Origin of the sequence: Oceanobacillus timonensis, from assembly GCF_900166635.1 — a bacterium.
GTDB classification, from domain to species: Bacteria; Bacillota; Bacilli; order Bacillales; family Amphibacillaceae; genus Oceanobacillus; species Oceanobacillus timonensis.
On sequence record NZ_LT800496.1, the window covers coordinates 1 to 54,160 of the forward strand.

Sequence of the window (54,160 nt, forward strand, 5' to 3'; positions counted from 1 at the left end):
AGAGTACCAGTGGCGTTGCAGGTATGGCAGGTCTGGTAAGTGGATTTAAGAATGGTAAACAACAAAACTCTTCCAATGGTGAACAGACGAAAAATGAATCTGGAAATAACACTGAAGCAACTACAGGTCAAACGGATGGTACAGAATCTGAATCTACAGAACAAAGTGACAATACTAATCCATCCTCTGGACACACCGACCAACCTAGTGGATTGCATCAAGAAATGGCTCAAAAGAATAAAAATAGCGATGGGGAAAATGGAAAACCTAAACCTTTACGTCAAAGAATGGCTGATAAATTTAAAGGCAAGGGTAAAGGTAAGGGAAATAATGTATCGAAAACAGGAAACCCAACTACAAGTAATCCAAACAGTCAGCAGACACAATCTGTAGATGGTGAAAATAATAGTCCAGAAACTACTACGGTTGCAAATCAGCAATCGAAGCAAAATAATCCTACGCCTTCAGGAAAAGGTACACAAAATAATCCTACACCATCTGCAAATGAAGGAAATCAAACAACAAATCCAACACCGTCAACTGGTGCAGGAAATGGAAAACAACAAACGACAACTTATGAAAATCAGCAATCCAAACAGAATACGCCTAAAACATCTACTGGAAAAACGAACGGACAAACGACAAAAACATCCACTGGTAGAAATAATGGCGGAAACCCTAGTGGAAATCAGCAAACAAGCACACAACAAACGCAAAAATCAGGAAATGGTTCTCCATCTGTTAGCACAAGTAGTGGAGGAAATAATCCTACGCCTACTCCAACACCAACAACTGGCGGTGGAAATACTAGTGGGTCAGAAAAAGTAAATACAGTAGATAATACAACGGTTGTATCTAATGACAATACTTCAACGCAAAAAGAAGTGACGAAAGAAAACAATCATGTTATTGAAGAAAACAGAACAGCCGGACAAGTAATTAAAGAAAGAGTATCGAAAACAATTCATTCTAATAGAACAATCAATAATGCTAAACGTAATTATCAAATCGGTAGCAATACTGGTAAATCTATTAGAAGAAATTTCAAAAGAAGAAAATAAAAGAGGTGATCTGGTTTGGCTAATTACCGAATACCAAAAAATGTATCGAGTGAATTAAAACTAAATAAAGCCTTATATCTAACAGATTTAGGTGTATTAATCACTGTATTAGTTTTAACCATTATACTCAATAACGTTGTACATGAAAGCTATACATGGTTTTTCTATGGCTTTATGGTTTGTGTGGCAGGGGCTCTTATTATAAGACCTGCCTCCAACCCTAAAAAACGAATGTATGTAGCTATTTATTTGTCTTTACGAAAGAGAAAAGACACGTATTGTGCAATTGATTATGAAATAGATGAAAGCGAGGAATTAAACGATGGCAATATTTGAAGAAAAATCCAAAAAAAACGGTTCTTTTATTCCCGAAAAGCAAACCCCCATCTTCGATGAAAAAAGCATGCATAAAGAAAAAGTTAAAAAAGAGAAAAAGGTGCGAGTGAAGCCAAGTTTTGCCGACATGTCTCCTTATGTTGATATAACTGCCAACGGCTATATTGAATTAAGAGATGAAGATGGATATTTTGAAATTGTTCAATTAACATCCAAAGATATCTATTCCCAAAACAGCGATGACAGAGAAAAAGATATCTTCCTTCTTGCTTATTTTTTTCAGTGGTATTTATACGATATTAAAATTATTCCTTTAAATTTTCCGGTAGATACCAGTTCTCAACAAAGGCATCTCTTAAAAAAATTAAAAAAGGAAACGAGAGAAGCCTATCGTTACTTCTTGCAACAAAAATTAGATGAATTAATTTTTATTGAGACAGAGCGTACCAATAGGGAATATTACATGTTGGTTTATGCAGATGATGAATTCACCTTACAGACACGTTTAAACCACGTATACCGGTTACTACAACCTGTGCTTCCAGTGGTTCACTTGAATGACCAGAAGAAAATAAATATTGTTTATAAAATCAATAACTTAAACTCTAAAAATAAATCAGCTAAGGGGGCGAATTAATATGTCTGTTGTAAAAAACATTTTATCTAAAGTGCAAAGGAAAACAGATATTGAAAATGAGAGCGAAAAAGAAAGTCTGGGATATAACCCCTACTTACTATCTGAAGTACAGCCACAAGGTGGTATACGCTTTGATGAAGCGTATACCAGAAAAGGGGATGGTTATGAAACCTGCATTCATGTTTATGATTATCAAACGATTGTTAATGAATTTTGGTTAGAGCAGATTATGAACATGCCAAATGTAGTGGCAACTTTAGATGTTTCTACACCAAACCGGAAAGAAATTGCAGATAAGTTAAACAAGTCTATGGCTGAACAAAAAAATAGGGGAGAAACAGCTAAAGATACTTCTGATCTAATAGAAGCATCAGAAAGCTACGAAGAATTACAAGAAGTCTATAACTCTATTCGCCAAGGCGAGGTTATGAAACGTATTATTATTCGTCTTTTTGTCAGTGCAAAGACAATTGATGAATTGGAATTATCCGTTAAGGAAGTTATTGATAATCTGGAATCATTGAATTTTAGAGGTTCTGTATTTCTGAATGAACAAGAATATGAATGGCAGAGCATGTTTACGAATTATAATGTCCAACAAAAATATGCCAATAAAAGAAAGGGCATAGAGATTCCTTCCCTATCCTTAGCGGCAGGATTCCCATTTCATTTTACGTCATTAAATGACCCTTATGGAACGCATTTAGGTACAACAGAAACGAACGGAAATGTAATCTTTGACCTTTTTCATCAGGACAGAATCCGTAAATTTTACAATGCTTTAATGATTGGAAAGATGCGTTCCGGTAAATCAACTACACTTAAAAAAATTGCTTTGGATAGTGCGGTAAAAGGTCATAAAGTTAGAGTTTTAGATATAACAGGAGAGTTTGAAGACCTCACTCTAGCAAACGATGGGAAGGTAATTGCATTAGATGGCTCTAATGGATTAATTAATCCGTTACAAGTTTATAAGACCGTTACACTTGACGATGGCTCGACAGACGAAAAAGGGTCATTTACACAACATTTAAGTAAAATGAGTGTATTCTATCGATTTTTAAGACCTGATGTTGGGAATCAAGAAATTCTCTTATTTGAAAATATATTGAGAGATTTATACGTCAAAAAAGGATTGTGGAATGATGATTACGTTCAAAATATAACAGAGCAACCAAACGAAAACTACCCTACCATGAGCGAATTACTGAATTTGGTGAGAGTAGAACTTTATGAAGACTTCGAGATTAAAAAGATACATGAAAACTTAACGGAGAATCGAAGTAAATTACTAGAAAATATTGAATTAATTCTAGAAAACCTTGTTAAAAACTATGGTCATTTATTCGATGGACAATCTAGTTTAGAACATTTTGATGAAATCGATTTTGTATCATTCCCTTTAAGAAATCTTGCAGAATTGAAGCCAGAAGTGTTTCAGGCTCAACTATTTAATGTAATGAATATGCTTTGGCAAGGAATGCTTGTAAATGGACAGCCCCAATATAAAGCATTTAATAAGCACTTATTAGATTTTGAAGATGCAGTCAGATATTTAATAATAATTGATGAAGCACACCACATTATTAATACAGAAAAAGGCGCTGAATCACGTTTGAAATATATCAAAAATTTTATGAGAGAAGCCAGAAAATATTTTGGTGCGATATTCTTTGCAAGTCATTTAATAACAGACTTTGTACCAGAAAATGCAGACCAAGCAAGTGCAGAAGAAATCAAAAAAATATTCAATTTAACGCAATATAAATTTATTTCACAACAAGATAGTGAATCTCTAAAAAAATTAAAAGAAGTATTTGCAGGACAGCTAAATGAATCAGAATTAGCACAAATACCATTTTTACAAACAGGAGAAGCCATTTTATCTATTTCAGGACTAAAGAACTTAAAAATGACAGTTGATGTTTCGCAGGCAGAATTAGACTTATTTGGTGGTGGTGCTTAATGAAAAAACTTGCGAAGGGTCTTATCTTTGGAGCTACATTAAAATGGAAACTAATAATTGGTGGTTCGCTCGCATTGATAGCTCTTTTAGTTATTCTTGCCATCGGAATCTTCCAATCTATTATTGGAGGTTCTGGTGATGATTCATCGCAAGACGGAGAATTTGTTGATATAGAATCCGGATCGCAACAAATAAGTGAAACCGTTGAACAGTATAGAGATGACGTAGAATATTATGCTAAAGAATATGAAGTAGAAGAATATGTTGATGTTTTATTAGCAATGATGGAACAAGAATCTAGTGGAAAGGGCAGTGACCCTTTCCAAGCTAGTGAAAGTAAATGTGGTTATATTGGATGCATTACTGACCCAAAAGAATCAATCGAACAAGGAGTAAAATATTTCTCTGAAGTATTAGAACAAGCCGAAGGAGATGTGGAATTAACGTTACAATCATATAACTTTGGTGGAGGTTTTATTGATTTTGTTCTGGATAAAGGAGAATCATATTCTAAAGAGTTAGCGATTGAATTTTCATCAATGAAATACGCTGAATTGAGACATACTGGTATTTATTCATGTATACATCCAGAGTATTCAGATGTAGGAGCATGTTACGGAGATGTAGAATATGTAGATAATGTTTTAAGATATTATCAGCCTGTTTCATCTGACCAATTAGAAGGAGTAGAAACAGCAAATGCAAGTGCAGAAGATGGAGATTTTGCAAGTCCGGTAGAAACGCCACTAGTTACATCTGAATTTGGTAATCGAACACATCCGGTTACAGGTGAGGTTGGAAAATTTCATAGCGGAATTGATTTTGGATGCAACAATGGTGTCACGAATATTTTGTCATCAGCTAACGGAGAGGTTGTTTTTTCTGATTGGTCTACTGGATATGGTAATACAGTGATTGTTCAACATGATGATAATTTATATACGCATTATGCACATATGAGTTCAAACAGTGTAAGTGTAGGAGATAGTGTTTCCCAAGGTGAAGAAGTAGGAGTATGCGGAAGCACAGGTCAATCAACAGGACCACATCTGCATTTTGAAGTTAAAGAAGAAGCATGGGGCGGACACAATAATCCTAGAGATTATATAGATGTACCGGAAATACAAAGTTAAAGAAAACGATCTAATTATAAATTAGTTTCTTAAAAGGAGTGATTCAATGGATGTTATAAAATTGTTCCGAAACATTGTTATTATTTTATTAATTCTTGCTGTGATAGTAAACATATATTTATTTATATCAAACAAGAATAGCAATGAAGAAATCGAAGCAATAAATGAAGAAAATACCGAATTAAGAAGTGAGAACGAATCACTTCAATATGAGGTAGATAATTACTCAAATACGGAAAGAGAAGAATATTATAATACGTTAGTAGAACAAGCAGACAAGTTTATAAACCTTGCTTATACTGTAAAACAAGAAGGATATGAACAACGAAAAAGTGAAAGTGAAAAGATTATGAATGATGATTTGATACAAACATTTTATCCTTCTGATACTTTGTATCAAGAAGATATTATAACAGAAATTGATAACCCAAAAATCTATATTGAAAAGCTAGAAAAAGGACAAAATAGAGTGAACGCTTTGGTAGAAATGGAGCATAAAACAGATTATTTGAACAATGGTAAAAGCTATGTATCTAACTTAATTGTTCGAATTACATTTGAAAATATAGAAGGAGAATGGATTGCAGTTGAGCATCATGCTATAACTGAAGATGGAGAACTTAGTGATTTAAACAGTGAGGAAGGTGAATAAAAATGTTATCAAAAGATAGAGTTTCTTTAAAGAGAAATTCCAGTAAAGTTTATATTTCTATCGTTATTGTAATGGTATTAGGTTTTGGTTTTTTTATTACTTCTGGATTTATTTTTGAAGAAAAAATTCCTGTAATGGCATCTCCAATTAATGAAGAAATTGAAATATCAACTAGCCAAAACTTAAAAATATATGAATGGATATATGATAAAGATAAGAATGAAATGCAAATAATTTTAGAAACAAATAATTTCAAACGAGATTACGACAGTATAAATTTTGAAGCATTTCAGCGCAGTGATGGTGAACAAGTATCAATCGAAAATATATATACGATGGATGATGTTCATGTTTTAAAAGTAACAGATTTTGACCCTGAATATATTCAAATTGCTATTGATGTCATTGGTGAAAATCAAACAAATGATGTAGAAGAAAGTGGAGATGTTGATAATCAATATGAAGAAATAGAATCTCAAAATGATGAAAATCAGCCGGATGTAGAAATAGTTGATACAATATTTACAGATTATCGAGAAGTAAATAATGATGAAATTATTCTGGAAAAGGATACAGATTATACAAACTATATATCTGAAATTATAATCGCAGATACTGAACAAGAAATTGAAAAAACCAATACTTTAATTGAAGCAAAGAATCAAGAAATAGAAGATAATAAATCAAGAATACAAGAATTAACTGACGAAAAAGTTTATCAAACACAAGACGAAAAAGTAACAACAGATTCTAATATAAATGGATTGGAAACTGAAAACCAAACAATCGAAGATGAAATCGGAACATTAGAATTTAGCATTACAGAATTAGAAGATAAAATTCAAAAAACCAAACAAAAACAAAGAGAAGAATTATTGAATTAACATCAAAATATAAGAAGGGTATCAGCTAAAAATGATGCCCTTTTTTATTTTTATACTATGCACAAACTATGCACGAAGGCTTTTATGGTATGCACGAATCATGCACAAAATATAAAAAATATGCACAAACTATGCACAAAAACCAATATTAGCGATAGCGTGAAAAAACTTGGCTCTGCCAAGGATAACACCTCCGGTGATATCATTTTTCCCTTATGCTCTTTCTATCATGGGTGGACTCTCTAATCATTTGATGGTAAAATATTAAAAAAGAGGTGATAATCGTGGATTTAGTTATTAGAAATATAAACCCAACTATCTTAGGAGAGTACAGTGAAAAAGCAAAAAAAGTAGGTAAATCACGACAAGAATATTTAAAAGATATGATTGAAAGCTACAGCATTTTAAATAATATAAACGACAGAGAAAGAGAATATAAAAATCAGTTAGAATTAAATTCACAGTTAATGATGGAGTTAAAAAAATCATTAGATCGGAATAATAGCTTATTGGAATTATTAATGGAAGATGATTAATAATGATAAATACAGATAAGAAAGCATCCGTAATTATAAAATCAAAATTTATTGTTAGTAATAATTCAGATAAAAAAAGTTTCAATGAATATATTAATTATATAGATAGGGAAGAAGCAAAAAATAAAATCGAATTTGCAGACTATAATAATTATATGGATGATGAAATGAAAACAAGTTCTTTATTTACAGAAGATGATGATAGCGTTTCTGAACAAAAGAAAGAAGAAATAAAAAAAGCATTTAAAAAAGCGCAAGATAAAGGAAGTGTTTTATGGCAGGATGTTGTTTCTTTTGATAATGATTGGTTAGAAGAAAACGGTGTTTATAATAAAAAGACAAAATATGTTGATGATAAAAAGCTGAAAGATATTACTAGGAAATCTATGAAAGAAATGCTTGATAAAAATCATATTGATAATAATGCTATTTGGTCAGGGGCGATTCATCACAACACAGACAATATTCATATTCATATTGCTACCGTTGAACTGTCCCCGAACAATTACAGAGGGAAAAGAAAATTAAAATCATTAGAAAAAGTAAAATCAAATTTTATTAATAAAATTATGGATAGGTCAAAAGAACATGAGAATATAAATAGCATTATAAGAAAGGATATTGTTCATAGTAAAAAAGAAAATCAAACCTTTAATATGTTCAATCGTACTTTCAAAAAAGATTTCTTATCAATTTATAAAGCACTCCCTGAAAATAAAAGATATTGGAATTATGGATATAATAATATAAATCATGTCAAACCTAAAATTAATGAACTTACAAAAAAATATATCGATAAGTATCATAAAGATGATTTTGAAAAGTTAGATAAACTTTTAGATAAAGAAGTAGATAATTTAAAAAAAGTTTATGGTAAAGGTAATAATAAACGTTACGATGATTACAAAAAAAATAAAATGGATGATTTATATAAAAGAATGGGTAATGCCTTCTTGCAAGAAATGAAAGAGTACGATAAAAAAATAAACAAAATTGAAGAAAAAGATATTCCAAAACCTATGAAGAACGCAAAAAAAAATGTAGCTTTCAAGCAAGTAAGATATGGTTTAGATCGTTTTATATATAGCGATATAAAATCAATGAAAAACCAACGAGCATTTGAAGAATTGCAAAGAAAAACAGAACAGGAAGGGAGATATCAATGAGTGAATATTATGCTAAAAGGTTACGAATATCAAAAGAATCATATGATTACATGATGAAGTATGCTGAAGAAAATAATATCACCAGAGACAATCGAGTTATTAACCATATTATACAAGACCATAAAGAAATGAATAATATTGATTCCCAAAAAGGTGATTTAATTTCTTCTATTAGTGAAGGTATTTCAAAGGAAATTAATAAGGAAATAAGAAGAATCAGATTAGGTACAAATAATACTGATAGAAACACACAAGTTATTATTGAGTTGTTGAATGGATTGTTCCTTAACGATGATGTGAATGATATTATCACAACAGATCAGATGGAAACACAAGCACTAACAACAGCAAGAGATACTGTTCAAAAAAGAATCGAACATCTGCAACAAAAAAGAGCAGATTACTATTCAAAAGGAGAGTGATTTTACTATGAATAATAATTTATTGAAGTATGAATTTGGTGTAATTAAAGAGTACGGAGAAAATGAAGCAATCGTTGATGTTTATGGAAAGGAATATCATATATTGCTTTCCGATGAAGAAGATAAAATACTTCAAAGCATGCTTTTAAATGAGAATATTTCTTATGTCGGATTTGATACAGAAAATGAAAAAATTGTATTTGATGATGTATTTAATATGAAGGAATTAGAGAATGAAGTTGTTTCAGATATTGATTATGGTGTATCAGATGATGGTAAAGCAGAATAAATATTGGAGGTAATAAAATGGCAAGAAAAAAATATAAAACTCCTGAACAAAGAAAAAAAGAAGTGAATGAATTAGCCACTATGAATAATGAGAAAGTAAATAATTATTTTGATTCACCTGAAAATCTTAAAGAATACTTTGACTTTATGGCAAACATGAACTTTTATGATTATTCTACTCGAAATTCGATACTCATTCAGAATCAATTCATCGGTGCAAAAGCTGTAGGTAGTTTTAAATTTTGGAAAGATAAAGGTTTCCCTGTAGAAAAAGGTGAAAAAGGAATCAAAATATTAGCACCGTATATTTATAAAACTTTTGATAGGGAAAAAAACGGTAATAAAGTTACTACGCCAGTAAAATATGCAACTTCAGATGAAAAAGAAAAAATCAATCGTGGAGATATCGCTGTTAAAGAAAATCTTTCATATACAGTAGGTCATGTTTTTGACATATCTCAAACAAAAGCAACACAAAAAGATTTACCACAAATTTTCCCTAACAAGTGGTTAGATGGTTCAGTTGAAAATTACGAAGCTATGAGACAATCGCTTGAAAATCTATCTAAAGATATGGGAGTAGAAATTTTAGATAAACCTTTAAGAGAAGAATTGGGTGCATCTAAAGGAGCTTATGTTGAATATTCACAAGTTAATGCGAATGGAGAAATGGAAAAAAAGAAAGGCATAGAGTTAAATCCTAGAAATGGAGAATTACAAAATGTAAAAACTCTTGTACATGAATTAGCTCATGCTAAACTGCATAATTCGGAAACTGAAAACAGCAAGAAATTAAATCATTCAGAGATGGAATTTCAAGCAGAAATGACAGCGTATACGGTTTGTTCATACTTTAATATTGATACCAGTGATTATAGTTTACGGTATCTTGACCAATACACGAATAATCACGAAGATATCAATGACCGGATAGCTTTGTTAGATGAAGTCAAGCAAACATCCTATGAATTCACTTCTCATATTGAAAAGGATTTATTACTAGAAAAATCTTTTGATTATTCAGTTGAAAATAGTATGGAAAATGAATTGTCCGATCTAAAAGATAAATATAATGATGTTCAAATTATAGTGGATGATAAAATAACAAGTATTAGCTCCTTATCTGAAGAACAATTTGACCATTACTTTTCAGACGAACATGGACGTAACATTTTAGAACAGTATGAAGGCATGGAGAAAGATGAAGTCATTAAAAACTTTAATAACTTAGGTCTGGAAAAAGGCGTAGATACAAACGTGAAAATGGTTGATGGACACTTAAAAGAACCTCATGCTTTTGTTGTTTGGAGCGAAGCAAAAACAGATAATCGATTAATGCCAGTTCAAGAAATGGATAAAATGTTAGCAAAAGAAAATCTATCTAGTTTTGTACATTCTAATTATGATAAAACAAGAGTAAATTTAGTCGTTCCTAATGATGGAAAGGTATCAGTGCATCAATTGGACAGAATTGATTTAGGGGATGGACACCATACCAGTTTATCTAATCATCTGAAAGAAACGAATCCCAATTTATTAAAACATTTACCCAAAGACAACAATCATCTGAATGAAGTTTATAATGAGAATACTATTTCTGAAACGATTAAAGGTATATATAACAAAAACCTTCAACTAGAAAACAGTCCGAATACAGATGAATTAGAAATGGAAGTAGCAAAAGGAAAGCTGACACAATTGGAATCTTTTGCTAAAGAAAATATAGGAATGAATCAGTCTAAAATCGATGAATTAAAAGGTCAAGTTTACACTGATTTCACCTATCGAAATGATTATAAAAACACTTTCAATGAAATGGTTAACCTTCAAGGTTCTTACAAAAAATATCAGGAATACCTCAAAGAAGAAAATAAAGGCTCATTATCAGAAGAAAAGATTGTCAATCGGATGAAGGCAGAGAACTCGTATTTAAAACAGAGGGAAGATGCAATTGAATCCGGAAATATAGATGAAGGTACGATTGAGAAGATGGAAAAGTTTGTGACGAAAGATTCCAAAACTATTACTGATGAAAAAAAGAAGGAAAAGGTTCTTCCCTTTCAAAAAAAGGGGATTAAAAGCAATGAATATGGATTGAACATGTAATACTTCAATACTTGTTAGGGGTGAACTGAAATGAGGGTATCGTCAGAGGAAATCGAACAAGCTAAAGAAGTACCACTAATAGATTTTATTGAAGCTAACGGTATAGATGTAGAAAAAGAAGGGAAAAACTACCGATTAGTTGAACATGACAGCTTAGTAATCACCGGAAATAAATTCTATTGGAATAGTCGTTCTGAAGGCGGATACGGATCGATAAGTTTTGCTATGACATATTATGACTTAAAGTTTCCTGAAGCCGTAAAACGTGTGAATGACCATGAATACAAGGAATTTACAAATGTGGCTGAAGAAGAGAAACAGCCGTTTTTCTATCCAGAACAATATGAAGTAAGTGATACTTCTGCAATTAAAAATTATCTTTGCAACGAAAGAAAGATTGATGAAAGAGTAGTTGATTGGTGTATCCGAAAAGACTTATTAGTTCAGGATAGGTTAAACAATGCTGTTTTTAAGTGGAAAGATAAAGAAGGAAACGTTGTCGGCGGAGATAGACAAGGAACAGAGAAAGTAGACAATAAAAGGGGTACAATGAAAAAAATGATTCCATCGTCATCAGAAGAACATGGTTTTAACATTAAAATTGGAAATCCTGATAAAATTGCCTATTTTGAATCACCAATTGATATGTTATCTTACTGGTCAATAAAGAAGGAAAAATTACAAGACGTACAATTAGTTAGTATGGGAGGGTTGAAACAAAAGCCAGTTACAAAGACTTTTGTTGATTTGAAGAACGATGGGCATGAAATTAAAAAGTTTGTATCTTGCGTTGACAATGACGAAGCCGGAGATGAATTTGAACAAAAAATGCAAAAAACGATTGGAATATTAAAAGGTGTGAGCCTAGAAGAAGATAGACCGATTGAAGAAAAAGATTGGAATGATACATTGAAAAAAGTCCACTCCCAGAAAAAGACAAACCATATAGCGCAAGCACAAATTCATGAGATGTAACTACGATTCATAGCAACCTTTTCTAATAACCAAAAGAGAAGGTTGCTATTTTATTATTCCTTCTATTGTAGTATTGTAGTATTGTGTTACGTATGATATAATAGGTGTATAAATAAAAGAAAGGCGTGATAACGTGTTATTTCTTAATAAAAACGATTTAGACTTGTTGCTTATAGGTGAATCTAATTGGGATTACTTCAAGGACAAAAACTATGATTCTGTCTATGCAATAGCAAAGAAAGGGACTGGCAGTAAAGATTGTATCTTTGGCGATACGAAACACTTTAGAAACTGGCTCTTAAAGGAGTTATCAATAAATGATAAGCTAGAAGCAAAGCTAACCTCCAAAGGCTTCTCACTTATTCCTGAATACGAAATTAAATAAAATCGCATGATGTTATTCTATAAGTCGAGAAGGGGAAACCCTTCTTCCTTATCATGTGTTATTGTGGTATTCCGGTATTTTTGGTTATGCTATAATGTTAAGTGAATAAGTAAATATACTGTAAATAGAGTGTGGGAGGGTTAATATATGAGTACAGGAAGTATTATTAATGCGTCATTAACTATTTCAATGGCAGTCATTATTCCTATAGTAATTTATTTAATTTTAATAAATGTTATTAAAGTAAAAAGTAAATTCAATTCGATTATTTGTTTTCTCTTAATTATCTTTTTAATTTGGGATTTTTCTGCATATTTTACAATAGGTTTCCAAGGAATTTTCACAACAACAGTTAAAACTATTGCAAATATGTTTTTAAAACTATTGCAAACATGATTAGTGGAGTGTGAAACATCAATATGGATTTATTGTAACGATCAGTAATAGCCAGAAAATGAAAGGCTCTTGATTTGGTTGGAGAAAAGCTAAGAAAGGAACGATTGAAATGAATAGCATTGTTATAGTGTTGTTTCTATTTTTCATGATTTATCAACTTTATAACTTATATGTAAATAAAGAGAAAAAAATCGTAAGAGATATTGTTTCCTACTATGAAAATATGGGATGGGATAACCAAGCGATAGATTATTTGAAAATTGATTTAAGCGAGATAACTAAACCTGAAGAAATGTCTAATCTGGCATATTTTGCTGAACAGTTTCCTCCATCTGAACATGAAAATTTAGTGATTTTGAGTGAGGTTCAACGCCATATATTAAATAATAAAGACAACAGAAACTATGCTTGGTATCATCCAGTCTCAATCTATTTAAACGATGATTCATTCCTAGAAGCAAATATGGAAGCGCAGGAAAGGCATGAGAAAAATAGATATTGGGAAGACTATTATAGTAATGCAAAATGAGAGCAAGTGTTTATTTAGGAACAAAACTACTTCTTAAACAGAATCAGTTTTGTTCTTTTTATGTATTATTGTGGTATTGTGTTAATTATTTAACTGTGCTATAATGTTAAGTAAATAAGAATTAAGGAGGTTCGTATGAGTAATATAGATTTACTAATGAAAGTAATCGAATATTTTATGCTTTATTCTTATAGAATAGCAGGACTCTTTATAATCTTACTCTTAATAACTATAATTTCAGTTCAAGCAATCAAAATTATACACTTATTATTAATTAAATCAAAAGAAAAATGGTACGGAAATTTAAGCACAATAGAAAACCTTCAGTTGAAAAGAAAACAGATATTTGCAACAGAATGTCTTCTGACATCCTATTGCATTGCTTCTATAATTCTAATGAATATTGATACAATATGGATAACTGAAAATTTATGGATTATTGAAGATTATATTAATTCTTCTCTTTTATTGTATATTGGTTTATTATTATTAATAAATATCCAACTTTCATTCAAGAATAATAAGATACGTCAATTAATAGAAAGAAAAAGTTCTAAATTAATCCCAAACGGCTAAAAAATTGCAAAAAGTGGTTTGTTACACATTAAATATTCTATAAATTATAAGAGGAGTGAAGTAATGAAAAATGTCTTTGAAGTCAAGGCTGATTTGCAGAGTTTACGTTATCATTTAGGGAAATTAGATGATTTAGATCATAATTTTAAATACAATTATGATGACCCTGACGAAAAATTTCTTGCGAGGAAAGTGAATCGTTGCCTAGCAATGGCAATGGAGCTAGAAGGAGAAATCACATCACTAACCAGAGGAATTCTGACGTCTGGAAATTTAGTCAGAAATATGAGTGGACGCTATGAAGTTGACGGAATTGAATTAACATCCGGTAGAGTAATTGAATATTGGGATAGAAAATATAATGAATGGTTAGAAGACAGAATAGAACATTTTAACAATGATTATGGGTTAATTTATAAAAAAACTAATGATATTGATGGTTTGCGTGTAAGGATTAGAAATTAGTAAAAACAAAAGCTGTCTGCCTATATATGGGTAGATGGCTTTTGTTTTTACTAAACATAATGTAGTATTGTGTCATTGTGTTATATGTGCATTTGTGTTATTGTATAAAAAAGGAGTTGGAATTTATATGACGCAAATACTTCTAGTTGGTATGTTTCTTTTCATCTCAGGAATTATGATTCTTTTTATCACAGGAATGGTTTTCGGGGTGTTTACTAAAAATAACGGAGGACGTAACGTGAAGATAGTTGCTGTACTCTTTGCTATTGTGATGGTGCTTTTAATTATAAACATAACAGGAATGATATAGAAATATAAAATAAGGTGGTGATTAATATATGGGTACAGGATTAGATAAAACTCTCAATAAATATCTCTTAATGATATCGCTTATAGTATTAGTAAATATGTTAAACTTTATAGTTGCTTCAATGCTTGCTCAAGTCATTCTTTACAGTATGAGTTTGCTTGCAGATCACTTTAGTAATAATTACACTATCATTATAGTTATACTATCTATCCTATTAATGTTAGCACTTTTGCTAGCAATGCTCTTAACATCAATAAAGGCAACAAATTACATTTTAAAAAAGTTTTTGAAAAGTGACAAATCATTGAGAAGGAAATTCTGAATATATTAATGGCGATATTTAATGAATCAGGGAACTCTTAATTAAAGTGAAACAAATAAGACTGATTATTCGTATAAAAAGTAGTATGTAAAGATTAGAAGTTAATTAAAGAAGCCGTCTGCCTATATATGGGTGGATGGCTTAAATTTTAACTAAAACGAAAAATGTATTATTGTAGCATTGTGTTATTGTGTTGTTTGTGATATAATAAGGTAACTACTTAAAAAGGAGAGATTTATAAAATGAATAATGTAAATTTGATTGGTAGACTTACAAAAGATGTTGACTTACGTTATACGTCCAATGGGGTTGCAGTTGCCAACTTCTCGATTGCGGTAAATAGACCCTTTTCTAATCAACAGGGGAATAATGATGCAGACTTTTTCAACTGTGTAGTTTGGCGTAGAATAGCTGAAAATACAGCGAATTATTGTAAAAAAGGTTCACAAGTCGGCATTTCTGGCAGACTTCAATCAAGAAGTTTTGACGGACAAGATGGAAAAAAAGTATATATAACAGAGGTGGTTGCTGAAAACGTTCAATTTCTTGATACTAGAAACGGAAACGATAACAACAAACAAAAAGAGCAAAACAAATCAGATCTCCAGAACAATCAATCAAATTCATCTAATGAGAATGGAGAACCAGTTGATATAGATAATGATGATTTACCATTTTAATCAGTTATCAGATTACTACCCTTCTGCGGAAGGGTAGTAAATGACATTCATATAAAAAGAGAGGTGTTTCTATGCGTGCGTTGCAATATATAGGATTAGGTATTTTAGCAATCGTAGCATTTGTTCTTGTCGGCTATATATTCGCAGGAGTTCCTGTAACGTTAGTTCAAGGCTCATTAAGTGTCCCTGTAGAAAATCTATTGAAATTTGATTTATGGAAACTTGGAACTATAGTTTATTGTTTCATATTAGCATGGGTTACTTATCTTATAAGAGAAAAGTTTTTACAGACCTCTGGTCTTAATATATTTATCGGCATATATGTAAGTATATCTGTTATTTGGATTTTAATGATTCTTGCCGGATGGATGCTTCCTCCAATAATGCAAAGTTTAATGGAGTTGATAGCTGACAATATCGGAGTGGTTCTTGTATTACTTTTCATTCTGTATACTTCTATAAATGTTAAAAAATAAATGTTTGTGGACTATAAAAAAGGAGATGAAGATATGGATTTAATGCAAAAACATGAAAAACTAATGAAATTTAATAGCGTGAAGTTAAATGTTGTATTGGATGCAATGAGAACAGAAGACAACGATACAGCAGTACAAACATCAAAAGAGATTGCTTATAGTATTTATGATATCGATAGACCTTTTTGGAAGGATGCAGTACCAACTTTAATAAGTGCAGTTATATTGGCTCAATGTGAAGATATAATTTCTACTGGAAAAGGCAAAATTAGCTTTAAGTCTATAGCTGAAACATATGAAGATAAATTTAATTATGAAGATAAAAAAGTATATGTAGATAAATTGGATGATTATTTTGTTTCTCGACAAGAGTGCTCCCTATCTAAACAAATTTACGATTTCATTCTAAATGTTAAAGACGAAAAAAAAGACCGCATTTTCAAAGAAGCCATTATTACTATTAAATCGATCAAACATTATTAGGAGGATTAGAATAACATGAAAAAAATATTCCCACCTTCAATTGTGTTTTTGCAGAATTTGGCTTTAATCATATTGTTTATTATAGGTTTGGCAGGATTAATTTTAATACAAGATATTGTCTTTCAAATTGGTTCTTCTGGAGTAATTATTTTATCGGTTTTAGGGTTAATTATGAACTTACGTTATCTAATAAATAAACGGACTGATAAGGGAAATAAATAAAGTTCGGATTTTAATATAAATTAGAGCTGACCCTGGATAAAAAACGTTCGGATTTACTCGTGGAAATCCTAGATAAATTCCGGTTGCAAGAAACCTGTTTTATTGTAAAACATGAATATTAATAAGGAGTTGTTATATATATGACGTACTTACTTGCTGTTGTTGGAGTAATATTTTTTACCGCAGGTATGCAAATCGGTTTATTTACAAAGAAGAACAGAGAACGAAACGTGATGATAGGAGCATTTCTCATGCTCGTAGGATTTGTGTTTTTGGCAATATATATAATGCAATCAAACGGAAATCCATTTTAAATAGGAAGGGTGTATTATCAAGATATCCTTTATAGATTATGGAATTATGCTGAAAAGGTACAGAAAGGAGCGATAACGTAATGAGTGAATATCATAAAAATGTGCAGAAAATGATTTACCCTAATAAAGAAAAATATGGACTTGATTGTTCTTGTGTTTATCTAATAGAGAGTGTAGATGAAGATAACTTTATTGTTTTTAGAGCATTACCTGAAGAAGAATTTCAATCACGAAAAGATACTGATGATTGGATAATTAAATATGAAAATGATCCTTATCTTTACCTATCCAATTTGCCCTCGTATGAACTTGCTGAAGTAGCTGTTAAAAGTTATTGGAAAGCAATAGATGAACTTGTGACAAAGTTTGATTACAAAAGGAGCGATAATCAAAATGATTAAGTACGCAATCAAATTACATGAAAATCATAAACAAGGACATTTAATTTTTCATGCTGTACCAGAAGAACATACTAATGAACACATACCACCAAGTTATGATGATTATAGTTGGCAATGGTATTTAACAAATGAAAAAGGTGTTCTAGGTAGACCTATTGATGAACATGTATATGAAAGTTATATTACTTCAACAGAACAAATTGAATATGAAAAATATGATGGAATGTACCTGTATGCCGAATACCTAAATAAACATACACAAGAAAGAAAAAGGACTGAATTTGTTAGGCTATCTAGTGATATGGATGAAATGATTAACTTAAACGTTCCTTTTGATAAACTATCAATTTACGATGAAAAAGGAGCGATAATCAATGAATAAAATGAAGAAGTATATTCTCCCTCATAAAACGATAGGTTACGGTTTTAAAAAATTGAAATTTAGATAAAATCAGTAAGTCCTTTATTATTAAATAGCCATTAAAAATTAATAGGGGGGTTATGAATATGGGAGTTGCTGTTTTAGGGGGCTTAGGAACTACTGTTCTAGAAAAAGTGTTTTTAATAATGGTTGGTATGATTATTTTATCAATCTTTTTCGTTATAATTAAAGTGATATTTACAAAAAAGAAAAACAAGATATTATTAATCATTGGAATCCTTTTCTTGGGATACTTATTACTTGATTTTTCTGCAACTTTAATAATAGATTACGATGGTATGTTTGCTAAAATTGATCCGATTGCTGAATTGATAAATAGAGAGGGACTGATTAAATGAGTAGTAGAGATTTATCAAATAGTAATGTAAATTTAAGTGAAGAAATCCATTTGCTTATTACTTCTAATTATGAAGAATTTGTTGACCCATTATATGAAAGAAATTCTGAATTTATAATTGAGAGCATTATCCTATATCTTGAACAAATATATGGACAAAAAATCAATAAAAATACTGCAATTCAAGAAATAATAAATCTATTTATGTATTTTAGTAAACATAACTATACCGGTACATTTTTTTGGGAAAAAATAAAAAAAGAGACGGGTTATAAATGTATCTCTATCGATATGCTATCTGAAAAAGCTAAAAATAACCTATTTGGTTATGTATCTGTATCAATAACATCTGGTCTAATTGATGGTGTAATTATTGAAGAAAAAAATTTCATTCCAAAGATTTCATGTGAAGTATTTTTTGAGAATGAAAATAATAGTGGAGATATAGTGAAAGTAACTAACTGTACATTTAACAACTTTATACTAGAGATGAATATTGAAGTACCCAAAGAACTGTTCCACAAACTAGATGGCGAGATACAAAAAAAGTGTCTATCCTATGCTTATGACGTTTTGGAAAAATTCGGACAAAATAAAGAGTTGGAGTTGAATAAGTTTTTTCCAGATGAAAATGATATGACTGTTTTTTGTGTTTATTTAATAAAATAAATTCCTGATTATTGAGAATGTGGAGGATAATTAAATCATGTATAAACAAGAATTAGAAAATAAAATTATAAAGTTAGAGCTTATAATTCAAAAAAGTAAAAATATAGTAAGGGGCTTATGTTTTGCGTTAATTTCTTATGCAGTGTTACTGTGGGTGCTTCATTTCTCCACAAACTATGATATTTATGTCAATCATGACAAACACCTCCTGCCGGCTCTTTTCGTAGCATTGTTACTTCTTTTTTTAACAGTTTCCTCCAAATCCGTTCTTATTCATTGGAAAAGATTATATGATAAATAGCACATGATATGCTATAATAATAGCAGTGCATAAGGCTTTCATGGTGGTGGCGCACTCCCTTTAACCATACCTTTCAATCACATCACGAAAGGGGGTGTTGCCTTATGACGGTCTTCGAAGCTTTAATGCTTGCTATAGCGTTTGGAACTCTGATTATAGCAATACTGTCATTCGAGCAAAAAAAATAACCACCTAAGCCTAGCAAAGCAAACAGTGGTCATTTCTTATGGAATTAAAGTTTGTGTAGCTGCCCCCTTGAAGGGCTATTGCACAATGCGTCTGGTGAACCACCACCGGACGCTTTTTTAATATATGCTCTAACTATTGTTATTATACCCTATTTCTAATAAAAAAAACAAGTACAGTAGAACGTAAAACACAGGTAAGAAAAATTCAAGTTAGATCAGAAGCAAAAGTTCGATTCCATACAGGTATAACAGCGATTCAAAAAAGTTAAATTTCTATAAAAATTTAGTCTACATATATAGTTTTAACATTAAATGTATCATAATTTAATTCATAATGCTCTATAACCATTCCACCTGTATCTAGGGTGATTGAATAATGACTGCGTAATTTTAATAAGTCGTTAGGGTCAAAAACTTGTGATATTAATATTAGTTTCTTTCCACTTAGATGAATAGGTGCTATCAAATCAAAGTTGTAGTTTCCGGCTTCATTAATGACAACAAGTTCATAATCACCATACTGGACTTTAGATGCGGTTTTGGGTTCCAAATATTCTGTTTCAAAACATGTAATATCAATATAGTTTTCTAATTCCTTATGTTCGCTAATAGGCTCTATTACAGCAACTTTTTTATCTGCACATTGATTTACCAAAAAACTCTTCGAAAGAAGGTTCTTACCAGAACGTGACCTACCTTTAATTATAATTGGTAAACCATTATTCATTAATAAGGAAATAAGATTCATTTTCGATTGGTTTTTAATACTAAATTCCGCCTTTTCCATAATCGCTTGTTTATCAGATTCAATGGTGAACGTAATATGGTCTCCTGTACTCAAATTCATCACATCCCTAACTGTTTTTGGTAAAGTAATTTGACCTTTACTGGTTATGGTAGAATTTAATTCATTCACAATTAATCACTCCTTACTTTTTCCTTACTATTAATTATAACCAAAAGTAAGGAAAAAGTAAAAGAGTTGTTTATTTTAATTGCCAATCATGTCAAAAATGCGTTATTGTGTTATTGTGTTATAAAATCTGTTGTGATATAATGAAATTATATTTAAGAAGGATAATAATATCAAATAGGAGGGGAACTATGATTTTTGGAAATAAACGTAAAAATGAAATTGAATTTGCCGGAACATTAGGAGAATTTGTTGCTAAATTATACGATTTAGGTTTTTGGGAAAATGATGAAACATATAAAAAATATATATCAGAAGATGTATATAGTCATTTTAATAATACATTTCTTAATTATTCAGCAAATTTGGACGAGAAAAGCATTTCGTTTGGAAAAGGTCTTGGCGTTTCTTCAGTAAACAGCCGTCCCACTTATCCTGATGAAACAATAGTAAGAATTTATACAGAAGGATACACAAATGAGGAAATAAATGAAGCTATTCATGAAACGTTAAAAAAATTAGAAAAACAGCGGGATTCAGAAAACAGTGTCTAACACGAAATTCAAAGAATTCATTATAAAAATGTACAATAATTTCTAATAGAAATATAAGTTAAAAATAGAGTTTGGACTTCTATTTCTTTCTGCAAGTCCAAACTAATATTTTTTGAACCATATGGTTCAAAAAAAGGAGGACACTATGACGGAAATAGTTACTATTGATAAAGTTACAAGCGAATTATATAAAGCATTCGATTTGTTTAATGAAAAATATTTTGAAAACGAATTACCAATAACTGCCATAACTATTCAATCATCAGGACATAAAAGAAATTCTATGGGGTGGTGTACGACAAGCGAGGTTTGGGGAGATAAAGAAGGAAAAATAAAAATGTATGAAATTAATCTGACACCAGAATTTTTAGACTTAAACTTTCATGAAACAATGGATACATTACTGCATGAAATGGTTCATCTTTTTCATATGGTGAAGGGAATCAAAGATACAAGCAGAAAAGGAACATATCATAACAAAAATTTTAAAAAGAAAGTGTTGGAGATAGGTTTTGAGTATAAGGATGATAAACCAGATTCATTACATGGTTGGTCATTCGCCAGAATCGGCGAAAAAGTGAAGAGAGAAATTGATGAAATGAATATCAATAAAGATTTTTTCTCTATTTCTAGGAAAGGTTTTTACTACTTTCAGCAAATTGAGAATGGAAGTTCTCCAGAGGAAATCGAAACCGAATCAGCTAGAGGTACTGGTACATCTACTCCTTCATCCTATAAATGGGTTTGTGAAGACTGTGGACTTATAATGCGGTCAACAAAAAAAGAAGTGAATGTAATATGTGGTGACTGCGATAAAACATTAATAAAAAACGAATAATAAATACACTTTCTAGTGAGCGGGAATGATAAAATATGGTTGTTTTCATATCTGTCATTGCTTGTGTAATTATATTCCTTATTTATAAATCATTCCGATCTTTCCGAAAAAAAAAAGAGAGAGATTCAGGTATGATTTCAAATAGCCTAACATGTCATAAAAAGTAATGATTATAATTAGTTTGGGAGGTATAATGATGGGTAACAACGAATTTCAAGCATGGGATGAAGAATTCAATAAAATCTATGACGGTACTGAAATAGAAAATCGTGAAGATTTAATCGCTTGTCTATCTCATGGGAAATTGCGCATTTACAAAATAGAAAATGGAGAGCATACAGAATTAAAACCTTTAAAAGTCTTCCAGAAAGAGATTAAGAACAAAAATAAGTTAATTGAAGGAGATATACTGACAGCCGAACAATATCCTTTTCAACTTCAAGGTGAATATAATTATCATGGTGTTGTGGAATGGGATGATGATGAAGTAACTTGCTTTCTAACGTTACGATGTGTCGGGAAAGGAAAACGTGGTATTTCTGATTATGTAAGCTCTCCATTAATGGACTACGATTTATTAGAGTTTAACGCAATAGGAAATATATATGAAAATCCAGAACTTTTAAATATGAACTAAGTGGTGTGTGGAGAATTGATGATTTATAAAAGGGAGGTTTAATTGATGGATAATAAGAAAGAGAATCAAACTGAAAGTTTCATTGAAATTGACCCAAAAGGAACTATTATAGAAGATTTAGTAAAAATGGGATATAAGGTAGAGCGAATTAATATACAGGATTTAGATTTTAAAAACATTAGTAAATTTAACCCTTCTAAAGTTTTAAGTGATGAAGAATTGAAATTTGCTAAAAAATATATAGATAGGTTTTACTTAAATGACTAATTAAAGAACAAGGGAATAGTGTATGAATGTGTGTCAAAAACTAATTATCGATACCAAAGAGGTCAGGAGAGATGATTAAAAATGATTATTGTATCTGCCGTTCTTTTAATTTTCGGCGTTTTCATGATGCTTATCGGCTCAAAAATATTAAAGAAAGATAATGAACCGATTTTATTTGTTCTCGGGATTGTATGCTTTTTCTGCGGAATATCAATGATGTTTATCCCATTACTCCAGACCCTTCTCCAAGATGGAATTAATATATAAAATCAAACACAATAACACAGATGTAGCATTGTGTTATTGTGTTATTTATGATATAATGGAATTAACAAATTAAGGAGATGATCTGAATTGGAATTAACTCAAAAAGAAAAAATAGTTGTTGAATTTATTTCAGAAGTTATGAAAGATTATGGTGATGGTTTTTCAGATGTGGATATGGATGATATTACAGAAAACTTAAAAATGTCCCAATCGACCGCAAAGGGTGTTATTGGTTCTCTTGTGAAAAAGGAAGTATTATTGACTTTAGATGTAAATAAAGAAAACACAATATATTATTTAGCAAATTTCGCACAAGATAAGGAGTTACCATGATTTATTTTATAGCGGTCTTATTTGCTTTATTAATTACAACCTTTGTCGTTTTGGTTGCTTTATTCATATCCAGAGGTTCTGACTGGGAAAGGAAAATGCATACTGTAGTAATTTCCATTTTAATAGCTTCAGCAGTTTGTATGGTATTATATTCCTTACCAGAGCTTTACGACATTATTAATTCTTAAAAAAAAATAAAAACTATTTATTTTTTTAATTGAATTGTTCAATCAAAGTATACTCTGTGAGAACACCCGAAAATGTTATTCTATTAGTATTTAATATTGTTCAATCAATGTTCAATCTGAATGTGGTAAAATAAAGTTAATTTACAACCAAAAAGGAGAATTGTTATGAATACTAAGAATATAACAGAGCAATCCAAAATAAGAGCTGAAAAAATTGCAAAAGAAAACGGTGGGTTTTTAGTTCCTGTATACTCGGTTATTAAAACCGATGATAAGGGAAGGGCTATGAATATTACTCACGATCATCTAAATGATGTTAAATACATAGATAAAGGAGGTGTTTAAAATGAATACACTGGAAAATATAATTTTTCCAATTATTTTGGGATTAATAATTCTATCATGTTTGGTTAGTTATTTATCTTATAAGTTTTATCTTTCAAAAGCCAGCAAAAATTTCAAAAGAGAAATTAATGTTGAATTAGATAAAGAACAGCCAGATTTTCAAAAAATCATAACAAATATAATCGACTTTCAAAAGAAAAACAAAAAATATCCTTACTTCGTTTCACAAGTAGTAAACAGTGTTAAAGAGAGCGCCTTTTCGAGATTACACAAGATAGTTTCAATGGAATTAAATAAGGAACAACCTGACTTACAAAAAAATACATCACTCCTTCACGAACTGGAAAGGCTCACTTATGATGAGGTGTCAAGAATGTATTATCGAGATTTAAAAGAAGAACTTGGTAAAATATATCAAAAACAAAAAATGGTTGGGATAGAAAAAGTACTCACCGGTAAATTAGGTCATTCAGATTTTATGTTAAATAAAGTTGACAATAAAGAAAATTGGTATCAATTAGAAGCTAAAGATGGCAATTATCTAGCTCTCTTTTCAATAGAAGGGATTCCCCCTAATATAAAACTAGTCAAGTTCTTTAAAACTAATAAAGACATAAATTAATTCATCTAAAAGGAGAATGTAAAATGAACGAAAAATCTAAACTCAACCATATACAATCTAAAGTTGGTTTACTAATTAGTTATTTTGGAGAGGACAACCCCAAGTTAAAAAGTGAACTAGAGGATATATTGCAAATGGTAGAACAAGAGCAAGAAACAAGAAGTGAATTAACAAATACTCTTTATAATGTGATTAGTAAGATGTAACTTATTTATAAAAATAAATTTTATATGAAGTCTTAGAAAGTGAAAAATAATACAAAAATAAGGATTCCTAAAAAATATCAGCACATGCTTACTGAAGTTGATAAAGATTCTGATGGTTACTGGGCTTATAGTGAATATGGCTATCGTTTTAGCTTTATGGAATCTCACACAGCACATGAGGATACTCAAAAGGAATTGCTATCTGTCATAGATACACTTGAAGAGTGTAATTGTGACGAGTGTAATGAATTTAAGAAAGAATAAAATTACATCTCAATGAAAAAATGGAGGTTTTAAAATGAATAAATACAATAATTATTCTACATTGGAACATTACGAGGGCAGAATATGGTTTACAAAAACTGACAATAAAAAAGAGCAACAAGGAATAAACATATGTCAAGAAACTAAAGAGGATTTTCGAGTTTTATATTATGTGATAAAAACTGAAAAAGGATATACATTCGATCACAATAAATATTATAGCTTAGATAATATTGTTTACGAATGTTTAAAATCAAACGGTACATTGTGGATGCTAGAAGATTTAGCAACTTGATAGCATTTTCGGAAGAATAAAAAGTAAATTTTATAAGAGGGGGCAGGATAATGTCTGTATTAAAGGAAGCAACTAAACTAGACGATACCTATAAAGCAATTTCTCTTGATTTATTTGATATGCAGGATGACGAAGAAAGAATTATAGATGAGGTAAAATTCCAACTAGATACTTTAAAGTATAGTCGTGGATTGACGGATGAACAATTAGAGGAAGAAGGATATACAGATGGACAAATACAGCGCATGAAAAATACAGCAATAAAACATCTTGAAGCCTTCTTGAATAAATACAGTTAAAAACTACATTTTATAAAGGGGTGCTTATCAAGGGTGAGAAGTGAAAGCGAAATTAAAGAACTTATAAATTCATTAAATAAAGACATGGAAACACTAAGGAGAAATTATTCTAACTGGCATGATGAAAACGTTCCTTTAGAAATGATAAGAGAAAATCAATATCGGGTACACACGTTGGAATGGGTGTTGGGAAAACACGAGCGATTCGATTAAAGGAGGAAGATTGAAATAATATGAATGCATTGCAAATATTTTTATTTTTATTCATCATTAGTCTCCCTTTAGTTCCATTTCTGTCAGTGCTAGTAAGTAGAATTGCAAGAAAGCTAAAAACAGAAGTTAATACTAATGATGATATAAAACCAAATGGAGAACACGATAAGCCTGTGATGAAAACTAACCCTTACAAACATATAATCAGTATTTCTACTATTATATTTATACTCATTGCTATATCAGTGCCTGAAAAAATTATAGAAATGATTGAATTCCTTCTCGGTTTATTTGTAAATTAAATTTTATATAAATAACGAAAAATGTATTATTGTAGTATTGTATTATTGTGTTATATATGATATACTTATAATATGAAGTTAACAAATATTATAAGTAAAATTTGATCAGGAGGTTATTAATTATGCTAATGGTAATTGTTTATAAAAACGGAAAAGAAGTAACCAGAGGAATTTCTTTAGGTGGTAAACACTACACTGAAAAAAAACCCTGAACAATGGACAGATATTTGTGATGAATGTTCTTCATATCATACTAAAAATAACAGAAGATATTACCATGATGAATCGACTTACTTTCAAGAATTGCAAGACAACGGCAAGGGGCGGGAAGTTGTTTATGACAGCAGAACCGGCATTGACAATACAGTAGAATATCCCTTACCTGAATGGTTCGGAAACGTAAACAAACCCATTCCTGACTATAACCATAAGCTCGTTGATGGGTATATCATAAGCGAATTCATTAGATATATTGAATAAGACATCAAGGAGGATTTTAAAATGAATAAAATATGGGTGCTTTTAGGAATTGTATTGGTCGCATCAATTATTGTATTAATGGCTATCCCAATTTCCAACCTTGCTGAGTTAGTGATTTCTGAACCTAATGCGACCAGTGCAGATTATAAAGCGGTAGTTAACGATGGTAAAAATTATATAATAATAGCTATTACAATAGCTATGGTTGGTTGGAGTTTTCAAAGAATGTTTTTAAGAAAAAATGATAACGAATAGTTTCATGCTAGCTTGCATTAAGGTAGCTTTAGTGCAAGCAATGGATGAAATTATTAACTAGGAGGTTTAAACATGAGTGAAAGGTTAAAAGAAGTAGACCTATTCGAGCCAGTTAAAGATTTCCTATTAAAGCAGGGTTGTTCTAATGTTTATGGAGAAGTTGCTAATTGTGATGTAGTGGGTTTGCAAGGTGCGGTTGACATCATCGTAGAATTAAAAACGTCCTTAAATTTCAAAGTTTTAGATCAGGCGTTGGATAGATTACACTTAGGTCATTACATTTACATCGCAATACCAAGAAGAAAAAGTTACCTCCCAAGGTCAGCAGAGAAAATGCTTAAACAGAACGGAATTGGCGTTTTAGAGGTCGAGGAAGATAAATATCACGAAAAACTATATGAAGAAAAAAAGCTGATAGCTAATGTTTCGATTCCGGCAAAATTCAATAGAATCTCAGTACAATATCAAAAAAAGAAGAAAGATTTCAACCGTATAAGAAAATATATCAAACCTTATCATAAAGAACAATCAGGGGGATTACCGAGCGGGAAAGTAGTTACTGATTATTCTGTTACAATGGACAATATCAAATTTTATTTAAAGTATGATAAACGCTCTAAATGGGCAACAGTTGATGAAATATTGAACCGGTGTGAAACGCATTATTCTAACCCCAAACCTTCTGTCAGTAGTACATTGCGACAAGAGTGGAATAGTGATTGGGTCGAAACAAAAGTTGAGAACGGAAAAAGGTATTTCAAGTATAAAACATAACTGGAGGGTTGTCATATGTCTGTTTCTATTGATGGTAAAGTTCACAGAAGTATTTCTGTCGTGAAATACGGAGAACCTTTTCCAGTAGCCAAAAGAAGTATCGAGCGATATATAGAATCTTATGGACACGTCCTTATTTACATTATTGAATTGGGGCAACCAAAGTGGACAGAGCGATTAACAGTAGAAATCCCTATGAAGTTTGTAATAACAGATATTATTAACCCTAGTAAAAGCTATAATGATTCAAAAAAGAGAAATCACTTGAAATTAATAAAGGAGTAAAACAGTAAATAAAAAGGGATTTCACACTAACGTAACTAAAGAAGAAGTCGGAGGTAGTAAAATTGACGGGAAATGAATTATTAAAAAAACTAAAAAATGAATTTAATTTGAATTATTTTGGTGAATCAGAATCAAGTGGAAAATTTTATTTTGAAAAAATTGGTCAAGGTGAATGGTACGTGGAAATATCGCCTAAAGAAAAAAGAGTTCGATTCCCTGAAATTAATTCACTGCTTAGTCAAGATGAACAGGTAGAAATATGGAATGAGTACGTAGAGATATTCTATCTATTGATTAATTATTCAGGTTGTTGGTGGGAATTAGGGATGGGAACACCATTAAATATAAAATATAAATTTAAGAGCTATAAATCAGTTGATTATACTGATTCTATTGCTAAGTTTACTGTATTTTATAAATAAGCTAATAATAACAAGGAGGTTTATTAATGATAGAAGCTAGATTATTCAAATTCCCTATTACTGATTTTGAGGAAGTTTATGTCATTGTTGACAAAGAAAACAACCGATTGCATATTTCTTCTTTCAATTATGAATATAATCTAACATTAAAATTAAGTAATTTAGAAAATGATTTAGATGAAGAAATAAATAGGAATATACATCGGCAAGAATTAAATTTTGGTGATAAAGTGCGCCGAATCACAAAGGAGATTATCACAGAATTAAATAACAAATGAGAATTATATGGAGGATAAGTTAGCTAATCAAGGGGGATTCACATGAAGCATGATACGTTTTCCATGAAAATAAAAATAAGAGATTCTTTAAGAAAAACCAATAAAATTATAGTTATTTTTGTATTAGCATACCTTGTTTTGATATTTCTAACTAATCTAATAAGCAGTTTTTTTACCAACATGACAATAATAGAAATCACGCAATTACCGATTTTGAATTGGCTTACTATTTTAGCAATCATTGCCTTGATATTGTATGCTTTGTCTTTTTTAGCAGTAAAAAAGATTGACCAATCAGTAAATCAAGAAATTGTTGAAGCTATGGAAACAATAGAGTATGAGCTTAATAAAACCAATGAACCAATTGAATTTGAAACTATCCAAGAATTGATTACTAACTATAATTCAGAAGTAACTTTAATGGTTGGGTATAATGAGCGATGGGAAAGAAATATATCGATACTGGAAGAAACCATTGAAATATTAAATAAAATAAACTTGGAAGAACCAATTGAAGAAGAATTAGGTGATTCAGACTTTATATTGGAACAAATGAATGACAGAGAAAACACTTTTTTTGTTATTTCTTCACAAGGCACTTATATTGCAGAATTTTATATTGAACGCAGATCAGAATATTCCTTCCTTCCAGATGAAATTATATTAGAGAAATTCTTTAAAAAAAATGATGAATTTGGAGAGGTGTTATTATGACTGACCAGAATAAAATTTTCAATCAGATATTGGAAAAGTGGTGAAATTTATAATGTTGATTAAAGAATACACTTTGATTGCAGGCTATGAACTATTTCCAAATGAAATTATTATACCTTTAACTATTGACAAAGAAGAAAATTGTAAAACATGCGATATACCAACTTTCCAAATACAATACTTGTCAAAAGACAGATTTAATCATACGGCTATAAATATTTGCTCGATTTGTCCTAAATGTGATGAACTCCTTGTTTTTTGGGAAGAATTTAAAAATGCTGTTCTCCAATTAGATAAAACAAGATGTGCAGTTTGTAAGAAAAAAGAAAGAATGATTGATAATCTATGTAAGAAATGCCATCCTTACGCACCTCCGGAAGAATACTGGGATAATTTTTAACGAAAGGACGGTGATAGCTTTGGTTATGAACTTAATAGTATACACTGGCAATAAAAAAAGGTGGAACGATTCTAAAGATGATTGTGAAATAGCTGAATTTATAGCAGGTTATAAAAATCCTCAAACTCATAAACTTTTAGACATATTAAAATACGATGAAACAGAAAATACTACTGACATTCCAGAAGAGATGTGGGAAGGTCTAGATTATGATGCTACTACTACTTTGAGCGACTTTAAAAATGCTAAAAAATTAGTAAGTACCAATGACGAAAAGATAGTCAAATTTATTGATGAAGTAATAAATAATGCGGACACAGAAAAATTATACCTAATGTTTTAGGGATTCTAATACGAAATTACTTAATAGTTAAGTTAGGAGGATAGGAAGTGAAAAAATACTATTATGAAGAATTGATTCAGACATATAAAAAGCAATTAGAAATATATCTCAACTCTTTAAAAGGGAATAACCTCTTACCTGATTCCGATATTTACAACCTTATTTCGAGAGAATATGCTGTAATCATTTCCGATATCTCTAATGATTTTCCCGAAATCAAACTAAGCGACTTACAACCAATTACCAATACTTTTCAAGATGTTCAGAATGATTACTGTCAATATATAAAAGAATTAGCAGGTTCAAACTTTTAACAAGGAGAGCGAGAAACAATGAATGTTGGCTATATACGAGTTAGTAGCAAGGGACAAAACGTTGATAGACAGAAGAAATCTTTAGAAGAATACGGTTGTGAGAAAGTTTTTATTGATAAAAAATCCGGAAAAGATTTAGAACGAGAACAGTATCATGAAATGAAATCTTTTATACGTGAAAAAGATATCGTCATATTTGCAGAGTTAGATCGTTTAGGTCGTAACCGAGAAGAAATTAATCAGGAGTGGAACGATTTAATTAATAGAGGTTGTGATATTAAGGTTTTGGATATGCCTATCCTCGACACAACACAATATAAAGATGATATGGGGAAATTTATACTGACTATTGCCAGAGAACTTTTAGGATATATTGCAGAGCAAGAGAGAGTGAAATTATTAGAACGGCAACGCCAAGGAATTGAAATCGCAAAACAAAAAGGGAAATACCAAGGTGCTGAAAAATTTTATCGCCCAGATAGTAAAAATCCGGAGTTTCGTTATAAATATTATCAGATAATCGATTTATTAGAAAAAAAAGTCCCTGTTTCACAAATTTCCAGAGATGTGAGGGTTAGCCGGAATACCGTTTATCGAATAAAGAAAGAGAAGGATTATGCATCATTGTAGCATTGTGTAATTGTGTTATTAATATTATAATATGATTAAAAACATAAGTAGGGGAGGTTTGAAATGAATAAATTTATTATTGGTTCTCAAAATACCTACGGAGAAGAAAAAGAAAAACTAGGGATTATAGATAAAAATTCATTCAATAAGTTTTTAGAAGACCTAGAATATATTGACGCAGATAGAATTAATGCCGGAATGGTAGGAGGAAATCACTGTACAAAAATAGCAAATACTTTACGCTGTTTTGAAATCTCCTTTGATAATCGTTACAGTGATATTTTATATATTAATAATCTTTCCATTATAAATAACAGTGTGTTCAATGGAGAAAAAACTGATTTAGAAATCCTGTTATGGGTGTCTAAAGAAATGGCAGAAGGAATTGCAGAAATACTAGATGAAAATATCCGGTATGGTGGTTTTTATGATGACAACTTTTTAAAAAACACTAGAGATTTTTTACTTCAAACTTATATAAGCTGTGTTAACTATCATTTAGTGAAATAGATTGTTTGGAATTTAAACAATGTAGTAAAGTATTATTGTGTTATTGTATTAATAATGTTATAATCTTTATAATTAAACTAAGAAGGGAGAAATTCATTATTCAAAAGTTTGATGGTCATTCAATTTTAGTCGGAAATACAGGGGTAGGAAAAACGCATACCTTGATAAATCACTTATCTAGTAATGATGGAAGAAACAAATTAATAGTACATGAAGACGATTTGAATGAATACGGACAGGAAATAAAAGAACTGAAAGAAAAAGGGTATCAGCACTATGATTTAACAGACGATTTAATTTCTCTTTATCAAACAAGAGGTCATTTAGAAAAAAGCGTTGTACAAGCAAACTTAAAGGAATACAAATTTGACTCCCACCTAGAATATGTAGCAAAGTTTATTGAAACACTTGTTATTAATGAAGCATCCAGATTTGAAAAAGAAGGAATCAGATCTGGATGGGATATTTATATTGATGGTTCTAAAGCTACCCAAATGTTAAATTACGTTAGCAGAAATGTTTTTGCTGTTTGTTTAGCTTATGGAATCACCTTTTATGTAACTGCATTATCTGAAAAAGATATTCATGAAAATCTTGAAGAAGTAAGGTTAGCTCAATTTAATCAATATGCACTAAGTTAGTAAGGTAGAAAAAGTATAACCATCAATATTAGTGGTTATACTTTTTTCTCTGTTTCAGATATGGTTTTCCATAAATCATTTAATTTTAATGCATTTTTTAAACTCATATTTTCAATATCGCTTTCTTTTCGAGTAAATCGAGACAGGGTAGTTTGAGCTATCCCTGTCCTTTTAGAAATTTGATAATTAGTTAGTCCAGATTCAAATAACAATTTATTAATATTGTCTTTAATATCAGTCACCACAATATCCTCCTATCTGGTATCTTTTTTACCTTTCGTACCGATCATTTTTACAATAAACAATAGTAACCAAATAACCGAGACAATTAAGCCTACCCATTGAATCATATTCATATTGTCGAAATCAATATCTGCAAGTAATACAACCATTAATATAAACACTGTTAAATCACTGCTGTTTATCCTTTTCATAATATCATGAAAGATGCTGTCACTGTGTTATAATATATAGAAGGAGGGGAACAACGCCCCCTCTTTCTATTCTTCCTCATCGTCGTTTTTTAGCCTATCGTAAATATCAAGTGACGCCTTGATACTTGCTATGATTCCGGCGACGATGAGGACTATATTTCTTACATCTTCCACTTGTTCACCTCCCTTTAATGTGATACCTTTATTATACTACCTTTTCCGGTAGTAGTCAATAGTTTTTTTACCTTTCTTCTAATTCATTTAACCATTCTAACCATTCATCTACGAGATTGTACTTTTCACTGCATTCGATACATGCCAGGCTTTTCCCCCAACCTTCGAGAAATATGTCATCACCACCACATATATACACTGTTTTTTCGCAATAATCGCATTCATCTTCTGTAAGTGTTTGAAGATTTTCCATGTTCATTCCTCCTTTGAATTTATACCTTTATTATACTACCTTTTCCGGTAGTAGTGAATCTTTATCCACTAATCAAGCCATCAAAAATATGCCTTCAATACAAGGGATTAATCCCTTTTCAATTTTTCTATAAATACTATTTTTTGCATCATTGTAGTATTGTGTTATTGTGTTATTTATGATATAATGGGTTTACACAATCAGAAAGGGGTAAATACAATGAAAAACCAAAAAATTTATGTAAATCAATTAAGCGAAAAAGAACAAGAAAGCATTCTAAATCAAGTGTCTTTACATTTATACCAAATGGAGGGGATCAGAAAAGAAGAACAAGAAGAAGCCTTAGAAAATGCGCAAAACAGTAAGCTCAATGACTTAACAGGAATCATAGATGTATCAGAGTATTTATAAATACTCTGATACCCTTTAAAAAATGAAAGTGAGTTGATTATATGGAAGAAATCCTTCTATACCTAGTAGGAATTATTATTGCTATTATGATTGTTCCTGTTTTAATCAAAAAAACATTCCTTTGGGTAAGAGAAAGGCAAATGCTAAAAAAACTTTCCCAAGCAGGTATGCCGGACATTGATAAAATGGATGGACACCAATTTGAAGTTTATTTAAAAGCCTTATTAAAGGAGTTAAACTATAAATCGGCAGTGACGAGTGGTTCTCATGATTTTGGGGCAGACCTTATCATGAAAAAAGACGGAAAAAAAGTTTCTATTCAAGCTAAACGATACAGATATAAAAATAGAGTTAGTCTTGATGCTGTTCAACAAGTATACGCATCAAAGCCTTATTATAAAACGGATGAATGTTGGGTTGTTACTAATAGTATGTTTACAAAATCAGCAATTAAACTCGCTGAAGCCTGTGATGTAAAACTATATGACCGTTACGCATTGGCGGATTTAATTAACCAATCTAAAGCAACGATAAAACCAAAGGATATAAAAAATACAGTTGAGCCAGAAGAAAGAAAATGTCCTGTTTGTTCCGGAAAACTGGTGCAGAGAAAAAGTAAAACCGGAAATCAATTTATGGGATGTTCTAACTATCCAAAATGTAATCACACCGAGCCGGTAGCTAAATAAAAGCCGGTTCTTTTTCCTATCATTGTAGTAATGTGGTATTGTATTATTGTGTGATATATGGTAAAATAATAGTAGAATAGATTTTATGTTTAAACTGAAAGGAGTTTTATAATGAAAAGCACTGGAGTTATTAGAAAGGTAGACCAACTAGGAAGGGTGGTTTTGCCAAAGTTATTTAGACAGAAGTTAAAAATTGAAGATGGAGACCCTGTTGAAATTTCCCTTGAAGAAGATAAAGTTATATTACAAAAGTACCAATCAAATGCTTGTGCTATTACTGGTGAAGTGAAGGACGATAACATATCATTATTAAATGGAAATTTAACGCTTAGCAAAGACGGAGCTAAAATGCTGATTGAGGAACTCACTCGAAGGATATAAAGACATGTTTATTATGCTAATAGGAAGAAAGGAGACTGATTAATCAATGGGAAATGTAGTGGTGGTTGCTGAAAAACCCAGTCAAGCCAGAGATTACGCAAATGCTTATGAAATTGAACAAAAAAATAAGTATTCAATTAAAATTAAACCAAACAACACATTTAAAGATGGCGCTATAATAACTTGGGCTGTCGGTCATTTACTGGAACTATATAAGCCCCAAGATTACGATGAAAAATATAAAAGGTGGTCTTTAGAAAACCTTCCTATTATCCCTGATACTTTTCACTATCAGGTGATGGAGGATAAAAAAGCTCAATTTAATGAGGTAGTCAAATTATTAAAACAAGCCAGTCTTATTATTAACGGCACTGACGCAGACAGAGCTGGCGAAGCTATATTTCAAAATATTGTTTCCCATGCTAATATCACCGGAAAACCAATTAAACGATTATGGATTAATTCTTTGCACGCAAATGAAATAAGAAAAGGAATGGACAATTTAATTGACGGAAAAGAGAAAGAACGGAAAGCTATTGAAGAACAAGCAAGAGAAAAAAGCGACTGGTTAATAGGTATGAATCTATCCCCTTTAGTCACTCTATTACTTCAGGAAAAAGGCTATGAAGGTACAATAGGAGTTGGCAGAGTCCAAACTCCTACCGTTTATTTGATATATCAGAGACAAAAAGAAATTGAAAATTTTGTCTCAAAGCCGTTTTATCAACTTGAAGGAAATTTTAAGGTTGCGAATGGAAACTATAAAGGAATGGCAAATATCAAAGAAGATTCTAAAGAGGTCGTTCAATCTTTGCTTAAAGAACATGAATTACAAGAAGAAACTGATTATAATGGCGTTATAGAATCTGTAGATAAGAAAGAAAAACATCAAAAAGCGCCACAACTGCATTCATTAGATACATTACAGAAGGTTTCCAACAAAAAATGGAAATATACATTAAAACAGGTGCTTGATACAGTTCAGGAATTATATGACAAGAAAATTCTGACCTATCCAAGAACTGAAACCAATTTTATCACAGAAAATGAATTCAACTATATAAAAGATAACGTATATAAATATCAAAAAGTAATAGGGAATGAGTTTCCTATTAAAACTTTAGAACCGAGAAAAGAATATGTTGACGGGTCAAAGGTACAGGAGCATTATGCCATCGTTCCAACGTTAAAAATCCCTACAGATAAAGAAATAGAAAACATGACTTCAGAACAGAAGAACATTTATTTTGAAGTTCTCTATGTTACGCTCGGCATGTTCGCAGAAAATTATATCTATGAAGAAACAACGATTATTACAGACGTACAGGGAATTAAATTCAAATCAACTGGTAAAGTGGAAAAAGAAAAAGGGTGGAAAGCTCTATTCCCTGAATCAGTAAAGAAAGAGACAAAAAAAGATAATAAAGAAAAAGTCCTTCCATCAGTAGAACAAAATGAAAATGCTACTTCCAATGTGAATATCAAAGAAGGAGAAACAAAACCTCCTAAGCCTTATACAGAAGGTCAACTGGTTGATATGATGATTACTTGTGGTAAGCACGTAGAAGATGAAGAAGAATATAAAATGCTAAAAGAAACTGGAGGACTTGGAACAAATGCTACAAGATCAGATATTGTTGAAAAAATAAAAAAAGAAAATTATATTGAAATAAATAAAAATATTGTTTCAGTTACAGAAAAAGGAACTGTTCTTTGCGAAGCTATTCAAGGTACGTTGCTAGCTAGTCCTTCCATGACTGCCAAGTGGGAAGGATATCTAAAAAAGATAGGGGAAGGGTCTGGTACGCAAGAACAGTTTCTGAAAACAACAACTGCCTTTATAAACAAAACAATACAGGATTTACCGCAAAGTTTGAACGCCAATACCAATATCCCTAAAATTATAGAAAAGGAGCGTGAAAGTAAACGTATTGCTAAATGTCCATCATGTCAAAAAGGGGATATTGTTAAAATAAATACTAAACAGAAGAAAACTTTTTATGCTTGTTCAGAGTATAAAAGTGGTTGCCAATTTATCCTTCCTAATAAATATGCAGGCAAAGTCCTTACAACATCTGTTATTCAAAAACTATGTCAAAAGAAAGAAACGCCTGAAATCAAGGGATTTAAAAGCACCAAAAATAAAGGAAAAACTTTTTCTGCCAAGTTATATTTAGACAATGATTTTAAATTGAAATTTTCATTTAAAAAATAATTTCAAATTATTGAGAAAGGGTTGACGTAAATGGATGATAAAGAGCTTTTAAAAAACGTATTTGATAATCAAGTTTCTATCGAACAGACAGATTACAGAATTAAAGACCATAAAGAAGCTATTGAAAATGTTAATAAAGACCTTGCAGAATCATATGATTTTGAAATAAAATCCGGAGCTTTAAGCGATGAAAGTTTTGCAGGAATGGCAGAAGATAAAGTAAACAATTTTTCAAAAGAAATAGAAAAGGAAGAAGCATATTTATCAACAAAAAGACAAGAAGAAGCACAGTTAAAAGAAGCCGTTCAAGACAAAGGGTATGAGTGGGATGATTATTTAAAAGAAAACAAAGTCAATGGAATGATTGAAGCCTATACGGCAGGTGGAATGAGTTATGAAGAATCTTATGATTTTGTTCATAGCGAGGAAGCCGGCTTAGAGGAACTTAAAAATGCTATTAATGAATTTCATGTGGAAGAATTTGATATTTCAGATGAAGAGAGCATAAAAGAATTAAATCAAAATGATGTTGTTCCTCTCGTTCATTCGTCACTTGGTGATAGTGACGAATTGCATGTACAAACTTTCTTAAATGTATCCGAAAAAAGACTTGAAAAAGTTGTTAGTGGCGACTATCTGGAAGAAGTGGAATATTTAAATTATGATAGTATTCAAGAAATCATAGAAGACTTAGAAGAAAACGAATTTGATTATTTTATTGAACTAGATGAAATAGATAAAGAAGAATTGATAGAAAAAAATAATGCCTATACAGTATCAGAGGAACAAATAAGAGAAAATACCGATACGTTAGGTACAATCATGTACGAACCAAACAATAAAGCACAACAATCATTATTAGTAGAAAATCTTAAAACTGGTAAAAATCATGAGTACGCAATTAATAATATGAATATCCAATCAAAAGGCAGACAGATTCCTCTGTCCCAGATGTTAGATAGCAAGAATTTAACAGAAATGAATCATTCCATAAAAAACAATGAACCGACTTCATTTATGTTAAATAAAAATGAAATGCAAAAAGTAGAACAGCAGGGCTTGAAAAAAGGTTTAGAAACTAATATTCCTGACAATAAGCAAGAAGCCTTATTGGAATTAAAAGAACAATATACTTCTTTCCAACATGCTTTAAAGGAAGAAAGCAAGGGTGAATTAACGGAAGAAAAAGTCATCAATCGAATGGAAATTGAAAACAAATACAATTCATCCAAAACTGAAGTAACCGAAACTTATCCTGAAAGCAAAGAAACCATTCAAATGATGGAGAAAAACGTTAGATCACAGCAGGTTAAAAGTAATCAAAATAATTTAAGTATGTAACATTCATCCAATTCTTTTTATAAAGAAAGGAATGATTAGAATGGGTTATCAGGAAAACCTACTTGAAATTAAAAATAAAAATATCCAAAAGCAAGTGGATAATCACCATGAATATCGTACAGAAAATCATGGTCGCCTGTCTATGGTAGATTTATTGGCAGTTGTGGAAGTTGAAAAGCCTTATAAAGATTTAAAAGTCGGTCAGCAATATTTGCTTGTTGGTGGGGAAAGTTCACACCAACGCAATAAATCCCAAATTGAAGATGAATTGCAAATTAAAGGCGTAAAAAATGTTATTCCTATTGAAGACATTAATATCCCTAAAGATGAGCTAGAATCTCGATTTGGTATTTCTGATACAGGGTATTCTCATGATGATATCAACTCCCATGTCAATTATATAGAAAAATTTGACCCTTTAATTTATCAGGATTATGTTGCCACAGGAAAAATTGTACATGAGCCGGACAGCACAGAGTTATTGATACAGAATTTGAAAACAGAGCAAGAAGCAAAATATCCTATTAATCAGAGAGAAAAATTTTCAGATATATTTGAGGAAGATAATAGTTTCAATTTGAATTATGCTCTTGAAAACAATTTAGATATGCAAGTTTTATTAAATGAGAAGGAATTAGACAGACTGGAAAAAAGCAATCAAACTGAAAAAGATACTTTGTTAGATTTAAAAGGACAGTATACTTCTTATCAACATGCTTTAAAGGAAGAAAACAAGGGTGAATTATCAGAGGAAAAGGTTGTGAACCGGATGAAATTAGAAAATGACTATAATTCCTCCAAGGAAAATACAATAAAGGTTTACCCTGAAAGCAAAGAAACCATTCAAATGATGGAAAAAAACGTTAGAACACAGCAGGTTAAAAGCAATCAAAATAATTTAAGTATGTAAATTAAAAAAGACAGATAACTCCATTTTATAATGGTTATCTGTCTTTTTTTGAATTACCAGTACCCGAAACCTGAAGTGGATTCGGGCAGAATTTTCAAATGAGAAATTTGAAAATTTTTGGTATTAGGCTATTAGCGCCTGCTATAGTTGTCATGTTGCTAAGTCAATCAACTCAACTTTCCACGTCACCTAGTTATCAATTGCTGACAATGACGATTCCAGAGGGATAATCAGAATAACCTAACGCACTTTATGATAACTCAACAGCACTCCAGATTGTTAAATTACTCGGATTAACTACAAACTATAGGACTTGTTAAAACCTAGTATAGACACAATCTTAAACTTTTAAACTTTATTTCTTTTAAAAAGAATAATATAAATAAAAAAGTATTCGCCATAAATGAATAAGCACTGTGATACCGTAAAGCGAAAGAATAATGTAATCTATAACCTCTAAATGATTGAAGTCAATAAATGCCATTATAACTAACATCCCAACGATCAGCGCCATGATATTTGTATATCCAAATTTTTTGAGCATTATATTTGTAGATGCGTTATACTGTTAACTACAGGGAAGGTTTTATCTGTCCCTGTGAGTTATTTGCGACGTTTCTTCTTGGCGGGAGAGCGTCTCTTTTTTGCCTTTAACGCACCTACTCTATCCTCCTTCACTCTAATTAATTTATCTTTGCATACCCTTATTCACTGTATACTTGGTTTGAAATTCCATCCTGTTACAGTGTGTGACGTGTTTCATGACAGCAAGATGCTCTTTGCTCGTAATTTGTCCGTAACGTTCACAGCTTTCCAGATTTGCTTTATTTAATATTACTTCATTATCATTAGTACATAACACTGCTGAATCTTTACTTAATCCGTTTTCATCATTTTTATTGATTCTCACACCATATTTTTTAGTTATATAATTATCAGTCCGGCTAGTTATTGTTTTACATACCAGTTCATCATCGGTTGATTTAATAACAAGACAAGGTCTTTTAACAGGGGTGGTTTCCTCTCCTGTTTCTTTATTGATAAACGATAATTTTACGCCTATAATGTCTTTCCGTTTTACATCATATGGAGATATTTCTTCCATAAGCTACCCTTGCCACAATTTCATTTGTTTTTTGTCATTTACATCAACAACAACATGACCTTTTTCGTTATATTCAACTTTATTCGGTTTTTTACCTAGTTTTCTGAATAACTTATCTTGTTCTTCCTTTACTTTTTCTAAACGGTCAATTTCTTTTTCAATTTCTTCATTGCTCATTTCGTTATTCATAAGATAAACACCCCTTCATTTGAATTATATAAATAATTATAACACATCCTGAAAGAAAAGTGTAGTATTGTGTTATTGTGTTATATTTTATATTGATTATTAAAATAAATAAAAACATCAATAAAAATATTTTGTTATAATAAAAAGTGTACGGTACACTTTTTAAAGTAAGGTGATGCTATGAAAATAACAGGTAAAGATACGACAAGTAAAAAAATATTAGAAGCTATGGATACAGGTATCAACTTAAAAGAGATACCATCTCATTTTCCAGTATCTTTAGATCAGGCTAAGCGTTTAAGTCGTTATTATAATATCATTATGCTTTCTAAATCCTATCTGCCCGAAAACATAACAGCAAAAGTACAGATGCTTGGATTAAAAGCCTTGTATTTAGCTCCTTTATTCAAAAACAAAGATTGGGATGGTTTAGTAGAAATTTTGAGTGTAGTTGACCACCAAACTAAGCGCAAAGATTTACCAGTTTTAATGCAGTCTTTAGAAGAAAAGAGAAATCGGATATCAGAATTTCAATCCGAGATAGAAACTAAATTGAAAGAGTTAGAACATCGAGAGCATGAATTGCTATTATCTAAACAAGATATTCAAAGTAAGCAAGAGCAAATTAATAAAGAAATTCGTTTTTTAAATAAATACCCAAAAGATACACAACAGTTTTTACTACATCATTTAGGTATATACGAAAAGAAGTTAGTCCTTGCCCGCAGATTAGATTCAAGATGGCAACGAGCATTAAAAAAGAAAGAAATTTTAACGTATAGTAAGGAAGATTACATTTGGTATATCAACGATTTAGATGCATTTGCTTATGATTATCAAAAGCGTATTACTCGAAAGACACCCTACCCTACAGAGTGGGATTATGAAAAAGAAGTTAAGCGCCACCAAAACGCAAACTTTGTTATTCCAACCAGTCCGGTTTATCGTTTACCAGAAGGAATTGCGCAAGATTTACGTGCTTCTGTCGATGCCATACAAAAAAATATTAATCAAATAGAATCCGAGAGAGTATCTATCAAACAGGAAATGAAACGCATCAGAAAATTGAACCCACAATCTTTTATGGAATCCGTTGAAGCAATAAATACGTTATCTTCTAGGGACTTAAAAATCCATGGAGCTTTACAGGATAAAGCATTAAAATGGTTATATCAAAAGGATTATATCGTTTCAAGCGAAGTCGTACTACCTAATGGCAAACGAGCTGATGTGATTGGTTATAACCAAGACGGTCATATTATTATTGTCGAAGTGAAAGCATCGGTAGAAGATTTCCAAAAGGATGATAAATGGATGACTTATCTTGATTATTGTCATGAATTGTATTTCCTTCTAAAAGAAGAAATAGATTCTATTTTCTATTCTAATGAATCGATGGAGGGGATTGGATTACTTCGAGAAATGCGAAATGGTTTAATTATTAAAGAGCCATTTATACGTAACCAGAGCGTTAATGAATCAGAAACAATACAGCATACTATCAATAAATCTTTATCAAAGAAATTCGTATTCGGATATTAAATAATACATTTACCGTTGTGTTATTGTGTTATTGTGTTATAATGTAATTAGAAATCAATTGATAATACTGTATATTAGGAGTGATTAAATGTATTGGTACGAATTTATTCATAGAGGTTTATCTCTTGGTTGTCAGCCAAAAGGATTTGTTGCTCATGATGAAACCAAAGGGAAATATGGTTGGGTCGCTTACGACAGAGAGCTTACAGAAAAAGAGGTATTTGATTATGAATTAAAGAAAGTAAACTAATTTCTTATATAAGCCTTCATAAGAAGGCTCATATGTTATCTTAATAAAATTGTGTTATTGTAAAAATGAGGTATTGTATTATTGTGTTATATAAATATTTATGATATTCTTCTTATTAATAGATTAACCCTAATGAAAGGAGATTATACTATGTATTTAGAAAAAGAAATTTCTAATTTACTAGAGGATAAAGCCCACAACAAAAAACTATATGAGGAATTAATTAACCCGAATAATAATAGCTTTCCCAGCCCCGACGTATTATTTGTAAGAAACGTATTATTTAGATCACTTAGTGATAGCGACATTGCCAAACTGACAAAAGAAGCGATAGAAGATATAAATAACACTCTCTTCCAAAAACAAACAGAGCAATTTCTGAAAATCCTTTCTAACGAATTAAGAAAAAGCAATGAAGAAACGTTATCAGAGATGTTTGATTTTGTATTGTATTTATATAAACAGGAAGAAGACGTTCCTAATTTGGAATGGCTAAAAAGACGGTTGGGGATCATTCATCCCATGAGCAAATACTGGGACAAAAACCCAGGTATATATAAAGAAGGTTTAATAAATGAATTAAAATTTTGTGTTGATGGTATTGAAGAAACTCAAAAAAGGATTCCTTCTCCTGAACGTTTATATCAAAATTATTTCAAACATTTATTTGTAGAATACCATGCAGGCATGAAGGGTTTAAATCTATATGTACTTATTATCTCGTTCCAAGCATTTCAAAGAGAAAACGATATATCTCACAATACGCCGTTATCCTTATTTGTAAATGAACATTATAGTGAATATAAAATATGAAGCCAGTAAAGGCTTTTTATTTTATACATTAAAAATGTGTTATTGTGGTGTTGTGTTATTGTGTTATATATGATATACTTCTAATAAGAAGTTAACAAAAGGATTCTTCCCTTCAAATAAGGAAGGATTTATTTTATCCATTATTGTGTTATTGAAGTATTGTGTTATACAGAAAAAATTCATTTATGGGAGTTGATTAATATGGCAACAATTTCATGCTGTGGAGAAAAACTTACTTGTAAAGGACATACAACTACTTGTCCATTTTGTTTATCTAGCTACAATAGAAACGGCGAACCTTCAGCAGACCATGAACAATGGATGAATGAAACGGAAGAACCTTTACAAATTATAATGACACCACTGATTAATGACGATTGGAAGTAGATTCCTTTCTACTGAATGAACTAAGAGGAATCCTCCGGATGTTTAGCCCAGAAGGATTATGGTAGCAAGCAAAATGGTTATAAGGAGTGATTCTATTATGAATCAAAAACAAACCAATATATACGATTATCTTTCCAAGAATGATGATGAATTTTATATTAAATTATCGGAATTAAATAAAGGCGATTCGATCTCTATAGAAAACATTATAATCTTCTTAAATAAATTTGGTTTTTTTGAAGTATCTTATCAAGATGAAGAAGAATCGGCTTTTCAACAATTAACAGATTGTTATAATTATGTTTCTGAAAAACTGGATGAATTAAAATTGAAATAATGTAGTATTGAGTTAATGTACTATAGATACATTTTAATTTTTTCTAGTTGTGTTATTGAGTTATTGTATTATATAGTATATAATTAAAATTTGAAGGGAGAATACATTTATGTCTAATGTAATAACAGTCGGTAATTTTAAAGGTGGCGTTGGTAAAACAACTAACTCGGTTATGCTTTCTTATATATTGAATGAAAAAGGATACAAGGTGCTAATGATTGATTTTGACCCACAAGCCAATGCAACTAAATTCTTAACAAACACCTTTGATGTCAACTTGAGTAACTTTACAAGTATTTATGAAGCCATTGAGAAGCAAAAATTATCTGATGCTATTCTTAATCTTACAGAAGGCTTTCATTTACTCCCTAGTGCGTTGGATTTAGTTAATTTCAAGGATTTTCTGACAGAAAAAATTGGTGACAGCGACAAATCAAATAAGCATTATTTCCTTAAATTTCTGCTCGAAGATATAAAAGATAACTATGATTTTGTTATAATTGATATTCCTCCAACAATTTCAGAGTTTTCCAACAATGCAATAACGGCGTCTGATTATGCATTAATAGTCATGCAAACAGATATCGATTCATTGTTAGGAGCAATAGAATTTAATGATTACGTGAATGAGATGCAACAATTTAATCCAAATGTTGATGTAGTTGGTGTACTTCCTTACTTCCGTAAAAAAAGGAGTAGAAATGACAAGTATATTTTCAAAACAAGCCGGACTAATGACGCACTAAATATTAAAAATTTAATGTTTAAGAGTTATGTGTATGACCATGATAGGGTACAGACCTTTAGGGTTAATGGTATAACCAATAAAGATCACCACGATAAAACCGTATTTAAAATGTATAACGGTGTAACAGATGAATTAATTAAGAAAGTAGGTATAGAAAATGGCTGAAAAAGACTTCAATGAATTTTTAGAAAAACAAAAACAAGGAAAAAAGGAAAATCCAATTACCACTAATAAAAAAAACAAAAAAGAACCTAAAAAACAACCACAATATAAATCGATTCGTATTTATCCTGATGATTTCGAGGATTTCAGAAAACTGGCTTTTGAACAGAATAAACACATCGTTGAAATGGTTAGCGAAGCACTGGAACTACTCAAAGACCAGTATAAGGATTAATTTAATGGAGCAATTATAAGAAAGGGGGAGAGATTATGGTGAATACAGCGAAAAAATATTTGAACAGCACTACCTTATTTATATTTATTGCACTTGTAATCCTTGCTTCCCTGATTTTTATAATTGCAACAAATATAAAGTTGATACTTCTAGGGGTAGTAGCCATTCCATTATTGTTTATAGTTGGATATATAATCTTTAAAATATCTATATTGTTACTATCTATGTCACTTACAGTTATTAGTATAATCGTTCTGTTTTCAATTATCGGATGGTGTATATATTTATTTGGGTAGAAGATAGTAAAAAGCTATCTTCTTTTTTCTAGAAAATATTACAAATTCCTCAAAAGTATGTTATGATATTAAAAGAAATAGATATTTCGTGTTTCAGGAAAATATTATTAATTCTGGATATTAATTTAATTTTAAATACAAAAAAAGAAAACCCTCTGGCTCTCTATTATTTTATGGTTCTGTCGCCAAACAACCCATAAAATAAATCCTCAACAGAAGGTTTTACTCTATAAACAGTTTATTCAAATATGTGTTTATTATAACACATACATATAAATAAGTATAGAGTAAAAATCTCTGTTTTGTCAAAAAAAGGGCTAGTGGACAAAAGTGGAGGTTTTTTTATTATGTTAAATGGAAAAAATGTGAATTTTAAACAAGGGAAAGAACCACGAAAGCAATTAGAACTGCCTACATTACATTTTATTGTAACCGATCAGTGGACAGATATTTTATCTGAAAAAGCTATTTTTTCTTGGTTAAAAATGTATTCTTGGTGCAAACGTGATGTAGAAGATGCAAACGTAAATCTATGGGAACAATCAAAGATTCCTTTAAGTTTTACAATGATTAAAAAGAAACTGAAAGTGGGTAACGATACTTTTTATAACAAAATATTAAAACCCTTATGGAACGTGGGTCTTATTGACATTGAAGAATATGATGATTCAGACAATAAAGGAACAAAACCAATGAATATAATCGTTTACAAATATCCTCAAAACAATAAAGCATTAGCTTATGAACCTATTGAAAATGTTAGGAATTATGATAAGGATTATCATTCTAACGCCAGAACATTTGCTAAAAGGGGAGGTAGACCTAAAAAACAGGGGGGTTCTGAAATAGAACACCCCCCTGTTCCAAAAGAGAACCCCCCCCTGTTCTCAAATAGAACACCGGGGGGTTCTGAAATAGAACACATTAATACTCTTAATAGTATTAGTAATAACCTTAACTTTATAAATAATACTCTTAATAGTATTAATAAGATTATTAATTCTTCTTCTTATAATAAAAAGCAATCAAACCCTATTGAATATCCATATACTGAAAATCAAGATGCGGAAGAAGAAGAAAAAAAATATAAAGATAATCCTTCTTCATGGAATCAAACGCAACAAGAACAAATGATTTTACTAATTGATAAATTAACTCAAAAAGGATGGGGAGAAAATAAAATAAAAACTATTATCAAAAAATTAACAGAAAATAGTATCTTTCAATTCACGACTAAAGAAATCGATCGACAAGTGGATTACATGAATAAAGAAATGGGTAAAGATACAGTAAATTTCCATACAGATGAAGGATTTGCTATTTATTTTGTAAATGGTATTGAAAAATTAATCAATCAATCCCAAATTGTATCAATTTATCAGAGAGAACAAATGATTGAACAGCAATTAAAAGAAGAACGGTCAAAAGAGAGGAAATCATTATATTATAACTGGTTGGAAGAAGCCTGAAATTTATATATATTGAATAATCCCTAGTATACCTTGTATCCCTATATATAAGTTTGATATGATTATTTACGAATTTAAAATAAAAATATCATTCGTTTAACTAGAAAATGCGTATGTTGAAATAAATTTTTCTGTATTTGAAATAAAAATTTTGAAATATATATTGCAAATTAGTTAGAACTAATATATAATGGGGGTACAAGGTGATGGAAATGAATATGGTGATACCAAAATTTTACGAATCTCTAGAAAGATACTCGATTAAGTATGACGACAAGACAGGTTATTTATCTGACACATTAATATTTATTATTTTTGAATCGCACAAAAAATTACCAGTGAACAGAGTTTTGATTTTTAAGGATTATTTTTTATTTATCGATGACGAGAAAAAAGAAAGTCGAAAAGTATTTTTTAAGCAAATTAAAGGTTACAAAAAGCCAGATGATTACATTGAAATTAAGTAAATTATGAGGTGGTTTCATTGGGAGAAAAAAGAATATCACAAGCAGAATTATCTTATAGAGCTGAATCGGTAAAAACATATGACAATGAAATCTATAAATTACAAGGATCTATTGCAGTTAATCAAGAAAATGGAGACATAAAAAAAGTTGCTGACATTTATTATCGAGTACGTACAGCCGTTGATGAAAAGAAACAGGTTGTAGCAAAAAGAAAAAAATCAACAGATGAACTTGGTAAAAGTTAATTCAAATGGCTTAATGCCTTTTTGAATATAAATGTATTTGACAACTGAATATAAGTGCTAATGTTCATTCAGGCGTATGAATATTGGTTAACAGATATTTAAGGTTTGTGTAGTTCGATTCCTAAAACTAGACATTGCTTTACTAGCATTTTACGCCTTTATTATTTCTGGTTCTTCGTACATAGCCAAAAACGTTGTGCATTGGCAAGCAACTATAAAGTTCGCAAGTTGCCATAGGGTTAACACTTTCAGCCATAAAGTGTAGGAAATCCCATTCTTATACAAATATGGTATGATGAAATCAAATAAAAAGATGGGGTGGTTTGATGACCAAAAAGAAAGTCTATGCTGTTTTATTTACCTTACTAATTCCAATGGTTTTGTTAGGTTGTAGTGGTGGTGGTCAAGTAGAAGAAATGGGGTATCAAGACTTTAAAGAAACCATTGGGGAAGAAGATTTCACAGGGTTTGCTTATATATTGTCTAATTTTAAAGCAGAAGAAGATGGTTATTTAAATTCTATAATAGATGTTTTTGAAGAAGAAAATGCATCATTAGTTTTTTATAATGACCAACAAGCAAGCGATAGGACACATGAAATTTTTAATGAGGATAGTGGAAAAATTGATTTATATCTACCAACCAATGATATTGCATATATCGTAGATGGAGAAGTGGTAGCTGAATTTGAGATAGATGAACAAATCACTATGAATGAAGGAAGAAAAGCATTGTCCTCTTTCATCAATGAAAATAAAGAGTAAGACATATTGAAAGATAAGGAGTGTATTATTTTGGCAAAAGTTACACAGAAAGAAAGGAAGAAAAATAAAGAAATCGCAAAGCAAATCATGGAATTTTACGACATTAATTATAACGACTGGCTTCATCAGATGCATAGTGATTATATTGATGAACATCTAATGGATTACATGAAAGAACAAAGCACATCTTCTGAAACACCTTCTTCTAAAACAGAAGAAGTAGAAGTAAAGAATTCCGATAATAAAGATGATGTAGAAAATGGTTTTAATTCATAATTTTTAGTTCAAATAAGGAGTGAATCAAATGGAATCATTAATCGAAACTGGAAAAGATATACTTGAATGGGCGCAACGACTAGGATTAATCAGTGCAGCTATTGCTTTTTGTATTGGTGGTTATTTCCTAATTTGGGGTGGAGATAGAGGTCGAGGAAGAAGTGTAGGTTGGTTTATTGGGGCAGCAGTTGGCTTAGTCATTGTAATGGGTGCTTATGGTCTTGCCGAAGGTATCGATAGTAACATTAAGTTTGACGGTTAATCTCTAATTCAAAGAGGTGTTTCAGATGTTGATTACACTAACAGAATGGGACAGTACAAAGGAACAAATATTTAATTCACAACAAAAAAGGCAAGGAAGTTCTGAAGTTTATCAAGGAAAGGAAGTAGATATAAACATATATACTATTGAGCTGATTCGTTCGAATGATGTAGATGAAAATATAAATGTTCACATTTGGTTAACCAGTGGTTCTCATGTAAATGTAGTAGAAACCAAAGAGGAAGTAAACAGAAGGGTAGCCACTGTATTTAATCAAAATTAAAGTGATTTTTAGTTGAAACGTAAGAAGCCATACAAACGTATGGCTTCTTTTTAATTAATTTCTATAAGAGGTGATTTATTAATGTTATATGTTGTTTTTACTAATATAGATCACACCAAAATACCAAAATTCGAAAAGATTCCTTTCAAGGAAGCTGTTACATTAACAAATGAAATTGAAATGGAAATGAGACCGAAGAAAAAGGTGTTATCGGGTGATTTTTATTTAATAAGGGATGAAGATAATGAGACTGTATATTCCGGAACATTTAATTTTGGTTCAAAATTTGCTCCCAATTTATTTATTCATATAAAGAAAAATCTTCCAAAGATACGAACAAGCAAAGAAAAAGAAAAGCAACGTTTACTTCTAATAGAAGAAATGGAAGAACAGACGGAGGAAGCATATAAGCAAGAGGAAGATTTGTCCGATGATGATTTGAGCAATTTGGATAAATCTAAAATATCTCACCTGAAAAGGTGGCAAAGAAGAACTGTTTATGGAGTTGGTCTATTTTTTGCACTAGCTTTTCTAGGGTGTTTAACTTTCTTTATGATACAAGTTGCATCGTTTCAAAATGAATACAATCAAGTACAGGCTAATAGTGAGGAACAGGAAATACTGCTTAGTAATTATGAAAAAGCCTTGCTTGATGACCGAGAAGACTTGATAACGTATCTCTCTGAAAAAGAGGAACTTACAGAGGAACAAAGAATGATTTATGCTAATCACTTAGTTAACAATGAACAATATGAAGAATTAGTCAATTTATTTGATGAAGACCCAATTTTGGCTCTATCTTATTTAACACAAGTAACTGATGATATTGCTACGGTTGAAGCATTCAATGAAGCTTATCCAACCAGTGAAGGAGAATTTGAAATAGCTTATGCAAACAATAATTACAAAGATTTGCTAGCCATTGAAGATGTTGAAATGAATGTAGAAAGAAGCAAAAAGAAAACATATGCCTTGTTAAAAACAGGAAATATCGAAGATGCAAGAGCCGAGCTTGAAAATAATAATGATGAAGAATTATCTAATAAAATCGATGAATACGCATCTTTAACGGAACAAATTGAAGAATTGAACAGCCAAATAGCAGATTTAGAAGACGATATAGACGATGCAGATACGAAAAAAGCAAGAAGAAATCTTAGGGGTGATAAAAACGATCTGGAAGATGAACGAGATGAATTGGAAAATCAAAGAGGGGATTTATAAAACACTTCAACTAGAAGTGTTTTTTATTTAGAAATGGAGTGATGGGATTCATGCGATATATGCGAAACAAATATTTGCATCAAGCAATAGCGCTATTTTGTACTATTGTATTTTTTTCTATTTTGAATTTAATTGCAAACCTCATTGTGGTGAATATAAAAGATATCTTTCAAGCTGATTCATTCCTAGAAGCACCAGATATTAATTTAAACTTAGTTGGTTTCCTAACAACATTTAACGAACTGCCAGTCATTATTTATCTGGGGTTAGGTTTCTTATCGCTAATGGGCGGAGGAATGATGTACTATAAAATGCGTTCTAATTTCAAAAGTTTAACTGATAGTGGTTCAAAGGGTACTAGTCGTTTTACAACATTAAAGGAGTTGAAACAACAGTATAGACAAATACCTGACAGAAAAAAAGAATTTAAAAAAGGTGGTGGCGTACCTGTTTCTCACTATAAAAATAAAATTTTCATCGATGATTCACCAGTTAATAATTTATGGATTGGAACAACTAGGTCAGGTAAAGGGGAAATGGGGATGTTCCCTTTAATTGATATATATTCTAGGGCAAAAGAAAAAGCATCCATGGTAGTAAATGACCCTAAAGGTGAACTCTATGCTAGTAGTGTGGATACATTGCTAAAAAGAGGTTTTCATGTTGAAGTTTTAAATCTTGCTGACCCGATGCAATCGATGGCTTATCAACTATTACAAGTTGTTATTGATTCTTACGAAGAAGGGGACATTCAGCAAGCTGAATTATATTCAAAATCGATCACTGACATGATTTATATTAATCCAAACGCTAAAGACCCTTTCTGGCAAAACAATGCTAGTGCATTGTGTAGAGCTGTTATCTTGGGTTTATGTGAAAAAAATATTCCGGAAAATAAGGGCAAAGTCACCATGTATAACGTAGCCAGTACCATCAATACGTTAGCATCTGAAGTTGAAATTGATGAGGTGACAGGTCAACAAACAACTGGATTAGATAAATTCTTTGAAAGTTTACCAGAAAATCATCCGGCAAAATTACAATTTGCTACCGTTAAGTTCTCTGCCGGCGCACCACAGACAGTTGCCGGCATTTACGCCAATGCGTTTGAGAAACTAAACATTTTTACAATGACACCTGTTGCAAAAATGACTTCAAAAAACTCTTTTCCAATGCGGAAAATTGGATTCGGAAAATATTTATCTGGAAAATCGAAACCGTTAAGTAGAGTAGAAGTTCTTTTTCCAAAAGGGGTAAAGGAAAGTGTAAAAACCAATGTCAATGGTCTTTTTAAGATTACTCACGATGCAAAACTTGATGTTGGAGATAAAGTCACTTTGAAGATTAAGAAAAGCTCTATCAAACAAATTTTAGAAGTAACAAGTATTAATGCAGAAACCGGAGAAGTATCTTACAACAAACTGGAAGATGAAAAAGAAAATGAAGTAGGAATAGAAATGCATATTTTTGAACATTTCACAAAGCCTACTGCCTTATTCATGATAACACCAGACTATGATAAATCATTGCATGTCATAGCTTCATTATATGTGAAACAGTTATATACTGAATTATCAAGAATTGCCAGTCTTAGAAAAGGCGGTAAAACCATTAGAGAAGTTATCTTTATTCTTGATGAATTTGGAAATATGCCAATTATTGATGATATGGGAACAATGATTACGGTTTGTCTTGGAAGAAACATGCGTTTTAACCTTGTTATTCAGGCGTATAGTCAATTAAAACAGAATTATGATAAGGATTGGGAAACTATTGACGGTAACTGTGCTAACACTATTTATATACTTACTACTTCTAATGATACAGCAGAGGAAATCTCGAAAAAAATTGATAAAAAAACGATTGAATCAAATAGTAGAAGTGGAGATTCATTATCTCTGGACAAAAATAAAACTGAAGGAACAGATGGAAGAAGCCTGCTAGATGCAGGGGAATTAAGAAGATTAAAAGAGGGAGAAATGGTCGTTATTCGAGGAATTAAAAGGCAGGATAACGATAGAAAGAAAATTGTCCCTTTTCCTATATTTGCTACAGGGGAAACACGCATGAAATATCGTTATGAATATCTGGCAGATGATTTTGATACTTCCAATTCTATAACAGAAATCGATATCCCATGCCCCCATGCTGACTTTGATTTAAATTCAAATATTTACCGTTTTAAAGATGAAGATACATCTGACGGCATAAAGACAATAGGAGAACTGTTAGATGGAGATAATATTCTTTCTATTATTACGCAAACATTGAAAAAGAATACAGATATGGATGATACCGATGTATTTAATTTAACACCAGAAGAATTTAAGGATATTATGTTTGGACTACACCAACAAGGAGATTTAGCATCCAATACGTACAATGTAACAATGGATAAATTCAATATTAAAATGAAAAAGCTAGAGGGAGAGGTTGAACATGAACAAGCTACATCTTAAAGAATCAAAAATCGATCACTTCATTCAAGTATATAAAAATCAATTAGAAAAAAGAGAAATGATTGTAAAGTTAACAGATTCTTTTATCATCGTTTGGTTTGATACCAACGATGATAAATACCAAATATTAGTTAATCCATATGAATCAATAGAAGAAAAAAATAATGTAATAAATTATGATATTTGCCTTAACAGTAACTCAAATGATTTTTTATCCGTTTAATGGCAAATAAATAAGGTGGTGATTGAATGGATAAGGAACAAATATACGAAAAGTTAGTTGAATTTGGAGATTATCTTAGTAAAGGAACAGTTGTACAAGACGTTCTTCGACAATTTATGTGGTGGCTTGTTCAAGGTTTGGTATGGATAGTTGATTCTTTGGAGAATGTCACTGATACGATTTTAGGATTAAAAGGGTTTTATGATAATCCTCAATTCGTTGACTTTATAGAAGCATTCCGTCCAGTTTTAGTTGTTTTACTTGCTTTAAGTCTATTGTTTATAGGGTATTTACTAATCTTCCAAAAACAATTTAATCGGGAAGCTGTCTTGACAAATATTTTTGTAGCTTTAATTGTCATTGTACTTTTAGGTGCAGGCATGGATAAAGCTGATAAATTCACAGGCGATGCTATAAACGCAATCAACAACGCAGGAGAAGAAGAAGAAGGCGGAACGGTTGCTACGGATGTTGTCAGAGATAACATTGTAGATATTAGTGTTTTTGATATCAATGGATGGGAGAGTACAGATGTAGATGCATACAACCAATTATCATCTGATTATATCATGGACATTAATATTAAATCCTATTTGACGGAAGGTAGCCAAATAACAGAAGAACAAGAGTTAACTGATGACGGAGAGGAAATTTTAAGCCATTCCATAGAGACAATAGGTGACGGTAATCGTAAAGTAGTCGAATTAGAAGACGGAAATTGGGTTACGGATATAACGAAAGAATATTATTATCGGTACACTGTAGATTGGTTTAATATCATTGCCACTTTGGCAATTTTAGGATTTGTTCTAGTAACAATCGCTATCAAATTAGCAAAACTTTTCTTTGAATTGGCATTTAACTATGTTTTGGCTAGTTTGGTTGCTCCTGCTGATCTTCATTCAGGACAAAAAACGAAAACAGTAATACAAAATATATTAAGTATTTTTGTGGTTACGATGTTAATCTTTTTATCGATGAAAGTTTATATGATTGGAACTTCCTTCTTGGCTGATGAATTAAGTGGCGTTGCTTATATCGTTGCGATGATTGGCTTTGCTATGGCTGTTATAGATGGTCCCAATATTGTTGAACGCTTATTTGGTATTGATGCAGGCATGAAATCAGGATGGGGTGCGCTAGCCGGTACACTAGCATTAGGAAAAGGTGCATCTAACGCAACAAAAGGGCTTGGCAAAGGTTTAAGCTCTGTTGCAAAAGGAAGTAGTGCTGTTGCTAGTAAGAGTACCAGTGGCGTTGCAGGTATGGCAGGTCTGGTAAGTGGATTTAAGAATGGTAAACAACAAAACTCTTCCAATGGTGAACAGACGAAAAATGAATCTGGAAATAACACTGAAGCAACTACAGG

Annotated in this window: 86 protein-coding genes; 80 read left to right on the forward strand and 6 right to left on the reverse strand. The window is 31.0% G+C overall.

From position 1 onward, the window contains the following. The 30 genes from B7E05_RS22000 to B7E05_RS22625 form a co-directional block, all read left to right on the forward strand. Positions 1-1,061: hypothetical protein (locus B7E05_RS22000; RefSeq protein WP_218672687.1), on the forward strand; the 1,061-nt coding region annotated here is incomplete at its 5' end. A gap of 15 nt (positions 1,062-1,076) precedes the next feature. Continuing rightward, positions 1,077-1,397 (forward strand): DUF5592 family protein, encoded by a 321-nt coding sequence (locus B7E05_RS00050; protein WP_080871711.1) that lies wholly within the window; start codon positions 1,077-1,079, stop codon positions 1,395-1,397. Next, entirely contained in the window at positions 1,384-2,034 is a 651-nt protein-coding gene (locus B7E05_RS00055) for a hypothetical protein (protein ID WP_080871712.1), read from the forward strand. Before B7E05_RS00050 ends, B7E05_RS00055 begins: the two co-directional genes overlap by 14 nt. A 19-nt stretch (positions 2,035-2,053) precedes the next feature. Further along, positions 2,054-4,000 (forward strand): VirB4 family type IV secretion system protein, encoded by a 1,947-nt coding sequence (locus B7E05_RS00060; protein ID WP_080871790.1) that lies wholly within the window; start codon positions 2,054-2,056, stop codon positions 3,998-4,000. Next, a complete protein-coding gene (locus tag B7E05_RS00065) occupies positions 4,000-5,133 on the forward strand; it encodes a lysozyme family protein (protein WP_080871713.1) in 1,134 nt (377 codons plus the stop codon). Before B7E05_RS00060 ends, B7E05_RS00065 begins: the two co-directional genes overlap by 1 nt. Before the next feature lie 46 nt (positions 5,134-5,179). Beyond that, positions 5,180-5,785 (forward strand): hypothetical protein, encoded by a 606-nt coding sequence (locus tag B7E05_RS00070; protein ID WP_080871714.1) that lies wholly within the window; start codon positions 5,180-5,182, stop codon positions 5,783-5,785. Between the two features lie 2 nt (positions 5,786-5,787). Further along, positions 5,788-6,669 (forward strand): hypothetical protein, encoded by an 882-nt coding sequence (locus B7E05_RS00075; protein WP_080871715.1) that lies wholly within the window; start codon positions 5,788-5,790, stop codon positions 6,667-6,669. Positions 6,670-6,953: 284 nt separating this feature from the next. Next, a complete protein-coding gene (locus B7E05_RS00080; RefSeq protein ID WP_080871716.1) occupies positions 6,954-7,205 on the forward strand; it encodes a hypothetical protein in 252 nt (83 codons plus the stop codon). Positions 7,206-7,207: 2 nt separating this feature from the next. After that, positions 7,208-8,371, forward strand: a complete 1,164-nt coding sequence (mobP2, locus tag B7E05_RS00085) for a MobP2 family relaxase (protein ID WP_080871717.1) — start codon at positions 7,208-7,210, stop codon at positions 8,369-8,371. Then, positions 8,368-8,793 carry a hypothetical protein gene (locus B7E05_RS00090; protein WP_080871718.1) on the forward strand — a complete coding sequence of 142 codons (426 nt, stop codon included), beginning with the start codon at positions 8,368-8,370 and terminating at the stop codon, positions 8,791-8,793. The genes mobP2 and B7E05_RS00090 overlap by 4 nt, the downstream gene beginning before the upstream one ends. 7 nt (positions 8,794-8,800) lie before the next feature. Beyond that, positions 8,801-9,082: a hypothetical protein gene (locus B7E05_RS00095; RefSeq protein WP_080871719.1), complete on the forward strand. Its 282-nt coding sequence runs from the start codon at positions 8,801-8,803 to the stop codon at positions 9,080-9,082. A gap of 17 nt (positions 9,083-9,099) precedes the next feature. Further along, the gene (locus B7E05_RS00100) at positions 9,100-11,187 is read left to right on the forward strand and encodes an ArdC-like ssDNA-binding domain-containing protein (RefSeq protein ID WP_080871720.1); all 2,088 of its coding nucleotides are present in this window, start codon (positions 9,100-9,102) and stop codon (positions 11,185-11,187) included. Positions 11,188-11,217: 30 nt separating this feature from the next. Beyond that, on the forward strand, positions 11,218-12,162 hold the full coding sequence (locus B7E05_RS00105; RefSeq protein WP_080871721.1) for a DUF3991 and TOPRIM domain-containing protein: 945 nt from the start codon (positions 11,218-11,220) through the stop codon (positions 12,160-12,162). Between the two features lie 133 nt (positions 12,163-12,295). Continuing rightward, a complete protein-coding gene (locus B7E05_RS00110) occupies positions 12,296-12,547 on the forward strand; it encodes a hypothetical protein (RefSeq protein WP_080871722.1) in 252 nt (83 codons plus the stop codon). Between the two features lie 147 nt (positions 12,548-12,694). Then, on the forward strand, positions 12,695-12,943 hold the full coding sequence (locus B7E05_RS00115) for a hypothetical protein (RefSeq protein WP_080871723.1): 249 nt from the start codon (positions 12,695-12,697) through the stop codon (positions 12,941-12,943). Between the two features lie 109 nt (positions 12,944-13,052). Continuing rightward, on the forward strand, positions 13,053-13,472 hold the full coding sequence (locus tag B7E05_RS00120; protein ID WP_080871724.1) for a hypothetical protein: 420 nt from the start codon (positions 13,053-13,055) through the stop codon (positions 13,470-13,472). 135 nt (positions 13,473-13,607) lie between these two features. After that, positions 13,608-14,048: a hypothetical protein gene (locus B7E05_RS00125; protein WP_080871725.1), complete on the forward strand. Its 441-nt coding sequence runs from the start codon at positions 13,608-13,610 to the stop codon at positions 14,046-14,048. Between the two features lie 63 nt (positions 14,049-14,111). Next, positions 14,112-14,513: a DUF5348 domain-containing protein gene (locus B7E05_RS00130; RefSeq protein WP_080871726.1), complete on the forward strand. Its 402-nt coding sequence runs from the start codon at positions 14,112-14,114 to the stop codon at positions 14,511-14,513. Between the two features lie 127 nt (positions 14,514-14,640). Beyond that, complete coding sequence (locus B7E05_RS00135; RefSeq protein WP_080871727.1) at positions 14,641-14,823, forward strand: hypothetical protein; 183 nt, start codon at positions 14,641-14,643, stop codon at positions 14,821-14,823. A 28-nt stretch (positions 14,824-14,851) separates the two neighbouring features. Further along, positions 14,852-15,145, forward strand: coding sequence for a hypothetical protein (locus B7E05_RS00140; RefSeq protein ID WP_080871728.1), 294 nt, complete (start codon positions 14,852-14,854; stop codon positions 15,143-15,145). 242 nt (positions 15,146-15,387) lie between these two features. Continuing rightward, the gene (locus tag B7E05_RS00145) at positions 15,388-15,825 is read left to right on the forward strand and encodes a single-stranded DNA-binding protein (RefSeq protein ID WP_080871729.1); all 438 of its coding nucleotides are present in this window, start codon (positions 15,388-15,390) and stop codon (positions 15,823-15,825) included. Positions 15,826-15,896: 71 nt separating this feature from the next. Beyond that, positions 15,897-16,301, forward strand: coding sequence for a hypothetical protein (locus tag B7E05_RS00150; protein WP_080871730.1), 405 nt, complete (start codon positions 15,897-15,899; stop codon positions 16,299-16,301). A 33-nt stretch (positions 16,302-16,334) separates the two neighbouring features. Continuing rightward, positions 16,335-16,784: a hypothetical protein gene (locus B7E05_RS00155; protein ID WP_080871731.1), complete on the forward strand. Its 450-nt coding sequence runs from the start codon at positions 16,335-16,337 to the stop codon at positions 16,782-16,784. Positions 16,785-16,799: 15 nt separating this feature from the next. Then, the gene (locus tag B7E05_RS00160; RefSeq protein WP_080871732.1) at positions 16,800-17,006 is read left to right on the forward strand and encodes a hypothetical protein; all 207 of its coding nucleotides are present in this window, start codon (positions 16,800-16,802) and stop codon (positions 17,004-17,006) included. A 140-nt stretch (positions 17,007-17,146) separates the two neighbouring features. After that, entirely contained in the window at positions 17,147-17,320 is a 174-nt protein-coding gene (locus tag B7E05_RS22005; protein WP_179134416.1) for a hypothetical protein, read from the forward strand. An 80-nt stretch (positions 17,321-17,400) separates the two neighbouring features. Beyond that, a complete protein-coding gene (locus B7E05_RS00165) occupies positions 17,401-17,721 on the forward strand; it encodes a hypothetical protein (RefSeq protein WP_080871733.1) in 321 nt (106 codons plus the stop codon). Continuing rightward, positions 17,714-18,103: a hypothetical protein gene (locus B7E05_RS00170; protein ID WP_080871734.1), complete on the forward strand. Its 390-nt coding sequence runs from the start codon at positions 17,714-17,716 to the stop codon at positions 18,101-18,103. The genes B7E05_RS00165 and B7E05_RS00170 overlap by 8 nt, the downstream gene beginning before the upstream one ends. 125 nt (positions 18,104-18,228) lie before the next feature. Then, entirely contained in the window at positions 18,229-18,501 is a 273-nt protein-coding gene (locus B7E05_RS00175; RefSeq protein ID WP_080871735.1) for a hypothetical protein, read from the forward strand. Continuing rightward, entirely contained in the window at positions 18,498-19,169 is a 672-nt protein-coding gene (locus B7E05_RS00180; RefSeq protein ID WP_080871736.1) for a hypothetical protein, read from the forward strand. The genes B7E05_RS00175 and B7E05_RS00180 overlap by 4 nt, the downstream gene beginning before the upstream one ends. Before the next feature lie 405 nt (positions 19,170-19,574). Continuing rightward, positions 19,575-19,658, forward strand: coding sequence for a putative holin-like toxin (locus B7E05_RS22625; protein WP_425435075.1), 84 nt, complete (start codon positions 19,575-19,577; stop codon positions 19,656-19,658). A gap of 283 nt (positions 19,659-19,941) precedes the next feature. Here the strand turns inward: B7E05_RS22625 and B7E05_RS00190 are convergent, their stop codons facing one another. Further along, a complete protein-coding gene (locus B7E05_RS00190; RefSeq protein ID WP_179134417.1) occupies positions 19,942-20,574 on the reverse strand; it encodes an AbrB/MazE/SpoVT family DNA-binding domain-containing protein in 633 nt (210 codons plus the stop codon). Positions 20,575-20,762: 188 nt separating this feature from the next. Here B7E05_RS00190 and B7E05_RS00195 point away from each other — a divergent pair, with 188 nt between their 5' ends. The 26 genes from B7E05_RS00195 to B7E05_RS00325 all read left to right on the forward strand — a co-directional run bounded on the left by B7E05_RS00195 (position 20,763) and on the right by B7E05_RS00325 (position 32,247). Further along, positions 20,763-21,125 (forward strand): hypothetical protein, encoded by a 363-nt coding sequence (locus tag B7E05_RS00195; RefSeq protein WP_080871739.1) that lies wholly within the window; start codon positions 20,763-20,765, stop codon positions 21,123-21,125. Between the two features lie 145 nt (positions 21,126-21,270). Beyond that, on the forward strand, positions 21,271-21,963 hold the full coding sequence (locus B7E05_RS00200) for a SprT-like domain-containing protein (RefSeq protein ID WP_245832896.1): 693 nt from the start codon (positions 21,271-21,273) through the stop codon (positions 21,961-21,963). A gap of 196 nt (positions 21,964-22,159) precedes the next feature. Next, the gene (locus tag B7E05_RS00205; protein WP_179134418.1) at positions 22,160-22,600 is read left to right on the forward strand and encodes a YopX family protein; all 441 of its coding nucleotides are present in this window, start codon (positions 22,160-22,162) and stop codon (positions 22,598-22,600) included. Positions 22,601-22,645: 45 nt separating this feature from the next. After that, entirely contained in the window at positions 22,646-22,867 is a 222-nt protein-coding gene (locus B7E05_RS00210; RefSeq protein ID WP_080871741.1) for a hypothetical protein, read from the forward strand. 81 nt (positions 22,868-22,948) lie between these two features. After that, complete coding sequence (locus B7E05_RS00215; RefSeq protein ID WP_080871742.1) at positions 22,949-23,134, forward strand: hypothetical protein; 186 nt, start codon at positions 22,949-22,951, stop codon at positions 23,132-23,134. Positions 23,135-23,221: 87 nt separating this feature from the next. Further along, positions 23,222-23,467, forward strand: a complete 246-nt coding sequence (locus B7E05_RS00220; RefSeq protein WP_080871743.1) for a hypothetical protein — start codon at positions 23,222-23,224, stop codon at positions 23,465-23,467. Positions 23,468-23,820: 353 nt separating this feature from the next. Beyond that, positions 23,821-24,000, forward strand: a complete 180-nt coding sequence (locus B7E05_RS00230; protein WP_080871745.1) for a hypothetical protein — start codon at positions 23,821-23,823, stop codon at positions 23,998-24,000. 1 nt (position 24,001) lies between these two features. Then, on the forward strand, positions 24,002-24,622 hold the full coding sequence (locus B7E05_RS00235; RefSeq protein ID WP_080871746.1) for a hypothetical protein: 621 nt from the start codon (positions 24,002-24,004) through the stop codon (positions 24,620-24,622). A gap of 23 nt (positions 24,623-24,645) precedes the next feature. Further along, positions 24,646-24,828: a hypothetical protein gene (locus B7E05_RS00240; RefSeq protein WP_080871747.1), complete on the forward strand. Its 183-nt coding sequence runs from the start codon at positions 24,646-24,648 to the stop codon at positions 24,826-24,828. Positions 24,829-24,867: 39 nt separating this feature from the next. After that, positions 24,868-25,092, forward strand: a complete 225-nt coding sequence (locus B7E05_RS00245; RefSeq protein ID WP_080871748.1) for a hypothetical protein — start codon at positions 24,868-24,870, stop codon at positions 25,090-25,092. A gap of 34 nt (positions 25,093-25,126) precedes the next feature. After that, positions 25,127-25,387: a hypothetical protein gene (locus tag B7E05_RS00250; RefSeq protein ID WP_080871749.1), complete on the forward strand. Its 261-nt coding sequence runs from the start codon at positions 25,127-25,129 to the stop codon at positions 25,385-25,387. A 50-nt stretch (positions 25,388-25,437) separates the two neighbouring features. After that, a complete protein-coding gene (locus B7E05_RS00255) occupies positions 25,438-25,686 on the forward strand; it encodes a hypothetical protein (protein ID WP_080871750.1) in 249 nt (82 codons plus the stop codon). Between the two features lie 233 nt (positions 25,687-25,919). Next, on the forward strand, positions 25,920-26,201 hold the full coding sequence (locus B7E05_RS00265) for a hypothetical protein (RefSeq protein WP_080871752.1): 282 nt from the start codon (positions 25,920-25,922) through the stop codon (positions 26,199-26,201). A 180-nt stretch (positions 26,202-26,381) separates the two neighbouring features. Continuing rightward, positions 26,382-26,681, forward strand: a complete 300-nt coding sequence (locus B7E05_RS21830; RefSeq protein WP_143833141.1) for a hypothetical protein — start codon at positions 26,382-26,384, stop codon at positions 26,679-26,681. Positions 26,682-26,702: 21 nt separating this feature from the next. Continuing rightward, the gene (locus tag B7E05_RS00270; RefSeq protein WP_080871753.1) at positions 26,703-26,936 is read left to right on the forward strand and encodes a hypothetical protein; all 234 of its coding nucleotides are present in this window, start codon (positions 26,703-26,705) and stop codon (positions 26,934-26,936) included. Between the two features lie 72 nt (positions 26,937-27,008). Further along, positions 27,009-27,710 (forward strand): hypothetical protein, encoded by a 702-nt coding sequence (locus tag B7E05_RS00275; RefSeq protein WP_080871754.1) that lies wholly within the window; start codon positions 27,009-27,011, stop codon positions 27,708-27,710. A gap of 15 nt (positions 27,711-27,725) precedes the next feature. After that, positions 27,726-27,995 carry a hypothetical protein gene (locus B7E05_RS00280; protein WP_080871755.1) on the forward strand — a complete coding sequence of 90 codons (270 nt, stop codon included), beginning with the start codon at positions 27,726-27,728 and terminating at the stop codon, positions 27,993-27,995. A 62-nt stretch (positions 27,996-28,057) separates the two neighbouring features. Beyond that, positions 28,058-28,417: a hypothetical protein gene (locus B7E05_RS00285; RefSeq protein ID WP_080871756.1), complete on the forward strand. Its 360-nt coding sequence runs from the start codon at positions 28,058-28,060 to the stop codon at positions 28,415-28,417. Positions 28,418-28,443: 26 nt separating this feature from the next. Further along, positions 28,444-28,695, forward strand: coding sequence for a hypothetical protein (locus B7E05_RS00290; RefSeq protein ID WP_080871757.1), 252 nt, complete (start codon positions 28,444-28,446; stop codon positions 28,693-28,695). A gap of 42 nt (positions 28,696-28,737) precedes the next feature. Then, a complete protein-coding gene (locus tag B7E05_RS00295; RefSeq protein WP_080871758.1) occupies positions 28,738-29,409 on the forward strand; it encodes a hypothetical protein in 672 nt (223 codons plus the stop codon). A gap of 52 nt (positions 29,410-29,461) precedes the next feature. Beyond that, a complete protein-coding gene (locus tag B7E05_RS00300) occupies positions 29,462-29,809 on the forward strand; it encodes a hypothetical protein (protein ID WP_080871759.1) in 348 nt (115 codons plus the stop codon). Between the two features lie 19 nt (positions 29,810-29,828). Then, entirely contained in the window at positions 29,829-30,152 is a 324-nt protein-coding gene (locus tag B7E05_RS00305) for a hypothetical protein (protein WP_080871760.1), read from the forward strand. A gap of 47 nt (positions 30,153-30,199) precedes the next feature. After that, the gene (locus tag B7E05_RS00310; protein WP_080871761.1) at positions 30,200-30,466 is read left to right on the forward strand and encodes a hypothetical protein; all 267 of its coding nucleotides are present in this window, start codon (positions 30,200-30,202) and stop codon (positions 30,464-30,466) included. Between the two features lie 18 nt (positions 30,467-30,484). Beyond that, positions 30,485-31,096: a recombinase family protein gene (locus B7E05_RS00315; RefSeq protein WP_080871762.1), complete on the forward strand. Its 612-nt coding sequence runs from the start codon at positions 30,485-30,487 to the stop codon at positions 31,094-31,096. Positions 31,097-31,159: 63 nt separating this feature from the next. After that, positions 31,160-31,606, forward strand: a complete 447-nt coding sequence (locus B7E05_RS00320; RefSeq protein WP_080871763.1) for a hypothetical protein — start codon at positions 31,160-31,162, stop codon at positions 31,604-31,606. A gap of 5 nt (positions 31,607-31,611) precedes the next feature. Continuing rightward, positions 31,612-32,247, forward strand: coding sequence for a hypothetical protein (locus B7E05_RS00325; protein ID WP_143833143.1), 636 nt, complete (start codon positions 31,612-31,614; stop codon positions 32,245-32,247). A 35-nt stretch (positions 32,248-32,282) separates the two neighbouring features. Here B7E05_RS00325 and B7E05_RS00330 read toward each other — a convergent pair whose 3' ends face one another. From B7E05_RS00330 to B7E05_RS00335, 3 genes are all read right to left on the reverse strand, one after another. Next, on the reverse strand, positions 32,283-32,489 hold the full coding sequence (locus B7E05_RS00330) for a hypothetical protein (RefSeq protein ID WP_143833144.1): 207 nt from the start codon (positions 32,487-32,489) through the stop codon (positions 32,283-32,285). Positions 32,490-32,501: 12 nt separating this feature from the next. Beyond that, complete coding sequence (locus B7E05_RS21835; RefSeq protein WP_179134419.1) at positions 32,502-32,651, reverse strand: hydrophobic protein; 150 nt, start codon at positions 32,649-32,651, stop codon at positions 32,502-32,504. Between the two features lie 271 nt (positions 32,652-32,922). After that, positions 32,923-33,108: a hypothetical protein gene (locus B7E05_RS00335; protein ID WP_080871766.1), complete on the reverse strand. Its 186-nt coding sequence runs from the start codon at positions 33,106-33,108 to the stop codon at positions 32,923-32,925. Positions 33,109-33,327: 219 nt separating this feature from the next. Between B7E05_RS00335 and B7E05_RS00340 the strand changes: the two genes are divergently transcribed. The 6 genes from B7E05_RS00340 (at position 33,328) to B7E05_RS00365 (ending at position 39,055) form a co-directional block, all read left to right on the forward strand. Beyond that, a complete protein-coding gene (locus B7E05_RS00340; RefSeq protein WP_080871767.1) occupies positions 33,328-33,519 on the forward strand; it encodes a hypothetical protein in 192 nt (63 codons plus the stop codon). Between the two features lie 41 nt (positions 33,520-33,560). Beyond that, a complete protein-coding gene (locus tag B7E05_RS00345; RefSeq protein ID WP_080871768.1) occupies positions 33,561-34,208 on the forward strand; it encodes a restriction endonuclease in 648 nt (215 codons plus the stop codon). 111 nt (positions 34,209-34,319) lie between these two features. Beyond that, positions 34,320-34,589, forward strand: coding sequence for an AbrB/MazE/SpoVT family DNA-binding domain-containing protein (locus B7E05_RS00350; RefSeq protein ID WP_080871769.1), 270 nt, complete (start codon positions 34,320-34,322; stop codon positions 34,587-34,589). A 46-nt stretch (positions 34,590-34,635) separates the two neighbouring features. Then, on the forward strand, positions 34,636-36,804 hold the full coding sequence (locus B7E05_RS00355) for a type IA DNA topoisomerase (RefSeq protein ID WP_080871770.1): 2,169 nt from the start codon (positions 34,636-34,638) through the stop codon (positions 36,802-36,804). 30 nt (positions 36,805-36,834) lie between these two features. Then, positions 36,835-38,145, forward strand: a complete 1,311-nt coding sequence (locus B7E05_RS00360) for a hypothetical protein (protein ID WP_080871771.1) — start codon at positions 36,835-36,837, stop codon at positions 38,143-38,145. Between the two features lie 40 nt (positions 38,146-38,185). Next, positions 38,186-39,055, forward strand: coding sequence for a hypothetical protein (locus tag B7E05_RS00365; RefSeq protein ID WP_080871772.1), 870 nt, complete (start codon positions 38,186-38,188; stop codon positions 39,053-39,055). Positions 39,056-39,743: 688 nt separating this feature from the next. On the opposite strand, the gene B7E05_RS00370 is transcribed toward B7E05_RS00365, so the two are convergent. Together B7E05_RS00370 and B7E05_RS00375 are read right to left on the reverse strand one after the other, a co-directional pair. After that, positions 39,744-40,160, reverse strand: coding sequence for a type II toxin-antitoxin system PemK/MazF family toxin (locus B7E05_RS00370; protein WP_080871773.1), 417 nt, complete (start codon positions 40,158-40,160; stop codon positions 39,744-39,746). Positions 40,161-40,163: 3 nt separating this feature from the next. Next, positions 40,164-40,349 (reverse strand): hypothetical protein, encoded by a 186-nt coding sequence (locus B7E05_RS00375; RefSeq protein ID WP_080871774.1) that lies wholly within the window; start codon positions 40,347-40,349, stop codon positions 40,164-40,166. 180 nt (positions 40,350-40,529) lie between these two features. Here B7E05_RS00375 and B7E05_RS00380 point away from each other — a divergent pair, with 180 nt between their 5' ends. From B7E05_RS00380 to B7E05_RS00465, 18 genes are all read left to right on the forward strand, one after another. Then, complete coding sequence (locus tag B7E05_RS00380; RefSeq protein WP_080871775.1) at positions 40,530-41,891, forward strand: MmcB family DNA repair protein; 1,362 nt, start codon at positions 40,530-40,532, stop codon at positions 41,889-41,891. Positions 41,892-41,979: 88 nt separating this feature from the next. Continuing rightward, positions 41,980-42,141 carry a defense against restriction DarA-related protein gene (locus B7E05_RS22010; protein ID WP_179134420.1) on the forward strand — a complete coding sequence of 54 codons (162 nt, stop codon included), beginning with the start codon at positions 41,980-41,982 and terminating at the stop codon, positions 42,139-42,141. Positions 42,142-42,291: 150 nt separating this feature from the next. Beyond that, positions 42,292-42,954 (forward strand): hypothetical protein, encoded by a 663-nt coding sequence (locus tag B7E05_RS00385; protein WP_080871776.1) that lies wholly within the window; start codon positions 42,292-42,294, stop codon positions 42,952-42,954. Between the two features lie 201 nt (positions 42,955-43,155). Further along, the gene (locus tag B7E05_RS00390; RefSeq protein WP_080871777.1) at positions 43,156-43,341 is read left to right on the forward strand and encodes a hypothetical protein; all 186 of its coding nucleotides are present in this window, start codon (positions 43,156-43,158) and stop codon (positions 43,339-43,341) included. Between the two features lie 97 nt (positions 43,342-43,438). Then, positions 43,439-43,678, forward strand: coding sequence for a hypothetical protein (locus tag B7E05_RS00395; RefSeq protein WP_080871778.1), 240 nt, complete (start codon positions 43,439-43,441; stop codon positions 43,676-43,678). Positions 43,679-43,787: 109 nt separating this feature from the next. Further along, positions 43,788-44,591 carry a ParA family protein gene (locus B7E05_RS00400; protein WP_080871779.1) on the forward strand — a complete coding sequence of 268 codons (804 nt, stop codon included), beginning with the start codon at positions 43,788-43,790 and terminating at the stop codon, positions 44,589-44,591. Further along, the gene (locus B7E05_RS00405; RefSeq protein WP_080871780.1) at positions 44,584-44,823 is read left to right on the forward strand and encodes a hypothetical protein; all 240 of its coding nucleotides are present in this window, start codon (positions 44,584-44,586) and stop codon (positions 44,821-44,823) included. The genes B7E05_RS00400 and B7E05_RS00405 overlap by 8 nt, the downstream gene beginning before the upstream one ends. A gap of 643 nt (positions 44,824-45,466) precedes the next feature. After that, a complete protein-coding gene (locus tag B7E05_RS00415) occupies positions 45,467-46,588 on the forward strand; it encodes a hypothetical protein (RefSeq protein WP_080871782.1) in 1,122 nt (373 codons plus the stop codon). A 206-nt stretch (positions 46,589-46,794) separates the two neighbouring features. After that, positions 46,795-47,055, forward strand: a complete 261-nt coding sequence (locus B7E05_RS00420; protein WP_080871783.1) for a hypothetical protein — start codon at positions 46,795-46,797, stop codon at positions 47,053-47,055. Positions 47,056-47,072: 17 nt separating this feature from the next. Continuing rightward, on the forward strand, positions 47,073-47,300 hold the full coding sequence (locus tag B7E05_RS00425; protein ID WP_245832899.1) for a hypothetical protein: 228 nt from the start codon (positions 47,073-47,075) through the stop codon (positions 47,298-47,300). Positions 47,301-47,626: 326 nt separating this feature from the next. After that, on the forward strand, positions 47,627-48,064 hold the full coding sequence (locus B7E05_RS00430) for a hypothetical protein (RefSeq protein WP_080871784.1): 438 nt from the start codon (positions 47,627-47,629) through the stop codon (positions 48,062-48,064). A gap of 30 nt (positions 48,065-48,094) precedes the next feature. Next, positions 48,095-48,340: a hypothetical protein gene (locus tag B7E05_RS00435; RefSeq protein WP_080871785.1), complete on the forward strand. Its 246-nt coding sequence runs from the start codon at positions 48,095-48,097 to the stop codon at positions 48,338-48,340. Positions 48,341-48,368: 28 nt separating this feature from the next. Further along, positions 48,369-48,602 (forward strand): hypothetical protein, encoded by a 234-nt coding sequence (locus B7E05_RS00440; protein WP_143833146.1) that lies wholly within the window; start codon positions 48,369-48,371, stop codon positions 48,600-48,602. Positions 48,603-48,627: 25 nt separating this feature from the next. Beyond that, a complete protein-coding gene (locus B7E05_RS00445; RefSeq protein ID WP_080871786.1) occupies positions 48,628-48,885 on the forward strand; it encodes a hypothetical protein in 258 nt (85 codons plus the stop codon). Positions 48,886-48,966: 81 nt separating this feature from the next. After that, on the forward strand, positions 48,967-50,109 hold the full coding sequence (locus B7E05_RS00450) for a hypothetical protein (protein ID WP_080871787.1): 1,143 nt from the start codon (positions 48,967-48,969) through the stop codon (positions 50,107-50,109). A 50-nt stretch (positions 50,110-50,159) separates the two neighbouring features. After that, positions 50,160-52,568 carry a VirD4-like conjugal transfer protein, CD1115 family gene (locus B7E05_RS00455; protein ID WP_179134421.1) on the forward strand — a complete coding sequence of 803 codons (2,409 nt, stop codon included), beginning with the start codon at positions 50,160-50,162 and terminating at the stop codon, positions 52,566-52,568. Further along, positions 52,549-52,791 (forward strand): hypothetical protein, encoded by a 243-nt coding sequence (locus tag B7E05_RS00460; protein ID WP_080871789.1) that lies wholly within the window; start codon positions 52,549-52,551, stop codon positions 52,789-52,791. Before B7E05_RS00455 ends, B7E05_RS00460 begins: the two co-directional genes overlap by 20 nt. A gap of 26 nt (positions 52,792-52,817) precedes the next feature. Next, positions 52,818-54,160: pLS20_p028 family conjugation system transmembrane protein (locus tag B7E05_RS00465; RefSeq protein WP_342744958.1), on the forward strand; the 1,343-nt coding region annotated here is incomplete at its 3' end.

Bases quoted from the DNA above. Each gene is read 5' to 3' on its own strand.
- B7E05_RS00395 (WP_080871778.1), top strand. From the start codon at position 43,439: ATGAATCAAAAACAAACCAATATATACGATTATCTTTCCAAGAATGAT.
- B7E05_RS00290 (WP_080871757.1), top strand. From the start codon at position 28,444: ATGATAGAAGCTAGATTATTCAAATTCCCTATTACTGATTTTGAGGAA.
- B7E05_RS00055 (WP_080871712.1), top strand. From the start codon at position 1,384: ATGGCAATATTTGAAGAAAAATCCAAAAAAAACGGTTCTTTTATTCCC.
- B7E05_RS00445 (WP_080871786.1), top strand. From the start codon at position 48,628: ATGTTGATTACACTAACAGAATGGGACAGTACAAAGGAACAAATATTT.
- B7E05_RS00390 (WP_080871777.1), top strand. From the start codon at position 43,156: ATGGCAACAATTTCATGCTGTGGAGAAAAACTTACTTGTAAAGGACAT.
- B7E05_RS00090 (WP_080871718.1), top strand. From the start codon at position 8,368: ATGAGTGAATATTATGCTAAAAGGTTACGAATATCAAAAGAATCATAT.
- B7E05_RS00250 (WP_080871749.1), top strand. From the start codon at position 25,127: ATGAATAAATACAATAATTATTCTACATTGGAACATTACGAGGGCAGA.
- B7E05_RS00265 (WP_080871752.1), top strand. From the start codon at position 25,920: ATGAATGCATTGCAAATATTTTTATTTTTATTCATCATTAGTCTCCCT.
- B7E05_RS00120 (WP_080871724.1), top strand. From the start codon at position 13,053: ATGAATAGCATTGTTATAGTGTTGTTTCTATTTTTCATGATTTATCAA.
- B7E05_RS00430 (WP_080871784.1), top strand. From the start codon at position 47,627: ATGACCAAAAAGAAAGTCTATGCTGTTTTATTTACCTTACTAATTCCA.
- B7E05_RS00095 (WP_080871719.1), top strand. From the start codon at position 8,801: ATGAATAATAATTTATTGAAGTATGAATTTGGTGTAATTAAAGAGTAC.
- B7E05_RS00345 (WP_080871768.1), top strand. From the start codon at position 33,561: ATGGAAGAAATCCTTCTATACCTAGTAGGAATTATTATTGCTATTATG.
- B7E05_RS00180 (WP_080871736.1), top strand. From the start codon at position 18,498: ATGAGTAGTAGAGATTTATCAAATAGTAATGTAAATTTAAGTGAAGAA.
- B7E05_RS00200 (WP_245832896.1), top strand. From the start codon at position 21,271: ATGACGGAAATAGTTACTATTGATAAAGTTACAAGCGAATTATATAAA.
- B7E05_RS00160 (WP_080871732.1), top strand. From the start codon at position 16,800: ATGAAAAAAATATTCCCACCTTCAATTGTGTTTTTGCAGAATTTGGCT.
- B7E05_RS00295 (WP_080871758.1), top strand. From the start codon at position 28,738: ATGAAGCATGATACGTTTTCCATGAAAATAAAAATAAGAGATTCTTTA.
- B7E05_RS00340 (WP_080871767.1), top strand. From the start codon at position 33,328: ATGAAAAACCAAAAAATTTATGTAAATCAATTAAGCGAAAAAGAACAA.
- B7E05_RS00355 (WP_080871770.1), top strand. From the start codon at position 34,636: ATGGGAAATGTAGTGGTGGTTGCTGAAAAACCCAGTCAAGCCAGAGAT.
- B7E05_RS00170 (WP_080871734.1), top strand. From the start codon at position 17,714: ATGATTAAGTACGCAATCAAATTACATGAAAATCATAAACAAGGACAT.
- B7E05_RS00140 (WP_080871728.1), top strand. From the start codon at position 14,852: ATGGGTACAGGATTAGATAAAACTCTCAATAAATATCTCTTAATGATA.
- B7E05_RS22005 (WP_179134416.1), top strand. From the start codon at position 17,147: ATGACGTACTTACTTGCTGTTGTTGGAGTAATATTTTTTACCGCAGGT.
- B7E05_RS00360 (WP_080871771.1), top strand. From the start codon at position 36,835: ATGGATGATAAAGAGCTTTTAAAAAACGTATTTGATAATCAAGTTTCT.
- B7E05_RS00115 (WP_080871723.1), top strand. From the start codon at position 12,695: ATGAGTACAGGAAGTATTATTAATGCGTCATTAACTATTTCAATGGCA.
- B7E05_RS00130 (WP_080871726.1), top strand. From the start codon at position 14,112: ATGAAAAATGTCTTTGAAGTCAAGGCTGATTTGCAGAGTTTACGTTAT.
- B7E05_RS22625 (WP_425435075.1), top strand. From the start codon at position 19,575: ATGACGGTCTTCGAAGCTTTAATGCTTGCTATAGCGTTTGGAACTCTG.
- B7E05_RS00230 (WP_080871745.1), top strand. From the start codon at position 23,821: ATGAATACTAAGAATATAACAGAGCAATCCAAAATAAGAGCTGAAAAA.
- B7E05_RS00450 (WP_080871787.1), top strand. From the start codon at position 48,967: ATGTTATATGTTGTTTTTACTAATATAGATCACACCAAAATACCAAAA.
- B7E05_RS00215 (WP_080871742.1), top strand. From the start codon at position 22,949: ATGATTATTGTATCTGCCGTTCTTTTAATTTTCGGCGTTTTCATGATG.
- B7E05_RS00135 (WP_080871727.1), top strand. From the start codon at position 14,641: ATGACGCAAATACTTCTAGTTGGTATGTTTCTTTTCATCTCAGGAATT.
- B7E05_RS00335 (WP_080871766.1), bottom strand. From the start codon at position 33,108: ATGGAAAATCTTCAAACACTTACAGAAGATGAATGCGATTATTGCGAA.
- B7E05_RS00155 (WP_080871731.1), top strand. From the start codon at position 16,335: ATGGATTTAATGCAAAAACATGAAAAACTAATGAAATTTAATAGCGTG.
- B7E05_RS00255 (WP_080871750.1), top strand. From the start codon at position 25,438: ATGTCTGTATTAAAGGAAGCAACTAAACTAGACGATACCTATAAAGCA.
- B7E05_RS00235 (WP_080871746.1), top strand. From the start codon at position 24,002: ATGAATACACTGGAAAATATAATTTTTCCAATTATTTTGGGATTAATA.
- B7E05_RS00195 (WP_080871739.1), top strand. From the start codon at position 20,763: ATGATTTTTGGAAATAAACGTAAAAATGAAATTGAATTTGCCGGAACA.
- B7E05_RS00165 (WP_080871733.1), top strand. From the start codon at position 17,401: ATGAGTGAATATCATAAAAATGTGCAGAAAATGATTTACCCTAATAAA.
- B7E05_RS00150 (WP_080871730.1), top strand. From the start codon at position 15,897: ATGCGTGCGTTGCAATATATAGGATTAGGTATTTTAGCAATCGTAGCA.
- B7E05_RS22010 (WP_179134420.1), top strand. From the start codon at position 41,980: ATGTATTGGTACGAATTTATTCATAGAGGTTTATCTCTTGGTTGTCAG.
- B7E05_RS00400 (WP_080871779.1), top strand. From the start codon at position 43,788: ATGTCTAATGTAATAACAGTCGGTAATTTTAAAGGTGGCGTTGGTAAA.
- B7E05_RS00405 (WP_080871780.1), top strand. From the start codon at position 44,584: ATGGCTGAAAAAGACTTCAATGAATTTTTAGAAAAACAAAAACAAGGA.
- B7E05_RS00385 (WP_080871776.1), top strand. From the start codon at position 42,292: ATGTATTTAGAAAAAGAAATTTCTAATTTACTAGAGGATAAAGCCCAC.
- B7E05_RS00375 (WP_080871774.1), bottom strand. From the start codon at position 40,349: ATGAATAACGAAATGAGCAATGAAGAAATTGAAAAAGAAATTGACCGT.
- B7E05_RS00440 (WP_143833146.1), top strand. From the start codon at position 48,369: ATGGAATCATTAATCGAAACTGGAAAAGATATACTTGAATGGGCGCAA.
- B7E05_RS00350 (WP_080871769.1), top strand. From the start codon at position 34,320: ATGAAAAGCACTGGAGTTATTAGAAAGGTAGACCAACTAGGAAGGGTG.
- B7E05_RS00415 (WP_080871782.1), top strand. From the start codon at position 45,467: ATGTTAAATGGAAAAAATGTGAATTTTAAACAAGGGAAAGAACCACGA.
- B7E05_RS00270 (WP_080871753.1), top strand. From the start codon at position 26,703: ATGAATAAAATATGGGTGCTTTTAGGAATTGTATTGGTCGCATCAATT.
- B7E05_RS00370 (WP_080871773.1), bottom strand. From the start codon at position 40,160: ATGGAAGAAATATCTCCATATGATGTAAAACGGAAAGACATTATAGGC.
- B7E05_RS00145 (WP_080871729.1), top strand. From the start codon at position 15,388: ATGAATAATGTAAATTTGATTGGTAGACTTACAAAAGATGTTGACTTA.
- B7E05_RS00420 (WP_080871783.1), top strand. From the start codon at position 46,795: ATGGAAATGAATATGGTGATACCAAAATTTTACGAATCTCTAGAAAGA.
- B7E05_RS00100 (WP_080871720.1), top strand. From the start codon at position 9,100: ATGGCAAGAAAAAAATATAAAACTCCTGAACAAAGAAAAAAAGAAGTG.
- B7E05_RS00460 (WP_080871789.1), top strand. From the start codon at position 52,549: ATGAACAAGCTACATCTTAAAGAATCAAAAATCGATCACTTCATTCAA.
- B7E05_RS00380 (WP_080871775.1), top strand. From the start codon at position 40,530: ATGAAAATAACAGGTAAAGATACGACAAGTAAAAAAATATTAGAAGCT.
- B7E05_RS00455 (WP_179134421.1), top strand. From the start codon at position 50,160: ATGCGATATATGCGAAACAAATATTTGCATCAAGCAATAGCGCTATTT.
- B7E05_RS00205 (WP_179134418.1), top strand. From the start codon at position 22,160: ATGGGTAACAACGAATTTCAAGCATGGGATGAAGAATTCAATAAAATC.
- B7E05_RS00280 (WP_080871755.1), top strand. From the start codon at position 27,726: ATGTCTGTTTCTATTGATGGTAAAGTTCACAGAAGTATTTCTGTCGTG.
- B7E05_RS00240 (WP_080871747.1), top strand. From the start codon at position 24,646: ATGAACGAAAAATCTAAACTCAACCATATACAATCTAAAGTTGGTTTA.
- B7E05_RS00320 (WP_080871763.1), top strand. From the start codon at position 31,160: ATGAATAAATTTATTATTGGTTCTCAAAATACCTACGGAGAAGAAAAA.
- B7E05_RS00105 (WP_080871721.1), top strand. From the start codon at position 11,218: ATGAGGGTATCGTCAGAGGAAATCGAACAAGCTAAAGAAGTACCACTA.
- B7E05_RS00365 (WP_080871772.1), top strand. From the start codon at position 38,186: ATGGGTTATCAGGAAAACCTACTTGAAATTAAAAATAAAAATATCCAA.
- B7E05_RS00300 (WP_080871759.1), top strand. From the start codon at position 29,462: ATGTTGATTAAAGAATACACTTTGATTGCAGGCTATGAACTATTTCCA.
- B7E05_RS00070 (WP_080871714.1), top strand. From the start codon at position 5,180: ATGGATGTTATAAAATTGTTCCGAAACATTGTTATTATTTTATTAATT.
- mobP2 (WP_080871717.1), top strand. From the start codon at position 7,208: ATGATAAATACAGATAAGAAAGCATCCGTAATTATAAAATCAAAATTT.
- B7E05_RS00075 (WP_080871715.1), top strand. From the start codon at position 5,788: ATGTTATCAAAAGATAGAGTTTCTTTAAAGAGAAATTCCAGTAAAGTT.
- B7E05_RS00175 (WP_080871735.1), top strand. From the start codon at position 18,229: ATGGGAGTTGCTGTTTTAGGGGGCTTAGGAACTACTGTTCTAGAAAAA.
- B7E05_RS00315 (WP_080871762.1), top strand. From the start codon at position 30,485: ATGAATGTTGGCTATATACGAGTTAGTAGCAAGGGACAAAACGTTGAT.
- B7E05_RS00125 (WP_080871725.1), top strand. From the start codon at position 13,608: ATGAGTAATATAGATTTACTAATGAAAGTAATCGAATATTTTATGCTT.
- B7E05_RS00275 (WP_080871754.1), top strand. From the start codon at position 27,009: ATGAGTGAAAGGTTAAAAGAAGTAGACCTATTCGAGCCAGTTAAAGAT.
- B7E05_RS00210 (WP_080871741.1), top strand. From the start codon at position 22,646: ATGGATAATAAGAAAGAGAATCAAACTGAAAGTTTCATTGAAATTGAC.
- B7E05_RS00065 (WP_080871713.1), top strand. From the start codon at position 4,000: ATGAAAAAACTTGCGAAGGGTCTTATCTTTGGAGCTACATTAAAATGG.